53 protein-coding genes are annotated in these 55,889 nt (G+C 63.8%); 22 read left to right on the top strand and 31 right to left on the bottom strand.

All coding sequences use genetic code 11. The features are described from left to right. The 4 genes from rsmD to DMX12_RS23030 form a co-directional block, all read left to right on the top strand. On the top strand, positions 1-560 hold a 560-nt coding region (gene rsmD / locus DMX12_RS23045), incomplete at its 5' end, for a 16S rRNA (guanine(966)-N(2))-methyltransferase RsmD (RefSeq protein WP_110679537.1). A 124-nt stretch (positions 561-684) separates the two neighbouring features. After that, a complete protein-coding gene (locus DMX12_RS23040) occupies positions 685-1,965 on the top strand; it encodes a pitrilysin family protein (protein WP_110679536.1) in 1,281 nt (426 codons plus the stop codon). Next, positions 1,962-3,359, top strand: coding sequence for a pitrilysin family protein (locus DMX12_RS23035; protein WP_110679535.1), 1,398 nt, complete (start codon positions 1,962-1,964; stop codon positions 3,357-3,359). Before DMX12_RS23040 ends, DMX12_RS23035 begins: the two co-directional genes overlap by 4 nt. A 60-nt stretch (positions 3,360-3,419) precedes the next feature. Beyond that, positions 3,420-4,412, top strand: coding sequence for a hydrolase (locus DMX12_RS23030; RefSeq protein WP_110679534.1), 993 nt, complete (start codon positions 3,420-3,422; stop codon positions 4,410-4,412). 33 nt (positions 4,413-4,445) lie between these two features. Here DMX12_RS23030 and DMX12_RS23025 read toward each other — a convergent pair whose 3' ends face one another. Beyond that, positions 4,446-5,300, bottom strand: coding sequence for a sulfurtransferase (locus DMX12_RS23025; RefSeq protein WP_110679533.1), 855 nt, complete (start codon positions 5,298-5,300; stop codon positions 4,446-4,448). A gap of 48 nt (positions 5,301-5,348) precedes the next feature. Next, positions 5,349-6,014 (bottom strand): TetR/AcrR family transcriptional regulator, encoded by a 666-nt coding sequence (locus DMX12_RS23020; protein ID WP_110679532.1) that lies wholly within the window; start codon positions 6,012-6,014, stop codon positions 5,349-5,351. A gap of 151 nt (positions 6,015-6,165) precedes the next feature. On the opposite strand from DMX12_RS23020, the gene DMX12_RS23015 reads away from it, so the two are divergent. The 5 genes from DMX12_RS23015 to DMX12_RS22995 all read left to right on the top strand — a co-directional run bounded on the left by DMX12_RS23015 (position 6,166) and on the right by DMX12_RS22995 (position 10,663). Then, positions 6,166-7,596 (top strand): coniferyl aldehyde dehydrogenase, encoded by a 1,431-nt coding sequence (locus tag DMX12_RS23015; RefSeq protein ID WP_110679531.1) that lies wholly within the window; start codon positions 6,166-6,168, stop codon positions 7,594-7,596. A gap of 10 nt (positions 7,597-7,606) precedes the next feature. Then, entirely contained in the window at positions 7,607-8,092 is a 486-nt protein-coding gene (locus DMX12_RS23010) for a twin-arginine translocation pathway signal protein (protein WP_110679530.1), read from the top strand. Positions 8,093-8,112: 20 nt separating this feature from the next. After that, positions 8,113-9,711 carry a GMC family oxidoreductase gene (locus DMX12_RS23005; protein WP_110679529.1) on the top strand — a complete coding sequence of 533 codons (1,599 nt, stop codon included), beginning with the start codon at positions 8,113-8,115 and terminating at the stop codon, positions 9,709-9,711. A 112-nt stretch (positions 9,712-9,823) separates the two neighbouring features. After that, positions 9,824-10,309, top strand: coding sequence for a pantetheine-phosphate adenylyltransferase (gene coaD, locus DMX12_RS23000; protein WP_009683358.1), 486 nt, complete (start codon positions 9,824-9,826; stop codon positions 10,307-10,309). A gap of 102 nt (positions 10,310-10,411) precedes the next feature. Next, positions 10,412-10,663, top strand: coding sequence for a YfhL family 4Fe-4S dicluster ferredoxin (locus DMX12_RS22995; protein ID WP_009683359.1), 252 nt, complete (start codon positions 10,412-10,414; stop codon positions 10,661-10,663). Positions 10,664-10,841: 178 nt separating this feature from the next. On the opposite strand, the gene mutM is transcribed toward DMX12_RS22995, so the two are convergent. Next, positions 10,842-11,654 carry a bifunctional DNA-formamidopyrimidine glycosylase/DNA-(apurinic or apyrimidinic site) lyase gene (gene mutM, locus DMX12_RS22990; RefSeq protein WP_009683360.1) on the bottom strand — a complete coding sequence of 271 codons (813 nt, stop codon included), beginning with the start codon at positions 11,652-11,654 and terminating at the stop codon, positions 10,842-10,844. A 3-nt stretch (positions 11,655-11,657) separates the two neighbouring features. Next, the gene (locus DMX12_RS22985; protein WP_174824199.1) at positions 11,658-12,476 is read right to left on the bottom strand and encodes an HDOD domain-containing protein; all 819 of its coding nucleotides are present in this window, start codon (positions 12,474-12,476) and stop codon (positions 11,658-11,660) included. 178 nt (positions 12,477-12,654) lie between these two features. Between DMX12_RS22985 and DMX12_RS22980 the strand changes: the two genes are divergently transcribed. Together DMX12_RS22980 and ilvD are read left to right on the top strand one after the other, a co-directional pair. Further along, positions 12,655-13,851, top strand: a complete 1,197-nt coding sequence (locus tag DMX12_RS22980; protein WP_009683362.1) for a class I SAM-dependent rRNA methyltransferase — start codon at positions 12,655-12,657, stop codon at positions 13,849-13,851. Positions 13,852-14,156: 305 nt separating this feature from the next. Next, positions 14,157-15,998, top strand: coding sequence for a dihydroxy-acid dehydratase (gene ilvD, locus DMX12_RS22975; protein WP_009683363.1), 1,842 nt, complete (start codon positions 14,157-14,159; stop codon positions 15,996-15,998). A gap of 192 nt (positions 15,999-16,190) precedes the next feature. Here ilvD and DMX12_RS22965 read toward each other — a convergent pair whose 3' ends face one another. Further along, positions 16,191-17,246 (bottom strand): haloacid dehalogenase-like hydrolase, encoded by a 1,056-nt coding sequence (locus DMX12_RS22965; RefSeq protein WP_110679528.1) that lies wholly within the window; start codon positions 17,244-17,246, stop codon positions 16,191-16,193. Between the two features lie 244 nt (positions 17,247-17,490). Here DMX12_RS22965 and DMX12_RS22960 point away from each other — a divergent pair, with 244 nt between their 5' ends. Further along, positions 17,491-18,882 carry an L-cystine transporter gene (locus DMX12_RS22960; protein WP_009683365.1) on the top strand — a complete coding sequence of 464 codons (1,392 nt, stop codon included), beginning with the start codon at positions 17,491-17,493 and terminating at the stop codon, positions 18,880-18,882. 399 nt (positions 18,883-19,281) lie between these two features. Here DMX12_RS22960 and DMX12_RS22955 read toward each other — a convergent pair whose 3' ends face one another. After that, positions 19,282-19,797: a dihydrofolate reductase gene (locus DMX12_RS22955; protein WP_029887255.1), complete on the bottom strand. Its 516-nt coding sequence runs from the start codon at positions 19,795-19,797 to the stop codon at positions 19,282-19,284. A gap of 54 nt (positions 19,798-19,851) precedes the next feature. Here DMX12_RS22955 and DMX12_RS22950 point away from each other — a divergent pair, with 54 nt between their 5' ends. Together DMX12_RS22950 and DMX12_RS22945 are read left to right on the top strand one after the other, a co-directional pair. After that, positions 19,852-21,243 carry a DUF2868 domain-containing protein gene (locus tag DMX12_RS22950; RefSeq protein WP_110679527.1) on the top strand — a complete coding sequence of 464 codons (1,392 nt, stop codon included), beginning with the start codon at positions 19,852-19,854 and terminating at the stop codon, positions 21,241-21,243. Continuing rightward, positions 21,236-22,600, top strand: a complete 1,365-nt coding sequence (locus DMX12_RS22945) for a GTPase/DUF3482 domain-containing protein (protein ID WP_029887257.1) — start codon at positions 21,236-21,238, stop codon at positions 22,598-22,600. Before DMX12_RS22950 ends, DMX12_RS22945 begins: the two co-directional genes overlap by 8 nt. 44 nt (positions 22,601-22,644) lie before the next feature. Here the strand turns inward: DMX12_RS22945 and DMX12_RS22940 are convergent, their stop codons facing one another. Next, positions 22,645-24,903 (bottom strand): heavy metal translocating P-type ATPase, encoded by a 2,259-nt coding sequence (locus tag DMX12_RS22940; protein ID WP_110679526.1) that lies wholly within the window; start codon positions 24,901-24,903, stop codon positions 22,645-22,647. 82 nt (positions 24,904-24,985) lie between these two features. Between DMX12_RS22940 and cadR the strand changes: the two genes are divergently transcribed. Next, the gene (cadR, locus tag DMX12_RS22935) at positions 24,986-25,429 is read left to right on the top strand and encodes a cadmium resistance transcriptional regulator CadR (protein ID WP_029887259.1); all 444 of its coding nucleotides are present in this window, start codon (positions 24,986-24,988) and stop codon (positions 25,427-25,429) included. Positions 25,430-25,620: 191 nt separating this feature from the next. Here cadR and DMX12_RS22930 read toward each other — a convergent pair whose 3' ends face one another. Genes DMX12_RS22930 through DMX12_RS22920 form a run of 3 tightly spaced genes read right to left on the bottom strand, consistent with a single transcriptional unit; the run spans position 25,621 to position 28,249 of the window. Further along, positions 25,621-26,592 carry a thymidylate synthase gene (locus tag DMX12_RS22930; RefSeq protein ID WP_110679525.1) on the bottom strand — a complete coding sequence of 324 codons (972 nt, stop codon included), beginning with the start codon at positions 26,590-26,592 and terminating at the stop codon, positions 25,621-25,623. 51 nt (positions 26,593-26,643) lie between these two features. Then, positions 26,644-27,450 carry a prolipoprotein diacylglyceryl transferase gene (gene lgt / locus DMX12_RS22925; RefSeq protein ID WP_009685084.1) on the bottom strand — a complete coding sequence of 269 codons (807 nt, stop codon included), beginning with the start codon at positions 27,448-27,450 and terminating at the stop codon, positions 26,644-26,646. Positions 27,451-27,466: 16 nt separating this feature from the next. Then, positions 27,467-28,249, bottom strand: a complete 783-nt coding sequence (locus DMX12_RS22920; RefSeq protein ID WP_110679524.1) for a sulfite exporter TauE/SafE family protein — start codon at positions 28,247-28,249, stop codon at positions 27,467-27,469. A gap of 129 nt (positions 28,250-28,378) precedes the next feature. On the opposite strand from DMX12_RS22920, the gene DMX12_RS22915 reads away from it, so the two are divergent. Beyond that, complete coding sequence (locus DMX12_RS22915) at positions 28,379-29,125, top strand: NRDE family protein (RefSeq protein ID WP_054913636.1); 747 nt, start codon at positions 28,379-28,381, stop codon at positions 29,123-29,125. A gap of 60 nt (positions 29,126-29,185) precedes the next feature. On the opposite strand, the gene ptsP is transcribed toward DMX12_RS22915, so the two are convergent. The 4 genes from ptsP to ilvA all read right to left on the bottom strand — a co-directional run bounded on the left by ptsP (position 29,186) and on the right by ilvA (position 34,099). Further along, positions 29,186-31,465 (bottom strand): phosphoenolpyruvate--protein phosphotransferase, encoded by a 2,280-nt coding sequence (gene ptsP, locus DMX12_RS22910; protein ID WP_009685081.1) that lies wholly within the window; start codon positions 31,463-31,465, stop codon positions 29,186-29,188. 22 nt (positions 31,466-31,487) lie between these two features. Further along, complete coding sequence (locus DMX12_RS22905) at positions 31,488-31,967, bottom strand: RNA pyrophosphohydrolase (RefSeq protein WP_003249017.1); 480 nt, start codon at positions 31,965-31,967, stop codon at positions 31,488-31,490. 148 nt (positions 31,968-32,115) lie between these two features. After that, positions 32,116-32,541, bottom strand: a complete 426-nt coding sequence (locus tag DMX12_RS22900) for a DUF2269 domain-containing protein (RefSeq protein ID WP_009685080.1) — start codon at positions 32,539-32,541, stop codon at positions 32,116-32,118. Positions 32,542-32,584: 43 nt separating this feature from the next. Continuing rightward, positions 32,585-34,099 (bottom strand): threonine ammonia-lyase, biosynthetic, encoded by a 1,515-nt coding sequence (gene ilvA, locus DMX12_RS22895; RefSeq protein ID WP_009685079.1) that lies wholly within the window; start codon positions 34,097-34,099, stop codon positions 32,585-32,587. Between the two features lie 133 nt (positions 34,100-34,232). On the opposite strand from ilvA, the gene rpiA reads away from it, so the two are divergent. After that, on the top strand, positions 34,233-34,907 hold the full coding sequence (rpiA, locus tag DMX12_RS22890) for a ribose-5-phosphate isomerase RpiA (RefSeq protein WP_047150262.1): 675 nt from the start codon (positions 34,233-34,235) through the stop codon (positions 34,905-34,907). Between the two features lie 104 nt (positions 34,908-35,011). On the opposite strand, the gene DMX12_RS22885 is transcribed toward rpiA, so the two are convergent. From DMX12_RS22885 to DMX12_RS22870, 4 genes are all read right to left on the bottom strand, one after another. Beyond that, entirely contained in the window at positions 35,012-35,914 is a 903-nt protein-coding gene (locus DMX12_RS22885) for an SdiA-regulated domain-containing protein (RefSeq protein ID WP_110679523.1), read from the bottom strand. 90 nt (positions 35,915-36,004) lie between these two features. Then, complete coding sequence (locus DMX12_RS22880) at positions 36,005-36,925, bottom strand: SdiA-regulated domain-containing protein (RefSeq protein WP_110679522.1); 921 nt, start codon at positions 36,923-36,925, stop codon at positions 36,005-36,007. Positions 36,926-37,135: 210 nt separating this feature from the next. Next, complete coding sequence (locus DMX12_RS22875) at positions 37,136-37,801, bottom strand: fumarylacetoacetate hydrolase family protein (RefSeq protein WP_009683685.1); 666 nt, start codon at positions 37,799-37,801, stop codon at positions 37,136-37,138. A gap of 25 nt (positions 37,802-37,826) precedes the next feature. Beyond that, complete coding sequence (locus tag DMX12_RS22870; RefSeq protein WP_110679521.1) at positions 37,827-39,224, bottom strand: FAD-binding oxidoreductase; 1,398 nt, start codon at positions 39,222-39,224, stop codon at positions 37,827-37,829. Positions 39,225-39,395: 171 nt separating this feature from the next. Between DMX12_RS22870 and serA the strand changes: the two genes are divergently transcribed. Then, a complete protein-coding gene (gene serA / locus DMX12_RS22865) occupies positions 39,396-40,625 on the top strand; it encodes a phosphoglycerate dehydrogenase (protein ID WP_009683687.1) in 1,230 nt (409 codons plus the stop codon). Positions 40,626-40,789: 164 nt separating this feature from the next. On the opposite strand, the gene DMX12_RS22860 is transcribed toward serA, so the two are convergent. Next, on the bottom strand, positions 40,790-41,266 hold the full coding sequence (locus DMX12_RS22860) for a DUF4399 domain-containing protein (RefSeq protein ID WP_110679520.1): 477 nt from the start codon (positions 41,264-41,266) through the stop codon (positions 40,790-40,792). Between the two features lie 224 nt (positions 41,267-41,490). Here DMX12_RS22860 and DMX12_RS22855 point away from each other — a divergent pair, with 224 nt between their 5' ends. Next, complete coding sequence (locus DMX12_RS22855) at positions 41,491-41,979, top strand: transporter substrate-binding domain-containing protein (RefSeq protein WP_054913340.1); 489 nt, start codon at positions 41,491-41,493, stop codon at positions 41,977-41,979. Between the two features lie 72 nt (positions 41,980-42,051). Here the strand turns inward: DMX12_RS22855 and DMX12_RS22850 are convergent, their stop codons facing one another. Together DMX12_RS22850 and DMX12_RS22845 are read right to left on the bottom strand one after the other, a co-directional pair. Continuing rightward, entirely contained in the window at positions 42,052-42,543 is a 492-nt protein-coding gene (locus tag DMX12_RS22850) for a DUF523 domain-containing protein (protein ID WP_009683690.1), read from the bottom strand. Next, the gene (locus tag DMX12_RS22845) at positions 42,530-43,162 is read right to left on the bottom strand and encodes a 2OG-Fe(II) oxygenase (protein WP_054913349.1); all 633 of its coding nucleotides are present in this window, start codon (positions 43,160-43,162) and stop codon (positions 42,530-42,532) included. Before DMX12_RS22845 ends, DMX12_RS22850 begins: the two co-directional genes overlap by 14 nt. Positions 43,163-43,275: 113 nt before the next feature. On the opposite strand from DMX12_RS22845, the gene DMX12_RS22840 reads away from it, so the two are divergent. Beyond that, positions 43,276-44,028, top strand: a complete 753-nt coding sequence (locus tag DMX12_RS22840) for a DUF2059 domain-containing protein (RefSeq protein WP_054913341.1) — start codon at positions 43,276-43,278, stop codon at positions 44,026-44,028. Here DMX12_RS22840 and DMX12_RS22835 read toward each other — a convergent pair whose 3' ends face one another. After that, on the bottom strand, positions 44,029-44,955 hold the full coding sequence (locus DMX12_RS22835) for an alpha/beta hydrolase (protein ID WP_110679519.1): 927 nt from the start codon (positions 44,953-44,955) through the stop codon (positions 44,029-44,031). It abuts the gene before it with no gap. A 148-nt stretch (positions 44,956-45,103) separates the two neighbouring features. On the opposite strand from DMX12_RS22835, the gene DMX12_RS22830 reads away from it, so the two are divergent. Beyond that, positions 45,104-45,649, top strand: coding sequence for a DUF6436 domain-containing protein (locus DMX12_RS22830; RefSeq protein WP_371928284.1), 546 nt, complete (start codon positions 45,104-45,106; stop codon positions 45,647-45,649). Here DMX12_RS22830 and DMX12_RS22825 read toward each other — a convergent pair. Further along, the gene (locus tag DMX12_RS22825; RefSeq protein ID WP_110679517.1) at positions 45,628-46,194 is read right to left on the bottom strand and encodes a sugar O-acetyltransferase; all 567 of its coding nucleotides are present in this window, start codon (positions 46,192-46,194) and stop codon (positions 45,628-45,630) included. The genes DMX12_RS22830 and DMX12_RS22825 overlap by 22 nt on opposite strands. 85 nt (positions 46,195-46,279) lie before the next feature. Here DMX12_RS22825 and DMX12_RS22820 point away from each other — a divergent pair, with 85 nt between their 5' ends. After that, complete coding sequence (locus DMX12_RS22820; RefSeq protein WP_110679516.1) at positions 46,280-48,643, top strand: penicillin acylase family protein; 2,364 nt, start codon at positions 46,280-46,282, stop codon at positions 48,641-48,643. A gap of 162 nt (positions 48,644-48,805) precedes the next feature. On the opposite strand, the gene DMX12_RS22815 is transcribed toward DMX12_RS22820, so the two are convergent. From DMX12_RS22815 to oscA, 8 genes are all read right to left on the bottom strand, one after another. Then, positions 48,806-49,591 (bottom strand): MetQ/NlpA family ABC transporter substrate-binding protein, encoded by a 786-nt coding sequence (locus DMX12_RS22815; RefSeq protein ID WP_054905155.1) that lies wholly within the window; start codon positions 49,589-49,591, stop codon positions 48,806-48,808. 161 nt (positions 49,592-49,752) lie between these two features. Next, the gene (locus tag DMX12_RS22810) at positions 49,753-50,595 is read right to left on the bottom strand and encodes a sigma 54-interacting transcriptional regulator (RefSeq protein ID WP_110679515.1); all 843 of its coding nucleotides are present in this window, start codon (positions 50,593-50,595) and stop codon (positions 49,753-49,755) included. A 49-nt stretch (positions 50,596-50,644) separates the two neighbouring features. Continuing rightward, positions 50,645-51,226: an alpha/beta hydrolase gene (locus tag DMX12_RS22805; RefSeq protein WP_110679514.1), complete on the bottom strand. Its 582-nt coding sequence runs from the start codon at positions 51,224-51,226 to the stop codon at positions 50,645-50,647. 201 nt (positions 51,227-51,427) lie between these two features. After that, positions 51,428-52,417, bottom strand: coding sequence for a sulfate/molybdate ABC transporter ATP-binding protein (locus tag DMX12_RS22800; protein WP_009683702.1), 990 nt, complete (start codon positions 52,415-52,417; stop codon positions 51,428-51,430). 3 nt (positions 52,418-52,420) lie between these two features. Next, positions 52,421-53,293 (bottom strand): sulfate ABC transporter permease subunit CysW, encoded by an 873-nt coding sequence (gene cysW / locus DMX12_RS22795; protein WP_110679513.1) that lies wholly within the window; start codon positions 53,291-53,293, stop codon positions 52,421-52,423. Between the two features lie 11 nt (positions 53,294-53,304). After that, positions 53,305-54,123 (bottom strand): sulfate ABC transporter permease subunit CysT, encoded by an 819-nt coding sequence (gene cysT, locus DMX12_RS22790; RefSeq protein WP_009683704.1) that lies wholly within the window; start codon positions 54,121-54,123, stop codon positions 53,305-53,307. Between the two features lie 198 nt (positions 54,124-54,321). Continuing rightward, positions 54,322-55,329: a sulfate ABC transporter substrate-binding protein gene (locus DMX12_RS22785; RefSeq protein ID WP_110679512.1), complete on the bottom strand. Its 1,008-nt coding sequence runs from the start codon at positions 55,327-55,329 to the stop codon at positions 54,322-54,324. Between the two features lie 47 nt (positions 55,330-55,376). Continuing rightward, complete coding sequence (oscA, locus tag DMX12_RS22780) at positions 55,377-55,559, bottom strand: sulfur starvation response protein OscA (RefSeq protein WP_110679511.1); 183 nt, start codon at positions 55,557-55,559, stop codon at positions 55,377-55,379. Positions 55,560-55,889: the final 330 nt, after the last annotated feature.

Genomic DNA, 55,889 nt, shown 5'->3' with positions numbered 1-55,889 from the left:
GCAAGGGCCAGGGCCACCTGCGCATCATCGCCGGCGAGTGGCGCAGCCGTCGCCTGGCGGTGCCGGAAGGTGAAGGCCTGCGGCCAACGCCCGACCGTGTGCGCGAAACCGTCTTCAACTGGCTGGCGCCCTACATCGAGGGCGCTCGGGTACTGGACGCCTTCACCGGCAGTGGCGCCCTCGTGCTCGAAGCCCTGTCCCGCGGCGCCGAAGACGCCGTGGCACTGGACAGCAACCCGGCGGCCATCGCCAACCTGAAAAACAACCTGGAAATCCTCCGCTGCCCGCGCGGGCAAATCCTGCAAACCGATGCCCTGCGCTACTTGCAGAACCCGGCCAAGCAGCAGTTCGACGTGGTGTTCCTCGACCCGCCATTCCACCAGGACCTGCTGGCCAACACCTGCAACCTGCTGGAGCAGCATCAATGGCTCAGCGAGCAAGCCTGGGTCTACACCGAGAGCGAAGCCGCGCCGTCGGCCCTGCAACTGCCCGGCAACTGGCGTTTGCATCGCGAGAAAAAAACCGGCCAGGTGTATTACGCGCTGTGGCAGCGGGGCTAACTATGTAGCGCTGCCCGCGGCGCCATTTCGCTGAAGCTGTTGCGGTTCACCCAACCGGAGCACTTCAGCGATGACTTCACCTGCGCCCGTCACCCTCGACCAGGTCTCAGCAGGACTGGCATCTGTGGCTTCAGCCGCCCCCTTGCCACTGCAGCACTTCACCCTGAGCAACGGTTTGTCCGTCTACCTGCGGCCAGACCACACCAGCCAGCTGGCCGCCGTGCAACTCTGGTATCACGTGGGTTCCAGCGATGAGCCCGCGGGCCACAGCAACCTGTCCCACCTCCTGGAACACCTGATTTTCGAAGGCAGCAGCAAACTTGCCGCCGGCCAATACTCGCGAGTGATCGCCCGCCTGGGCGGCAACGCCAATGCCAGCACCCACGAAGAGGCGACGGCGTACGAGATAACGCTGCCGGTCGCTCGCCTGCCAATCGCATTGGAGATCATGGCCGATGCCATGAACAGCGCGACCTTCGGCCAGGCAGAACTGGACCGGGAAAAGAAAGCCGTCGAGGACGAAAGGCGCCTCAAGTTGGACAACCACCCAGACCAACAGGCGTACGACCTTCACCTGGCGCTGGCCCATGGCGGCAATGCCTATGGGCAACCGAGCTTCGGTTCCCTGGCCGACCTTGCCGATATAGGACTGGAAACGCTGCGAACCTGGTATGCAACCTGGTACCGGCCCAACAACGCCACGCTGGTGGTGGTTGGCGGCATCGACCTGGCAACCCTGCGCACCCAGGTAGAGCAGTACTTCGCCAGCCTGCCGAGCGCGCCAGTGCCGAAGCGCCCCGCACCACGGCAAGCCCAGCCGTTGCAGGCGCGCACGCAAACCGTGAGCCTGCCCGGGTTACGCGAAGGGCTGTTCATGTCGTTCAACGTTCCGAGCAGGGCCACCGCAGCGGATGCAGCCACCGCCCCTGCCCTCGAGTTGATCCGCGAGGTGCTGGCCGAGGGGTTCAGCGCCAGGCTCTACAGTGACCTGGTGCGCGACAAACGCCTGCTCACCGGCATCAGCATCACCTATCAGCCCTGGTTGCAGGGTGACACGCTGCTGACCCTGTCAGCGTACGTGAACAGCATGAACAGCACGCCAGAACAGGCTGCACACGCTGTTTGCCAGCACCTGGAAGCACTGCGCAACACTGCGGTGCCCACTGCTGAGCTTGAACGCGCGAAATTGCGCATGCTTGCCCGCCGCCTGTTCACTGACAGCCAGGTGGCCCAAGCCGAGCGAATCGGCGAGGCCGCCGCTGCCGGCATCGCCGTCGCGGCCGTGGACCAAGACATCCAGATCATCCGCGACCTCGACAGCCAACAGGTGCAGCAAGTGGCACTTGCCTACCTGGGGCGCGAACGGTTGACCACCAGCTACCTTCAGCCAGGAGCAACAGCATGATCCAGGTACCCTCCCCGGCCCCCTTGCCGCTGACGTGCAACGGCCCGGCTGACGACACCGCCTTGGCGGCCATGGCCAACCTGCACTCGGCACAGGGTATCGACCTTGGCCACATTCCAGACCTGCAGGCCCACCCTGAGCACTGGCGAACGGCAGAAGGCACCCGCGTCAGCTTCCTCGCACGCCATGACCGGCCCATGTTCGACCTGGCATTACGCTTTCGCGCAGGCAGCGTACTCGACGGCGCCCACCCTGGGCTTGCGGCACTTGTGCTGTACAGCCTCGACCAAGGCACCGGGCAACTCGACGCCACGCGGTTCGCCGAGGATATGGCCGGTTTCGGCGCCATCCTGGGCAGGAGGATCAGCGACGACAGCGCCCTTGTCACCCTGCGCGCCCTGAGCCTGCCGGCACTGCGCGACAGCGCGATGCAACTGCTGACCGAGATGCTGGCCCGCCCGGCATTGCGCGCGGGCGATGTGGCCAAAATCGGCGAACGGCTCGTATTCAGCCAGGCCAGGTATGGCAACCATCCGCTGCTGCGGATTACCAAGGCGGCCACCGCGCATATCTTCAGCGGCCACCCCTACGCGGCCACCCTGACGGCGCAGACTATCGCCAGCATTGGCGATGACCAGATCCGGGCGTTCCACCAACAGGCGTATTCGGCCAACAACCTCGACATCGGCCTGGTGGGCAACCTGACCCGCGAGGAAGCACGGCAGCTTGTCGACGACCTGGTCCGGGCCCTGCCGCAAGGCTGGGCGGCGCAACGCACGCCATCGGTTCCCCACTACCAGGCATTGGACCTGAATCTCGCTGCGGCCAGCAGTACCACCCAGGCAACGCTCACCCTTGCAACGAACGTATCGGCCCAAGATCCGGTGTTCCCGGCCCTGTATCTGCTCAACGCAATCCTGGGCAGTAGCTACGAGTCGCGCCTTACCCAGGAATTGCGCACCCTGCGCAACCTCACCTACGCCGTCTCCTGCGACCTGAGGCCGCTGGATGCCGCCAGCCAGTTGCAGATCCACTGGGACATCGCCCCCCAGTACCGGGATGCCTCTGGCGCGCTGGTGTCGGCGATTCTGGCATGCCTGCGTGAACACGGCCCCAGCCAGGCCGAATGCGACATGGCGGTGAACCAGATCGCCGGTAAACTGCACGACAGCCTGGCAGACCGCGCGAGAATGGCCCAGGCCTTGGCCACCTACAGCCACCAAGGCTTGGCGCCAGACCACCTGGGCACCTTCCTCGGTAAACTGTCGGCGCTTACGCCTGCCAATCTGCGTGAAGCGGCGCAAGTCTGGTTGCAGGCCCCACAGGTATTCGTCACCAGCGGCCCGGTTACCGAGCAATTGCCATTACCCAAACCGACCGCGCTCGACCAATAGCGCAGGTACAAAGGCGCTGTTTCGTGGCACTCTAGGCCGGCACATCACGAGTCGCCCAGCATGCCTAGCTTCAGCGCCCCTTTCCGTCCGGCCATCGGCCTGTCCAACCCGCATCTGCAAACATTGTGGGGCCCCCTGTGGCGCAAGCTGCCAGCGCTTGCGCGCAACCGGGAGCGCCTGTGGCTGGCTGATGGCGACTTCATCGACCTGGACTGGCATGGCCCGCACCAGCCGCAGGCGCCGCTGGTACTGGTGTTGCACGGGCTCACCGGTTCCTCTCACTCACCCTATGTGAAGGGCTTGCAGCAAACCCTGCAAGCGCGGGGCTGGGCCAGCGTGGCGGTGAACTGGCGCGGCTGCTCGGGCGAACCCAACCTGTTGCCCCGAAGCTATCACTCCGGCGCCAGCGAAGACCTGGCGGAGATCATCGGCCACCTGCGCGCCCAGCGCCCACTGGCACCGCTGTATGCGGTGGGTTATTCGCTGGGCGGCAATGTGTTGTTGAAATACCTGGGTGAAAGCGGCGTCGCCAGCCAGCTGGAGGCTGCGGTAGCGGTCTCGGTACCGTTTCGTCTGGACCACTGCGCAGACCGCATCGGCCAGGGATTTTCCAAGGTGTACCAGGCGCACTTCATGCGCGAAATGCTGGCGTATGTACAACTCAAGCAGCGGCACTTCCATGCCCAGGGCCAGCATGACCGGTTGGCCGAACTCGAACGCCTGGGCCAGCTGAGCAACCTGCGCACGTTCTGGGAGTTCGACGGCAAGGTCACGGCACCCTTGAACGGTTTTCGCGATGTGCACGACTACTATCGCCGCTCGTCGAGCCACTTCTTTCTTGGCCAGAACCGCACGCCAACGCTGATCATTCAGTCCAGTGACGACCCGTTCGTGTCCAGCCACAGCTTGCCGACCGCGCGGGAACTGGCCCCCCAGACCCGTTTCGAGCTGCACCGCCGCGGCGGCCATGTGGGCTTTGTCGATGGCAGCCTGCGCAGGCCCGGGTACTACCTGGAACGGCGGATTCCGCAGTGGCTGGTGGAGGGCCAGTAACGTCCCTCCATGCCCTGCTCGCGGCTGAGGTACCTATTCGCCGGTGGCCACCCCATGCTTCGGATCAGTGATCCACTCACTCCACGACCCGGCATACAGCTTGCCCAGCGGGTAACCTGCCAGCGCCAGTGCAAACAGGTTGTGGCATGCCGTCACCCCCGACCCGCAGTAAGACACCACGTGCTCCGGTGCCCGCCCGGCCAGCTTTTCGGCAAAGCGCTGCCTGAGCTGATCGGCCGGCAAAAAGCGCCCGTCAGGCCCCAGGTTGTCAGTAAACGCCGCGCACTGCGCACCGGGGATATGCCCTGCCACCGGGTCGATGGGCTCCACCTCGCCGCGAAAACGCGGCAATGCCCGCGCATCGATCAGGGTCAGGTCTGCATTGCCCAGGCGCTTGGCCAGGTGGTCGGCATCGATCAGCAGCGCGGGGTCTGGCTCGCCGCTGAACGTGCCTTGGCGCTTGGGTGCAGGGTCCAGGCTCAGGGGCAGGTGCGCTGCATGCCAGGCCTTCAGGCCACCGTCGAGGATCGCCACGCCGCTGCGCTTGCCCAACCAGACCAGCAGCCACCAGGCACGGGCAGCAAAGGCGCCGGGGCCGTCGTCGTACAGCACCACTTCGCTGTCGTTGTCCACACCCCACTCACGCAAGCGCTCGACCAGCCGCTGCGCATCGGGCAACGGGTGGCGCCCGGTACGCCCCTTGCTCACCGGCCCGCTGAGATCGCGGTCGAGGTCGGCAAAATGCGCACCGGCTATGTGCCCTTGCGCATAGCTGCGTTGGCCATAGTCGACATCTTCAAGGGCAAAGCGGCAGTCGAGGATCACCGATTTGGGCGAGCCCAGACGCTCGGCCAATTGTTGCGGGGTGATCAATTGCGCAAGGGGCATGACAATCTCCTGATCAATGGCACAAAGCAATGACACTGGCGCCCCGGGTTACAGCTCCAGGGCCTGGTTGAACGGTACCTGAAATTCCTGGCACAGCGTGTCCACCGCGTGGCGGGCACTGTCGGTGACGAAACCCAGCTCCAGCACCAGTACCTGGTAGACGCCGCGCATGAAGGCTTCTTCACCCAGGTGCGCGGAGTGCTCGCGGGTGGTGCTGAGAAAACGTACCCACGAGGTCAGCACGATCCAGGCGTTGATGGTCAGCGATTCGATCTGCGCCGGCGCCATGGCCAGGATGCCTGCCTCGACGAAGCCGCGATAGATCGCCTGGCCCTGGCGCAGGCAGCGCTCGGAGAAGCGCCGGTAGCGGGCGGCCAGTTCGGCATCGCTGTCCAGCAGATGCTCCAGGTCGCGGTGCAGGAAGCGGTAGTTCCACATCGCCGCCAGTAGCGCCTTGAGGTAGAACCGCTTGTCTTCCACGGTCGCCGCACGCCCCTGCGGCGGGCGCAGGAAACTGTCCACCAGTTCTTCGTACTGGCTGAACAACACCGCGATGATCGCCTGCTTGTTAGGGAAGTGGTAATACAGGTTGCCGGGCGAAATTTCCATGTGTGCGGCAATGTGGTTGGTACTGACGCATCTCTCGCCCTGCTGGTTGAACAGCTCCAGGCTGTTCTGCACGATGCGCTCTCGGGTCTTCATGCGCGGGGCCATGCTCAAGCTCCCAGTCTGCAGGCGTTGATAAAGGTTCATCTTACGGCGATTCACCCGGCTGATACACCGGTCTCTGCAAGGGTAATACTCGCGCCAACGCAGAAATTAGAGTATAGACTCTAGAAACTTCAAGCTCAGCCAGGAGACCGCCGTGACCTCGCCCATCGCCTTGCCTGCCGTGCATGCCGACCACGCCCTGGAGGCGACATTCAGCGCCCAGCGCCAGGCGTTCGCCGGCAACCCTCTGCCGCCGGCAACACAACGGCGGCAGTGGCTGAAAAGCTTGCGCGAGGCCCTGCTGGCCAACCAGCAGCAGCTGATCGCAGCAATCGATGCCGACTTCGGCGGGCGCAGCGCCGATGAAACGTTGCTGGCCGAGCTTCTGCCCTCGGTGCAGGGCATACGCCATGCCGAACGCCACCTGCAACGCTGGATGCGCCCTTCCAGGCGGGCCGTGGGGCTGGCATTCCAGCCGGCCAGCGCGCGGGTGCTTTACCAGCCGCTAGGCGTTGTCGGCATCATCGTGCCGTGGAATTACCCGCTGTTTCTCGCCATCGGCCCACTCACCTGTGCCCTGGCCGCTGGCAACCGGGTCATGCTCAAGCTCAGCGAGGCCACCCCGGCTACTGGCCAAGCCTTGCAGGCCCTGCTGCAACGGGTGTTTCCCGAGGACCTGGTCAGTGTGGTGCTTGGCGAGGTCGAGGTCGGCCAGGCGTTCGCTCGCCTGCCTTTCGATCACCTGCTGTTCACCGGGGCCACCAGCATAGGCCGCCAGGTCATGCTGGCGGCCGCGCAAAACCTGACGCCGGTGACCCTGGAGTTGGGCGGCAAATCCCCGGCCATCGTGTCGGCCACCGTACCGCTGGAAACAGCCGCCGAGCGCATCGCCTTCGGCAAGACGCTCAACGCCGGCCAGACCTGCGTCGCCCCCGACTACGTGCTGGTGCCGCGCGAGCGCCTGAATGCTTTCGCCGATGCCTACGGCACCGCCGTACGGCGCATGTACCCTCGCATTGCCGACAACCCTGACTACAGCGCCATCATCAACCCCCGGCAACTGGCACGCCTTGAGCACCTGCTGCAGGACGCGCGCGGCAAAGGTGCGCAGGTGACCGACCTGTACGCCCACGAGACACGCCAGGGGCGGCGCCTGCCGCCACACGTGCTGACCAAGGTGAACGACACCATGCAGGTCATGCAGGACGAAATATTCGGCCCGCTGCTGCCGCTGGTGCCCTACGACACGCTCGATGACGCGCTGGCCTACATCAACCAGCGCCCGCGGCCCTTGGCGCTGTACTACTTCGGCTACGACCGCGGCGAACAGCAACAGGTGTTGCAGCACAGCCATTCCGGCGGGGTATGCCTGAACGACACCTTGCTGCATGTGGCTCAGGACGACCTGCCGTTCGGTGGCATAGGCCCCTCGGGCATGGGGCACTACCACGGCCACGAAGGCTTCCTGACCTTCAGCAAGGCCAAGGCGGTACTGGCCAAGCAACGCTTCAACGCCGCACGGCTGATTTACCCGCCTTACGGCAAAGCCCTGCAGCGCCTGGTCTACAAGTTGTTCATCCGCTGAGGCCCGGGCCATGCACCGTCGTGACCTGCTGCGTTTCAGCGTTGCCGCGAGCACCTTCCTGGCCGGTGCCAGCCTGGTGGGCTGCAGCGCACAAACGGCCGCGCCGGGGTTTCAGGCGCTGCGCCACGATGACCTGCCACTGCTGCGCGCGCTGATACCGGTGGTGCTCAGCGGCACGCTGGCCACCGATACGCTGGTACTGCGCAGCCTCGATTACAAGCTGGCAGCGCTGTCGCCGGAGATGCTCAAACTTACCCGGCAATTGTTCGACGTGCTCAGCCTGCCGCTGACCCGCGGCCCACTGACCGGCATCTGGGTGGCCTGGGCCCAGGCCGCGCCCGCCCAGGTCGAGGCTTTCCTGCTGCGCTGGCAGGGCAGCTCGCTGAACCTGCTGCGCATGGGCCATGCCTCGCTGCTGCAACTGCTGCAAATGGCCTGTTACGAGCGCCCCGAGTCCTGGGCCGCCTGCGGCTACCCCGGCCCACCGAAAATCTGAACACGACAAGAGCATCGCCAATGCCTGTGCCTGACCCGTTTCGCCAAGGCCTCGACCGCGGCTGGATCACCCACGACGCCTCACGCCTGGAACATGACCTGCAACTGCACGCCGATATCGCCGTGATCGGCAGCGGTGCCGGCGGCGCCACCAGCGCACAGCGGCTCAGCGCCGCGGGCTTCAAGGTCTTGCTGATCGAAGAAGGCCCGCTGAAGACCAGCAGCGACTTCAAGCTGCTGGAGCACGAAGCCTATGCCAGCCTCAATCAGGAGGGCCTGGGGCGCATGAGCAAGGATGGCGCCATTACCATCCTGCAAGGCCGCGCCGTAGGCGGCACCACGCTGGTGAACTGGACGTCGAGTTTTCGCACCCCGCCGCAGACCCTGGCGCACTGGGCCTCGGCCCATGGCGTACAAGGGCTCGGCGAAGATGAGCTGCGCCCTTGGTTCGAGCGCATGGAACTGGAGCTGGGTATCACACCCTGGGCCATGCCACCGAATGCCAACAACGACGTGCTGCGCCGTGGCTGCGAACAACTGGGTTATCGCTGGGCAGTCATCCCGCGCAACGTGCGCGGCTGCTGGAACCTGGGTTACTGCGGCATGGGTTGCCCGGTGAATGCCAAGCAATCGATGCTGGTGACGCGCATTCCCGCCACCCTCGAACAGGGCGGCGAGTTGCTTTACCTGGCCCGGGCCGAGCGCTTCAGCCACAACGGCGAGCGCATCCAACACCTGACCTGCCAGGCCCTGGATACGCAAGGCATCCACCCGACAGGTCGGCAAGTGACGGTACACGCCCGCCATTACATCCTGGCAGGCGGCGGCATCAACAGCCCGGCCCTGCTGCTGCGCTCCAATGCCCCCGACCCTCATGCCCGCCTGGGCAAACGCACCTTCCTGCACCTGGTCAACTTCAGCGCCGCACGCTTCAACGAACGCATCGACCTCTACTACGGCGCGCCGCAGTCGATCTACAGCGACCATTTCCAGTGGCAGCACGGCACGGAGGGGCCGGTGGGCTACAAGCTCGAAGTACCGCCGCTGCACCCGGCCCTGGCCAGCACCCTGCTGGGTGGCCATGGCCAGGACAATGCCCGGCGCATGGCCGAACTGCCCAATACCCATGTCATGCTGGCCTTGCTGCGCGACGGGTTTCACCCGCAAAGCCAGGGCGGCAGCGTTGAACTGCGCGGCGACGGCTCCCCCGTGCTCGATTACCCGGTCACCGACTACCTGCGTGACGGCTTGCGGCGCGCCTACCGCAGCATGGCGCAGGTCCAGTTCGCCGCCGGCGCGGCCGAGGTAACCCCAGTGCACAGCGATGCCAGCGCCGCTGCCAGCCTGGAACAGGCCTTGGCCATGATCGACCGCCTACCGTTGGAGCCTTTCCGTACGCGCCTGGGCAGCGCCCATGTGATGGGTGGTTGCGCCATGGGCGAAGACCCGCGCCAGGCGGTGTGCGACAGCCTGGGCCGCCATCACCAGCTGGAAAACCTGTCGGTTCACGACGGCTCGCTGTTCCCCACCAGCATCGGCGCCAACCCGCAGCTGTCGGTGTATGCCATCAGCGCCAGGCTCAGCGAAGCGTTGGCTACCCGCCTGGCACACAACGCATGACAACGAATACACGCCCTGTCTATAGTGCCATCAGCCGGCCGCATGACTTGGCCGGGGCGCCGTCGCTGCGCTACCATCCGACTCCCCAACGCACTCCAGCCAGGATGACGCGATGAACCGAGTGTTGTACCCGGGTACTTTCGACCCCATTACCAAAGGCCACGGCGACCTGGTCGAGCGCGCTTCGCGCCTGTTCGACCACGTGATCATCGCAGTGGCGGCCAGCCCGAAGAAAAACCCGCTGTTCCCGCTGGAGCAACGTGTCGCGCTCGCCCGTGAGGTCACCAAGCACCTGCCCAATGTCGAAGTCATCGGCTTCTCTTCGCTGCTGGCGCATTTCGCCAAGGAACAGGGCGCCAATGTGTTGCTGCGCGGCCTGCGTGCGGTTTCCGACTTCGAATACGAGTTCCAGTTGGCGAACATGAACCGGCAACTGGCACCCGATGTCGAGAGCCTGTTCCTGACGCCGTCAGAGCGCTATTCGTTCATTTCCTCGACCCTGGTCCGGGAAATCGCCGCATTGGGCGGTGATATCAGCAAATTCGTCCACCCTGCGGTGGCCGAGGCACTGACCGAGCGTTTCAAGAAGCAAGCCTGACCGCCTGATTGTCGCGCCCGCGTGCACTGCGGGCGCGAATGCGGCACAATTGTGCCCATTGCGTTGAACATGCCCGGGCGCTGAGCCCCGGCCGGAGTCCCCATGTCCCTGATCATTACCGACGATTGCATCAATTGCGACGTCTGCGAACCCGAGTGCCCGAACGAGGCCATCTCCCAAGGCGAAGAGATCTACGTGATCGACCCCAACCTGTGCACCCAGTGCGTGGGTCATTACGACGAGCCGCAGTGCCAGCAGGTCTGCCCGGTCGATTGCATCCCGCTGGATGAGGCGCACCCGGAAACCGAAGAGCAATTGATGGCCAAGTACCGGCGTATTACCGGCAAGGCCTGAACCCTCAGCCCTGCGCGGTTTCTGTAGGAGCGGCCTTGCGTCGCGATGGGCCGCACAGCGGCCCCGGCGGTTTCCGCGCTAAAGCCGAAGTTTCTGCGCAGACGCTGAAATTTTGGGGGCGCTTCGCACCCCATCGCGACACAAGGCCGCTCCTACAGGACGGCAATCACCTGTAGCCTCAGCGCTGGCAGCGTGGGCAGAACACGCTCGCCCGCTGCCCCAGCTTCACTTCGCGCAGCTCCGTACCGCATACCTTGCACGGCTGCCCAGCCCGCCCGTACACGAACAGGGTCTGCTGGAAGTACCCCGGCTGCCCGTCACCGCCGATGAAATCGCGCAAGGTGGTACCGCCCTGCTCGATCGCCGCCGCCAGTACCCGCTTGATCTCGATCGCCAGCTTCAGGTAACGCGCCCGGGAAATACCCCCGGCCGCACGGCGTGGATCGATGCCGGCAGCGAATAGCGCCTCGCTGGCGTAGATGTTGCCCACCCCCACCACCACTGCGTTATCCATGATGAACGGCTTGACCGCCATCGAGCGCCCACGGGACAGCTGGAACAGCCGCTCGCCGTCGAACAGGTCGGTCAGCGGCTCCGGCCCCAGGCGCAATAGCAGCTCGTGGCGCAACGGGTCCTGGCTCCAGAGCATGGCACCAAAACGGCGAGGGTCGGTGTAGCGCAGCATCAGCCCCGACTCCAGCTCGATATCGACATGCTCATGCTTGGCCGCCGGCAAGCCCTGCTCGACCAGGCGCAAGTTGCCCGACATGCCCAGATGGCTGATCAGGGTGCCGACTTCGGCATTGATCAGCAGGTACTTGGCGCGCCGTTCGACAGTGACGATGCGCTGCCCCGACAGGCGCACATCGAGGTCTTCGGGAATGGGCCAGCGCAAGCGCCGGTCACGCACCACTACGCGGCTGACGCGCTGGCCTTCCAGGTGCGGCGCAATACCGCGCCGGGTGGTTTCTACTTCGGGTAATTCCGGCATGTGTCAGTGCCCGCCCAACTCACGAATGTTCTGCTTGAGGTTTTCGAAATCGTAATCCGACAGGCCAATGTAATCGAGCACCAGCGGGCCGACCACACGCCATTCGTGGTCGACTGCCTGGTTGCCCAGCACCCGGTAGGAGGCACAGATATGCTCGGCCATCTTCAGCACCGCCAGCAGGTTTTTGAGCTGGCTCTGGGTGTTGCGCGCAGTGTCGTCGCGGAACACTGCCAGGGCATTGTGGTGGTTGGCGATGGCGGCAGTGAGGTGCTCCGGCAGGCGCCAGGACTTGGCGGTGAAGTAGCCGACCACCGAATGGTTGGTATTGAAGGCGCGGTTTTCGGTATCCACCACCCGCGTTTCGCCGCCGGCCTTGGCATAGGCTTCTTCCAGCACCTCCATGTAGTTGGGGAAGCGCTTGAGCATCAACGGCACGCCACAGTCGTGGAACAGGCCCAGGGTGTAGGCCTCGTCCGCGGGCTGGATACCGGTGCGCTTGGCCAGGGTCAGGCAGGTCATCGCCACGTCCTGGGCGGTATCCCAGAAGCGGTTGAGGGTAACGATGGTCTCGTCGCTCATCTCGCCTTTGATCGACTGGGCGTTGATCAGGTTGATGATCGAACGGCTGCCCAGCAGGTTCACCGCACGCTGGATCGAACCGATCTTGTTGGACAGGCCAAAATGCGGCGAATTGACCAGCTTGAGCAAGGCGCCGGACAGGCCTGGGTCCTGGGAAATCAACTTGGCGATGGTTTCCAGGTCCGGGTCAGGCATGTACTGCTCGAACTGCAGGTCAACCATGATCTGCGGTTGCGGCGGGATGGTGATGCCTTGCAAGGCTTGCTGGATCTGTTCGGCGCTGAGTTCTTGGGACATACGTGCACACTCGTTTAGGACGGTGGATTCTAACCCAGTTGGCCGTGCCGGCGCTTTGTCGTACCTCGAACCGAAGTGCCGGCCAACAAGGTATAATCCCGCTCTTTTTTCCCGGAGCGACGTCATGTCCCTGCCCAGCCTTCGCCTCAAAGCCAATGCCGACCGCCGCCTGCGCGCCGGCCACCTGTGGGTCTACAGCAACGAAGTCGATGTCAGCGCGACCCCACTGCAAGGCTTCCAGGCCGGCCAGCAGGCCATTCTCGAGGCGGCCAACGGCAAACCGTTGGGCATCGTCGCACTTAGCCCGAACAACCTGATCTGCGCACGCCTGCTGTCGCGCGACATCAAGCTGCCGCTGGACAAGTCGCTGCTGGTGCACCGCCTCAATGTCGCCCTGTCGCTGCGCGAGCGCCTGTTCGACCAGCCGTGCTACCGCCTGGTCTATGGCGATTCCGACCTGCTGCCAGGGCTGGTGGTCGACCGCTTCTTCGACATCCTCGTGGTTCAGCTGGCCTCGGCCACCATGGAAGCGCACAAGGACGACGTGATCGCTGCCCTGGTGCAAGTGCTCAAACCAAGCGGCATCCTGTTCAAGAACGATTCCGCCGCCCGTGACGCCGAAGGCTTGCAGCGCTATGTGGAGACCGTCTACGGCGAGGTGCCGGACTGGGTGCCGCTGGAAGAGAACGGCGTCAAGTTCGAAGCCCCGGTGCGTGAAGGCCAGAAGACCGGCTGGTTCTACGACCACCGCATGAACCGTGCGCGCCTGGCGCCGTACGTCAAGGGCAAGCGTGTGCTCGACCTGTTCAGCTACATCGGTGGCTGGGGCGTGCAGGCAGGTGCTTTCGGCGCCAGCGAAGTGTTCTGCGTCGATGCCTCGGGCTTTGCCCTGGATGGCGTGGAACGTAACGCGGCGCTGAACGGCATCGGCGAAAAGCTGACCTGCATCGAAGGCGATGTGTTCGAAGCCCTGCGCGAACTGAAGGCTGCCGAAGAACGCTTCGACGTGATCATTGCCGACCCACCCGCGTTCATCAAGCGCAAGAAAGACCTGAAGAACGGCGAGGCGGCCTACCGCCGGCTGAACGAACAGGCCATGCGCATGCTGAGCAAGGACGGCATCCTGGTCAGCGCCTCGTGCTCCATGCACCTGCCCGAGGACGACCTGCACAACATTCTGCTGACCAGCGCCCGCCACCTGGACCGCAACCTGCAGCTGCTCGAGCGCGGCGGCCAGGGCCCCGACCACCCGGTGCACCCGGCCATTGCCGAAACCCGCTACATCAAGAGCATCACCTGCCGGTTGCTGCCCAACAGCTAGCGGCAAGCTGCTAGCTGCAAGCGGCAAGCGCGCCAAGTCGGCTCTGTCTTGTAGCTTGTAGCTTGTAGCTTGTAGCTTGTAGCTAGCCACTTGTATCTGAAGCATTCCTTCGCCGCGCCAGGGGTGTAGAATCGGCCTATTCATCGCCAGTCATCCCCGGCGGGTTTATGAGCTCTGGTCAAGCCCGCGGCGATCCCGCGCAGTCTTCGGCCTCATCCGTGCCAGTGGCAACCGGCCTGCGGTACAAAGGACAAGAGAAGCTCACTCCCCTTTTTGTGACCTGATTAAGCCGCCAGGAGTGTTTCATGCCTGATTATCGTTCCAAGACTTCCACCCAGGGCCGCAACATGGCCGGCGCCCGTGCCCTGTGGCGCGCCACCGGCATGAAGGACGAAGACTTCAAGAAACCGATCATCGCCATCGCCAACTCGTTCACCCAGTTCGTCCCGGGGCACGTGCACCTGAAGGACTTGGGCCAGCTGGTCGCCCGCGAAATCGAACGCGCCGGTGGCGTGGCCAAGGAATTCAACACCATCGCGGTCGACGACGGCATCGCCATGGGCCACGACGGCATGCTGTACTCGCTGCCCAGCCGCGAGATCATTGCCGACGCCGTGGAATACATGGTCAACGCCCACTGCGCCGATGCCATCGTGTGCATCTCCAACTGCGACAAGATCACCCCCGGCATGCTGATGGCCGCCCTGCGCCTGAACATCCCGGTGATCTTCGTCTCGGGCGGCCCGATGGAAGCCGGCAAGACCAAGCTGGCCAGCCACGGCCTGGACCTGGTCGACGCCATGGTCATCGCCGCCGACTCCAGCGCATCCGACGAGAAAGTCGCCGAGTACGAGCGCAGCGCCTGCCCGACCTGCGGTTCGTGCTCCGGCATGTTCACCGCCAACTCGATGAACTGCCTGACCGAAGCCCTGGGCCTGGCCCTGCCGGGCAACGGCTCGACCCTGGCCACCCACTCGGACCGCGAGCAGCTGTTCCTGACGGCCGGGCGCACCATCGTCGAACTGTGCAAACGCTACTACGGCGAAAACGACGAGTCGGTACTGCCACGCAGCATCGCAAACTTCAAGGCGTTCGAGAACGCCATGATGCTCGACATCGCCATGGGCGGCTCGACCAATACCATCCTGCACCTGCTGGCCGCGGCCCAGGAAGGCGAGGTGGCCTTCGACCTGCGCGACATCGACCGCCTGTCGCGCAAAGTGCCGCAGCTGTGCAAAGTGGCGCCCAACATTCAGAAGTACCACATGGAAGACGTGCACCGCGCTGGCGGCATCTTCAGCATCCTCGGCTCGCTGGCGCGTGGCGGCCTGCTGCACACCGACCTGCCGACCGTGCACAGCCGCAGCATGGAAGAAGCCATCGCCAAATGGGACATCACCCAGACTGACGACGAAGCCGTGCACACCTTCTTCAAGGCCGGCCCAGCCGGGATCCCGACCCAGACCGCGTTCAGCCAGTCGACCCGCTGGGAAACCCTGGATGACGACCGCGAGAACGGCTGCATCCGCAGCTTCGAGCACGCCTATTCGCAAGAAGGCGGCCTGGCCGTGCTGTACGGCAACATCGCGCTCGATGGTTGCGTGGTGAAGACCGCCGGTGTCGACGAGTCGATCCACGTGTTCGAGGGTACCGCGAAGATCTTCGAAAGCCAGGACAGTGCCGTGCGGGGCATCCTCGCCGACGAAGTGAAGGCCGGCGATATCGTGATCATCCGCTACGAAGGCCCGAAAGGCGGCCCGGGCATGCAGGAAATGCTCTACCCGACCTCGTACCTGAAGTCCAAAGGCCTGGGCAAGGCCTGCGCCCTGCTGACCGACGGCCGCTTCTCGGGTGGCACCTCGGGGCTTTCCATCGGCCACGCCTCGCCGGAGGCTGCTGCAGGCGGTGCCATCGGCCTGGTGCGCGACGGTGACAAGGTACTGATCGACATTCCCAACCGTTCGATCAACCTGCTGGTCAGTGATGAAGAGCTGGCTGCGCGCCGTGTAGAGCAGGACAAGAAAGGCTGGAAACCGGCTGAAGTCCGCCCGCGCAAGGTGACCACCGCACTGAAGGCTTATGCCCTGCTGGCGACCAGTGCCGACAAGGGTGCTGTGCGTAACAAGGCGATGCTCGAAGGACTGTAAGGCGCTTTGGGTGTGAAAGAAGAACCGGCGCCCTGAGCGCCGGTTTTTTATGTCCTGTTGTTTATATGCTGCCTGATCCGGCCCTATCGCCGGCAAGCCAGCTCCCACAGGAAATACACAGGCCTTCAAAACTGCGGGGTTCCTGTGGGAGCTGGCTTGCCGGCGATAGGGCCAGCGCAGGCGACACAACAACTACTGAATCTGCTCCGGCGTCACGATCACCCAGTTCTTGTCCGCCGTCACCGGCAACCCTTCCTTGGCCTGCGCCGCCGCCTGCTTGGCAATCATGCCGTTCAACTGGTCCATGTACTTGGCCTTGCGGTTGATCCACAGGTGGATACCGCCCTTGCCGACGTCTACCCCATGAAACTGCATGTAGCCATCACTGGTTGGCGTGTCGCCGCCCACCAGCACCGGCTTCTTCCACTCATCAATGTAAGTCAGGATCGCCGCCTGCTTGCCCGCCATCCAGGTGGCCGGGGTCCACAGGTACGGGGTCAGTTCCAGCCCTTCGTTGGCTTTGGCGTCGTAGTGCCCGTCACTAATCTGCTTGCGCGCGGTGGTCAACTGGCCATTGGCGCGGTCCTTGAGCAGCAGGCTCACGCCAATCACATTCTGCGGCTTCACGTTGTAGCCGTATTTGGGGTCCGAAGCGACCATGCGCACCAACTCTTCAGAGGCGGCAGAAATCACATAGACCTCGATGCCGTTTTCCATCAGCTTGTTGTACAGCTCGGCCTGGCCCTTGAACACCTTGGGCGGCTGCACGTCGATCGCCTTCACCTGGTCGCCATCGTAATAGGTGCTGGGAATCGGCTGGGTCGAAGCCATCAGTTCGTCCACCTGCACCTTCAACTCCTTGAGGGTGAAGCCGGAAAACACCTGGGCGACCCACGGGTAGCACACCATGTCGTCGATTTCGCACAACCGGTAGTAGTAGCTGAACAGGCTTTCCTTGTGCTCGGCGGTGTCCTTGAACGGTATCAGCTTCAGCGACGGGTCGAGCTTGTCACGGCTCAGCAAGCCTTTGTTTTCCATGAACGGCAGCAAGGCTTCTTCCAGGTCATAGCGGTAACTGGTGTTGTCCATGTCGAACACCGCATAGTTACCTTTGTTGGCATTGGCAGCGATCATGCTGTCGAGCTGCCTGGCTGCATCGGCAGGCCAGTGCTTGAGCTCGGTGGCGAAGGTTTCGATACTGAACAGCAGGGACAAGCCGATAGAGGCAGCTTTCACGGCGACTTTCATGTACGAATCTCCTGAAATGATCTGCCAACGCTAGTGCAACCCGGCCGATGGGCGGCAGTCCACACCGACCTTCAGGCAGCAGTAAACGCCGTGTTCATTGTAATTTGCGACATGGCGTTATTCCATAAACGACTATGCACATTCCATTTGGGTATAAATTCGTTTGTTTTCAGGCTGTTAGCATTTCCGTTCGCAATCGCTCACAGAGCCGATGCCACCCTTTGCTTTCTCTGCTGGAGCTTCAATGAACCTGCCGCTGTCACTCAACCTGCTGGCATTCCTGGCCCTGTTGCTGGGCCTGGCACAAACCCGCCGCACCGACTGGAGCCTGGCCAAGAAGGTCTTGCTGGGCCTGGCGCTGGGGGTACTCTTCGGCTTGGCCCTGCACACCGTGTATGGCGCCGGTCACCCGGTGCTCAAGGCCACCATCGCCTGGCTCGACCTGGTCGGCAATGGCTATGTGGGCCTGTTGCAGATGATCGTCATGCCGCTGATCTTCGCCTCGATCCTCAGTGCCGTCGCGCGCCTGCACAACGCCTCGTCGCTGGGCCGTATCAGCGTGTTGAGCATCGGCACCCTGCTGCTGACCACGGCCATTGCCGCGTTGATCGGCATCGTGCTGACCAACCTGTTCGGCCTCAGCGCCGAGGGCCTGGTGGCCGGCGCCCAGGAAAGCGCCCGCATGCAGGTCATCCACAGCGACTACGCAGGCAAGGTCGCCGACCTCAATATCCCCCAGTTGCTGTTGTCGTTCATTCCCAGCAACCCGGTAGGCGACCTGGCGCGGGCCAAGCCGACGTCGATCATCAGCGTGGTGATTTTTGCCGTGTTCGTGGGCCTGGCGGCCCTGCAACTGATCAAGGACGACGCCGAGCAAGGCGCACGTGCGCTGTCGGCCATCGACACCCTGCAAGCCTGGGTCATGCGCCTGGTACGGGTGGTGATGAAACTGACCCCATATGGCGTGCTGGCCCTGATGACCAAGGTGGTAGCCAGTTCGAACATGGAAGACATCCTCAAGCTGGGCAGCTTCGTGGTGGTGTCCTACCTGGGCCTGGCACTGATGTTCGTGGTTCACGGCATCATCCTCGCGGCTACGGGTGTCAGCCCGCTGCGTTTCTTCCGCAAGGTGTGGCCGGTGCTCACCTTCGCCTTCACCAGCCGCTCCAGCGCAGCCAGCATTCCGCTGAACATCGAAGCGCAAACCCGCCGTCTGGGCGTGCCGCAGTCGATTGCCAGCTTCAGCGCCTCGTTCGGCACCACCATTGGCCAGAACGGCTGTGCGGGGCTCTACCCCGCCATGCTGGCGGTCATGGTCGCGCCTGCGGTAGGCATCGATACCTTCGACCCGCTGTGGATCGCCACCCTGGTGGCCATCGTCACGCTGAGTTCGGCGGGGGTTGCCGGCGTGGGCGGCGGCGCCACCTTCGCCGCGCTGATCGTGTTGCCGGCCATGGGCTTGCCGGTGGAACTGGTGGCGTTGCTGATTTCGGTCGAGCCGCTGATCGACATGGGCCGTACAGCGTTGAACGTGAATGGCTCGATGACTGCCGGGGTGGTCACCAGCCAGTTGCTGAAAGAGACCGACAAGGACGTGCTGGCCGACGATGAACATGCCGAGCTGAGCCATACCTGACAGATTGCCAGCTCCCACAGGGATTGCATCAGGGCTGACAGGTGTTTGCCACAAGATATGCGGCGCCTGTGAGATCGAGCGCCGCCCGCGCGGCGCAATCGCGAGCTGCGCTCGCTCCTACGTTTGTTTCGGGCCAATTATGCCTGTGGGATTTGTGCGCGAACGCCTTGGTGCATGCCTCAATATCGCGCGGTACAAACAAGGCGGTCGCGCGCACCTGGCACAGGGGTTACTGGCCCGAAACAAACGTAGGAGCGAGCGTAGCTCGCGATGCGCCGCACGGGCGGCGCTCGATCTCACAGGCACTGCATATCTTGTGGCGACCACCTGTCAGCCCTGATGCAATCCCTGTGGGAGCTGGCTTGCCGGCGATGGGCCGCCAAGCGGCCCCCAGAAATCTCAAACCCTGTCCCAAACCTCGAAGTGATACCCAGGCTTGCCTTCTTCACCCTGTGCCTCGCTCGACACCAGCTTCCACTGCCCCTGGTCGAACTCGGGAAACCAGGCATCCCCCTCCGGCGCCAATTCCACCCGCGTCAGGTACATCCGGCTGACCAGCCCTTTCTCCAGCGCCTGCCCATAGAGCTGCGCTCCGCCAATCAGCATCAGCTCATCGACGCCTTTCTCGCGTGCCCACTGTTCGGCCCGCACCAGCGCCTGTTCCAGCGAACCGAAGACTTCGGCGCCCTGCAGCTGCAGCCCAGGCTGCCGGCTGACCACGATATTCAACCGCCCGGGCAGCGGCCGGCCCAGTGAGTCCCAGGTCTTGCGCCCCATGATGATCGGCTTGCCCAGGGTGGTGGCCTTGAAGTACTTGAAGTCCCCCGGCAGATGCCAGGGCATGGAGTTGTCGATGCCGATCACACGGTTCTCGGCGTGAGCCGCGATCAGGCTGAGGGGGAGTGATGTATTCATGCCAGCGAGGATAGCACCGGGCGTGTGGGTTATGCTTCTGCCCTGACCTGTGCAATGGAAGACCTTGTGACCGCACCGACTCCACTGGACAAACGCTGGCTGACCGAAGCGGTCCGCCTGCGCGAAGAACACGCCGGCCTGCTGGAAGACCAGGCCGCCAACCGTCATGCGCGCCAGCGCGGCGGCGACTTGGCGGCGCGCATCGAAAGCCGGGCGCTGTTCCTGGCCGAACGCGACGGCATGGCCACGGCCCTGCGCCACTGGAAGCAGGGCGCACGCCTGGCGGTGCTGGCCCTGCTGCTGCTAGCCGTGCTCAGCGGCGCCGGCCTGGCCCTGGCGGCGCTTGGCGACGGCCAGCGCCCGGTCAACGTCTTCTGGGCGTTGGGCAGCCTGCTGGGGCTGAACCTGCTGACACTGCTGGGCTGGGCCATTGGTTTTGCCCTCAGCGGCGAACACGGTGCGGGGTTGGGCCGTTTGTGGCTATGGCTGAGTGAGCGCTTCGCCCGCGATGCCAAGGCCGCGCACCTGGGCCCGGCACTGCTGGTACTGCTGCAGCGCCAGCGCCTCAACCGCTGGCTGCTGGGCCTGCTGGTACACAGCCTGTGGCTGCTGGCGATGCTCTGCGCGCTGGGCATGCTGCTGGCTCTGCTGGCCACCCGTCGCTATGGCTTCGTGTGGGAAACCACCCTGCTCGCTGCCGACCCGTTCATCCAACTCACCCAGGCGCTGGGCGCGCTGCCTTCGCTGCTGGGCTTCGCCATGCCCGACGAGGCCATGATCCGCGCCAGTGGCGACAGCCAGCCGGCCCTCGACGTGGCGCGCCAGGCCTGGGCCAGCTGGCTGCTCGGCGTGGTGCTGGTATATGGCCTGTTGCCCCGCGTGCTGCTGGCCGGGTTGTGCCTGTGGCGCTGGCGCCAAGGCCGCCAGCGCCTGACCCTGGACCTGAGCCTGCCGGGTTACGCCCAACTGCGCGAAGCGCTGATGCCGCGCAGCGAGCGCATCGGCGTGCAGGACGCGGCCCCCGAGGCGTTGCCAGGGTTCGCCGCCGAGCAGTTGCAAAGCGCCAGCAGCGGCGCCCTGCTGGTGGGCCTGGAACTGGACGACCAGCAGCCCTGGCCACCCCGCCTGCCCCCAAGCGTGACCGATGCCGGCGTGCTCGACAGCCGCGAGTCGCGCAACCGCCTGCTCGAGCAACTCAGCCGCTTTCCGCCGGCACGCTTGGCCATCGCCTGTGACCCGCGCCGCTCGCCCGACCGCGGCAGCCTGGCGCTGCTCGCCGACCTGGCACGCAATGCTGGCGCCACAAGGGTCTGGCTGCTGCAGGCGGCACCCGGCCAGGCGCTGGACGCTCGGCGCCTGGGCGACTGGCATGAAGCCCTTGAGCGGCTGGGCCTGCCCTATGCCGACACCTCACCGCTGACCTGGCTGGAGCATGGCCATGACTGAGCCGCTGAAATTGGCCGTGGTCGGCCACACCAACGTTGGCAAGACCTCGCTGCTGCGCACCCTGACCCGCGACGTGGGCTTCGGCGAGGTGTCCCACCGCCCCAGCACCACTCGCCATGTCGAAGGCGCGCGGCTGTCGGTGGACGGCGAACCGTTACTGGAGCTTTACGACACGCCAGGGCTGGAGGACGCCATCGCTTTGCTCGACTACCTGGAGCGGCTGGAGCGCCCGGGCGAGCGCCTGGACGGCCCTGCCCGCCTCGAGCGGTTCCTGCAAGGCAGCGAAGCGCGCCAGCGTTTCGAGCAGGAGGCCAAGGTGCTGCGCCAGTTGCTGGCCAGCGACGCCGGCTTGTATGTGATCGATGCCCGCGAGCCAGTGCTGGCCAAGTACCGCGACGAACTGGAGGTGCTGGCCAGTTGCGGCAAGCCGCTGTTGCCGGTGCTCAACTTTGTCGCCAGCCACCAGCACCGCGAGGCGCAATGGCGCGAAGCCCTTGCCCGGCTTGGCCTTCACGCGTTGGTACGGTTCGACAGCGTAGCCCCACCCGAGGACGGCGAACGCCGCCTGTACGAAAGCCTGGCCCTGCTGCTGGAAAGCGCCCGCCCGGCCTTGCAACGGCTGATCGACGACCAGCAGGCCCAACGCCTGGCCCGCCAGCACAGCGGCAAGCGCCTGATTGCCGAACTGCTGCTGGACTGCGCTGCCTGCCGGCGCAGCGTCGATGCCGAACCGGCGGCCGAAGCCCGGGCCATCGAAGCGCTGCGCCAGGATATTCGTCAGCGTGAGCAACGGTGTGTCGAAGCCCTGCTCAAGCTGTATGCCTTCCGCCGCGACGATGCCCACGCCAGCGACCTGCCGCTGCTGGATGGGCGCTGGGGCGATGACCTGTTCAACCCCGAAACCTTGAAGCTGCTGGGCGTACGCCTGGGCAGCGGCGTAGCCGCCGGCGCAGCGGCAGGTGCCGGGGTCGACTTGCTGGTTGGCGGGCTTACCCTGGGGGCAGCGGCACTGGCCGGGGCGCTGGCCGGCGGTGCGTTGCAGACGGCGCGCAACTATGGCGCGCGCTTGCTGGGCAAACTCAAGGGCAAGCGCGAGTTGACCGTGGACGATACGGTGTTGCGCTTGCTGGCCTTGCGTCAGCAGCAGTTGATGGTGGCCCTGGACAGCCGCGGGCATGCAGCGCAGGACAGCATCAGGCTGGGTGAGCTGGATGAAAAGGCCTGGCGTGAGGGCAAGCTGCCAGAGGCACTGGTCAGGGCGCGGGCGCATCCACAGTGGTCCACCCTGAACCCGGGGGCGAAGCTGAACCAGGCCGAGCGCCAGGAACAGCTGGAGGCGCTGGTGTCTCAGTTTTGAACGGGCGGCGAGCCTGAACCGCCCCATACGCACCAGGCAAGCCTTTATTTGCGCAGCAGGCGCAAACCGTTGAACACCACCAGCAGGCTCACGCCCATGTCGGCAAATACCGCCATCCACATGGTGGCCATGCCGGCAAAGGTGATCGCCAGGAATATGGCCTTGATGCCCAGCGCCAGAACGATGTTCTGCAGCAGGATCGCCCCGCTTTGCCGCGACAACCGAACGAAGGCCGGGATTTTCCGCAAGTCATCGTCCATCAGCGCCACATCGGCGGTTTCGATGGCGGTATCGGTGCCGGCCGCGGCCATGGCGAAACCGATCTCGGCACGGGCCAGTGCCGGCGCATCGTTGATGCCGTCACCGACCATACCCACCCGGTGGCCCTGGGCGTACAAGGCTTCAATGCTTTGCAGTTTGTCGGCCGGCAGCAGGTTGCCCTCGGCGCGGTCGATGCCTACCACGGCGGCAATGGCCTGGGCGGTGTGCGGGTTGTCACCGGTCAGCATCACCGTCTTGATGCCCAGCTCATGCAGTTCGGCAATCGCCTGACGGCTGCTTTCCTTGACCGTGTCGGCCACTGCAAACAGCGCCAGCGGGCCGCTGGGGTCGAGTAGCAGGACCACGGTCTTGCCCTGGCGCTCCAGCCCATCCAGGCGGGCCTCCAACTCGGGCGAACACAGCCCCAGTTCCTCGACCAGGCGGTGATTGCCCAAGTGGTAGACCTGGCCGTCGATGGTGCCACGCACGCCCCGCCCGGCCAGGGCGGCAAAGTCGTCTACCTCGCTCAAGGCCAGGCCTTGCTGCCTGCCGAACTGGGCGATGGCTCGCGACACCGGGTGGTCCGAACGCTCGCCCAAGCTGGCGGCCAAGGCCTGGGCGCGGCCTTCGAACAGCGGCGCCAGCACTTCGGCGTCGGTCTGGGCAGGTTTGCCATGGGTGATGGTGCCGGTCTTGTCCAGGGCCAGGAAGTCCAGGTGGCGGCCGCCTTCCAGGTAGATGCCCCCCTTGACCAGAATACCCTTGCGCGCAGCGGCGGCCAGGCCGCTGACGATGGTCACCGGGGTGGAGATCACCAGGGCGCACGGGCACGCCACCACCAGCAGCACCAAGGCGCGGTACACCCAGTCGAACCAGGCACCGGCCATGAACAGCGGCGGCACCACCGCCACGGCCAAGGCGATGGCGAACACCATCGGCGTGTAGATGCGCGAGAAGCGGTCGACGAAGCGCTGGGTCGGCGCCCGTGCCCCTTGCGCCTGCTCCACAGCCTTGATGATCCGGGCCAGGGTCGACTGCCCGGCAGCAGCGGTCACGCGAAACTCCAGCGCCCCTGCCTGGTTGATGGTGCCGGCAAACAACTTGTCGCCGACCGCCTTTTCCACGGGCAGGCTTTCGCCGGTGATCGGCGCTTGATCGACGCTGGATTGCCCACTGGTCACTTCACCGTCCAGGCCAATGCGCTCGCCAGGGCGCACCCGCACCTGTGCACCGATGGCTACCTCACGCACTGGCACTTCACGCCACTGGCCATCGGCTTGCTGCACCGTCGCCATGTCCGGCGTCAGTTGCATCAGGCCGCTGATGGCATTGCGCGCACGGTCCAGCGAGCGGGCTTCGATCAGCTCGGCGATGGTGAACAGCACCATCACCATGGCTGCTTCTGGCCACTGCCCGATCAACACCGCACCCGTGACGGCGATGCTCATCAGGGCGTTGATGTTGAGGTTGCGGTTTTTCAGGGCGATCCAGCCCTTTTTGTAGGTGCCCAGACCGCAGCCGAGTATGGCTGCGAGTGCCAGCGCGGCCACCACCCACTCCGGCGCAAGCGCAGAGAAGTGCACGATTTCCGCGGCGATTGCCGCAGTACCCGCCAACGCCAGCGGCCACCAACGGTTTTTCGCCGGTACCGATGCGCTGGCGCTGCCGTCGTCTTCGGCGCCCAGCGGCTCGGCTTTCATGCCCAGGCTGTCGATAGCCCGCTCGATTTCGGCGGTACCACCCAGGGTGTGGCGCACGCCAAGCACGCGGTTGATCAGGTTGAATTCCAATTGCTCGACGCCAGCCAGCTTGCCGAGCTTGTCCTGGATCAAGGTCTGCTCGGTGGGGCAGTCCATGGCATCGATGCGGAAGCGGCTGAGGCGCGCGTGGCCACTGGCCTGCTCGCTCAACTGCACCAGCGCCGGCGCAGCTTCGGTACTGCAGCAGCTGTGCCCATGGGCAGCATGGCCATGGTCGTCTTCGCCATGGGCATGATCGTGGTGGTGACCGTGCTTGTGTTCGTGGCTGACAGGCTGGTTCATGGGGGGTCCTTAAAGTGAGCCTGTTGCCAAGTGAACACCCTGTAGCCACTATAGGGTCAAGCCATTAGCGGGGAATTTGGTAATGAAGATCGGTGAACTGGCCAAAGCCACTGACTGCGCGGTGGAAACCATCCGCTACTACGAGCGGGAAAACCTGCTGCCCGCACCTGCGCGCAGCGACGGCAACTACCGCCTCTACACCCAGGCGCATGTCGAGCGGCTGACGTTCATTCGCAATTGCCGCACGCTGGACATGACCCTCGATGAAATCCGCAGCCTGCTAAGCCTGCGCGACAGCCCGGCTGACGCGTGCGGCAGCGTCAACGCGCTGATCGACGAGCATATCGAGCATGTGCAGGCGCGCATCGACGGGCTGGTAGCGTTGCAGGCGCAGTTGATAGAACTGCGCCGGCGCTGCAGCGCACAGGGGGCAGAATGCGCGATCTTGCAGCAACTGGAGACGAATGGTGCGGTAACGGTGCCGGAAACCGAGCATTCGCACGTGGGCCGCAGCCACGGGCATTGAGGAACACGATCTCCCGTGGGAGCGGCTTGAGCCGCGAACACCGGCAAAGCCGGTGCCAGCCACCGCGTCGCCTGCTTCGCGGGCGCGCCCGCTCCCACAGGTTAGGGTGCTGGCTTCAAGCTCACGCTGCAGATGTAGGAGCAGCCTTGTGTCGCGAAAGGGGCGCAAAGCGCCCCCGGCCATCCCAGGACCTACACCGCCATCGGCGCTGTCATCGGCGCATGATGCTCATAGCCTTCCAGCCAGAAATCACTCGGCTCGATCTTCTCCAGCCACTCGGGTTCGTACTTGCCCGTTTCGGCAAACGCCGGCACCCGGTCACTGATCACCAGCTTCGGCGCTTCCAGCGGCTCGCGCTTGAGCTGCTCGTTGAGCATGTCCAGGTGGTTTTCATACACGTGGGCATCGCCGATGAAGTAGGTGAACCAGCGCGGGGTGTACCCGGTCAGGCGGCCGAACAGGGCCAGCAGCGCCGCACCTTCGGTAAGGTTGAACGGTGTCCCCAGGCCCAGGTCGTTGGAACGGATGTAAAGCGTCAGGGAAATTTCCCTGGTCTCGACATTCGGATGGAACTGGTACAGCAGGTGGCACGGCGGCAGCGCCATCTCGTCGAGCTGCGCGCAGTTCCAGCCGTGGAACAGGATGCGCCGGCTGCCCGGGTCGTTGGCGATGGTGTCCAGGCACTGGCGCACCTGATCGATAGCCTTGTACAGGATGACGAAGGCGACACCGTCTTCCTCGTCCTGGGCAATACGGCGGAAGCCCGCCTGCTCGGCCATGGCGATAGCGGCGGGGTTGCACAGCGGGATGCGCTTGTAGCCAGGCCACTGGCGCCATTGCACGCCATAGATTTCACCCAGGTCATCATGGCCCTGGCGGAACGGGTTGGCCAACCACTGGGCGTTTTCGTTGGCATTCTGGTCCCACACCTTGCAGCCCAGCTCGCGGAACTCACCGGCGTTCTTCACGCCACGCAGAAAGCCGACCATCTCGCCGATCGCCGACTTGAACGCCAGCTTGCGCGTGGTAATGGCCGGGAAGCCCTTCTGCAGGTCGAAACGCAGCATCGCACCCGGCAGGCTGATGGTGCGGATGCCGGTGCGGTTGCCCTGCAGCGTGCCGTTTTCGATAACGTCGCGGACCAGGTCCAGATACTGTTTCATGGCTTACCTGTAGCAGATACGGCAGGGGGATCGCCCCTGCCGTGGGATTAATCAGGCGGGATTCGCCGTGGGCTTGCGATTATAAGCCCACCAGATCAGGCCGAGGCCAGCGAGGATCATCGGCACGCAGAGAATCTGACCCATGGTCAGCCAGCCCCACGCCAGATAGCCCAGCTGGGCGTCCGGTACGCGAACGAACTCGACGATGAAACGGAAAATGCCATAGAACAGCGCGAACATGCCGGACACGGCCATGGTCGGCCGCGGCTTGCGCGAAAACAGCCAGAGGATCACGAACAGAGCCACGCCTTCCAGCGCAAATTGATAGAGCTGCGACGGGTGGCGCGGCAGTTGCGCGGGGTCGCTGAAGGGCGGGAAGATCATCGCCCACGGCACGTCGGTCGGCTTGCCCCACAATTCGGCGTTGATGAAGTTGCCGATACGCCCGGCGCCCAGGCCGATCGGCACCAGCGGCGCGACAAAGTCCATCAGCTCGAAGAACGACTTGTTGTTGCGCTTGCCGAACCACAGGGCTGCCAGCATCACCCCAATGAAGCCGCCGTGGAACGACATGCCACCCTTCCACACCTCGAAGATCAAGGTCGGGTTGGCCAGGTAGGCGTGCAGGTCATAGAACAGCACGTAGCCCAGGCGGCCACCGACGATTACCCCCATCGACAGCCAGAACACCAGGTCGGAGAGCTTTTCACGGGTCCATGTCGGGTCGAAACGGTTCAGCCGACGCGAGGCCAGCAACCAGGCGCCACCGATGCCGATCAGGTACATCAGGCCGTACCAGTGAATTTTCAGCGGGCCAATGGCCACGGCCACGGGGTCTATCTGCGGGTAAGGCAGCATGGAACTTCCTCTCGATTCAAATCAAAAAGCTGAGGCCAACACAGAACAGCAGGGCTGCGAACAGGCGTTTCAACAGGCGCGGCGACAGCTTGTGCGCCAGGCGCGCGCCAAAGCGGGCGAAAAACATGCTGGTCACGGCAATGCCGACCAGCGCCGGCAGGTACACGTAACCCAGGCTGTGGGGCGGCAAGTGCTGCTCATGCCAACCTAGCAGCATGAAGCTCAAGGCACTGGCCATGGCGATCGGCAGGCCGCAGGCAGAAGATGTGGCCACTGCCTGTTGCATGGGCAGGCTGCGCGAGGTCAGGAAAGGCACGGTCAGCGAGCCACCCCCAATGCCGAAAATGGCCGAGGCCCAACCGATCACCCCACCCGCGCCGACCAGCACAGGCTTGCCAGGCACACCATGGCTGGCCTTGGGCTTGAGGTCCAGGGCCATTTGCGCGGCGATGACCAGGGCGAAGACACCAATGATCTTCTGCAGGAGCGGGCCCTGGATCAGCGAGGCGGTCTTGGCGCCGATACCGGCCCCCAGGAGGATGCCCAGGGTCATCCAGGCGAATATCGGCCATTGCACCGCGCCCTTGCGGTGGTGTTCGAGCACGGCGTTGATCGAGGTGAACACGATGGTCGCCAACGACGTACCCACCGCCAGGTGGGTCAGTACCGAGGCGTCGAAACCCTGCAGGGTGAAGCTGAACACCAGCACCGGCACGATGATGATGCCGCCGCCCACGCCGAACAGCCCCGCCAGCACGCCGGCACAGGCGCCCAACAGCAGATAGAGCACGAATTCCATTCGGCATCCCCGAGAAATCAATCCGGCATGTTAACGGAAGCCGGGTTCGAGGCTCTAGTGAAGTCTGTGTCAGGATGGATCCTGCCCGCAGCTGTGGGTACAGTGGCAGAAAACACAGAGGCCTGACCGATGTGCCTGATCGTATTCGCCTGGCGGCCGGGGCACGCCCTGCCGCTGATCGTCGCGGCCAACCGCGACGAATTCTACGCCCGCCCTGCCCAGGCCCTGGCGGCCTGGGAGGATGCGCCCGGGGTGCATGCCGGGCGGGACCTGGAGGCCGGTGGCACCTGGCTGGGCGTGGGCCCACAGGGGCGCTTTGCAGCGCTGACCAATATCCGTGACCCGCGGCAGGCGCAGGGGCCCCGCTCGCGCGGCGAGCTGGTGGCGGGGTATCTACGGGGTGAGCTGGGGGTTGAGGCTTACCTGGACGAGGTAGCCAGCCGTAGCGGGCAGTATTCGGGGTTCAACCTGCTGGTGGGTGATGGGCGCCAGCTGGGTTACCTGCATGGCCCAGACGTGGCGCCGCGCCTGCTGGAAGCCGGGGTGTACGGGCTGTCCAATGCCGGGCTGGATACCCCATGGCCGAAACTGGTAAAGGCCCGAAGCGGGCTGCAGAGCTTGCTGGAAAGGCCGGAGCCGCCACAGTTGCTGGCGCTGCTGGCCGATGGCGAGCCTGCAACTGACGGTGAGCTACCGGACACAGGCGTGGGCATGGCGACCGAGAAGCTGCTGTCGAGTGTGTTTATTGCCAGCCAGAGTTATGGGACACGCGCGAGTACTGTGCTGATTGTGGATGATCAGGGCAGAAGGCGCCTGATCGAGCGCAGTTTCGGGCCGTTTGGTGGACACCTGGGGGAAGTTGAGCTGTCGGTCTGAACAGCGCCTTCGTGGGGGGAGCGGGCGTGCCCGCGAAGAGGCCCGAACAGGCCCCCCCCCTTACAGGGTTTTATTGGCCCCAGGCCCGATCATCCGCGCCAGCCCCAGGTTTTTCAGCGCCAGCTGCAACGAGCTGTGGATAACCTGCGGGTTGTCGTGGCTCAAGGCTTCGACCAGCAGCTCCTTGGCCTTGCCCATGTTCACCTGGCGCAGCATCCACTTCACCTTGGGCAGGTTGGTGGCGTTCATCGACAGGCTGTCGAAGCCCATCGCCATCAACAGGATCGCTGCCGCGGGGTCACCCGCCATCTCGCCGCAGATGCTGACCGGCTTGCCCTCGCCATGGGCATCACGCACCACGGTGTTCAGCGCCTGCAGCACCGCCGGGTGCAAGTAGTCGTACAGGTCGGCGACCCGTGGGTTGTTGCGGTCCACGGCCAGCAGGTACTGGGTAAGGTCGTTGGAACCGACCGACAGGAAATCCACCTGCCGCGCCAACTCCTTGGTCTGGTACACCGCCGCAGGGATCTCCACCATGACGCCAACCGGCGGCATCGGCACGTCGGTGCCTTCGTCGCGCACCTCGCCCCAGGCCCGGTGAATCAGGTGCAGCGCCTCTTCCAGCTCGTGAATACCGGAAATCATCGGCAGCAGGATGCGCAGGTTGTTCAGGCCCTCGCTGGCTTTGAGCATGGCGCGGGTCTGCACCAGGAAGATTTCCGGGTGGTCGAGGGTCACACGGATGCCGCGCCAGCCAAGGAACGGGTTATCTTCCTTGATCGGGAAATACGACAGCGCCTTGTCGCCACCAATGTCGAGGGTGCGCATGGTCACCGGCAGTGGGTGGAAGGCCGCCAACTGCTCACGGTAGATGGCCAGCTGCTCTTTTTCGCTGGGGAAGCGCTGGTTGATCATGAACGGCACTTCGGTGCGGTACAGGCCCACCCCTTCGGCACCGCGTTGCTGGGCCCGGGCCACATCGGCCAGCAGGCCGGTATTGACCCACAACGGCATGCGGTGGCCGTCGGGGGTGATGCAGGGCAGCTCGCGCAGGGCATCCAGGCCCTGGGCCAACTGGCGCTCTTCCTCGACCACGTCGCTGTACTGCTTGCGCAGCACTTCGCTCGGGTTGGTGAACACCTCGCCCTTGTAACCGTCGACGATCAGCTCGATGCCGTCGACCTTGGAGTACGGCAGGTCGACCAGGCCCATCACCGTGGGGATACCCATGGCACGGGCCAGGATGGCAACGTGGGAGTTGCCCGACCCCAGTACCGACACCAGGCCGACCAGCTTGCCTTCCGGCACTTCGCCGAGCATTGCCGGGGTCAGCTCTTCACTGACCAGGATGGTGTTGTCGGCGTAGACCAGCGACTGCGAGCGGGCCTCTTGCAGGTAGGCCAGCAAACGCCGGCCCAGGTCCTTCACGTCGGAGGCACGCTCGCGCAGGTAGTCGTCGTCCATCAGTTCGAAACGGTTGACGTGCTCGCCGACCACCTGGCGCAGGGCGCCCTGGGCCCACTGGCCGGTCTTGATGACCGCGGTCACCTCGCCGCCCAGCGCTGCGTCTTCGAGCATCATCAGGTACACATCGAACAGGGCGCGCTCTTCCGGGCGCAGTTGCGTCGCCAGTTTGGCCGACAGCTTGCGCATGTCTTCGCGCACGCCTTCAAGGGCGTTTTCGAACAGCTTGAGCTCGGCGTCGATGTCATCGACGGCCTTGTCGGGCACCACTTCGAGGTCGGCAGGCGGCAACATGACCACGGCACGCCCTACGGCAGCGCCTGGCGAGCCAGGCACGCCAACGAAACGCGCTTCCTGGATGCCCTTGCCCTGCCGGCCCAGGCCACGGATCGAGCCGGTGGCCTCGGCGTGGGCGATAACCCCGGCAAGCTGGGCGCTCATGGTGACCAGGAACGCTTCTTCGCCCTCGTCGAACTGGCGGCGCTCCTTCTGCTGGATGACCAGTACCCCGACCACGCGGCGGTGGTGAATGATCGGTGCACCCAGGAACGAGGCGAATCGCTCTTCACCGGTTTCGGCAAAGTAGCGGTAACGCGGGTGGTCGGCGGCGTTTTCCAGGTTCAGCGGCTCTTCTCGGGTACCGACCAGGCCGACCAGGCCTTCGTTGGGCGCCATGCTGACCTTGCCGATGGAGCGTTTGTTCAGGCCTTCGGTGGCCATCAGCACGAAGCGATTGGTTTCCGGGTCAAGCAGGTACACCGAGCAGACCTGGCTGCCCATGGCCTCCTTGACGCGCAAGACAATGATCCCCAACGCCGACTTGAGATCTTTGGCGGAGTTTACTTCCTGGACGATCTTGCGCAGCGTATTGAGCATGGCTCGGGGTCGAACTCCGTCGTCAGTCGCGCGTCAGAAGACGCGGTGCTAGCTCTTTCAGGGCGCGCCGGTATACCTCGCGCTTGAATGTCACAACCTGGCCCAGCGGGTACCAATAGCTCACCCAACGCCAGCCGTCGAACTCCGGCTTGCCGGTGAGGTCCATTCTTACCCGTTGTTCGTTGCTGACCAGGCGCAGCAGGAACCACTTCTGCTTCTGGCCGATGCACAGCGGCTGGCTGTGGGTCCGCACCAGGCGCTGCGGTAAACGATAACGCAACCAGCCACGGGTGCAGGCAAGAATTTCCACATCATCGCGTTCAAGGCCAACTTCTTCGTTCAGCTCGCGGTACAGGGCATCTTCCGGCGTTTCGTCAGGGTTGATACCACCCTGGGGAAATTGCCAGGCATCCTGGTTGATCCGTCGAGCCCATAGCACCTGCCCGGCATCATTCGTGAGAATGATCCCGACATTGGGGCGAAAACCATCCGGGTCGATCACGGCAGCAACCTCGCAAACGCATGTCACCGCATTGTTCCACAAAGCTTGCGAGCGCAGCAACGCGCCCGCCACGCTTATGTGCCGCGGCGTGAAAACTCCTTGTTCGGTGAAAGCAAGGTGATGCAGGCAAGGGTTGGCCGCTGCTTTGTCAGACTGGCTTGGCGCCCATCAGCCCGGCGATGGAGAGCAGGCAGACGCCACTGAACACCGCCAGCGCCAAGGTGAAGCGCAACCCTACCGGCTCGGCCTTGCGCAGCCGGTTCAGCCGCACCAGCAGCCACCACACGGCAAACGCACCAAGCGTATAGATGACGCTGGACGCCAGCACCCAGGTCTGCCCCAGCGGCCAACCGACCAGGTGCACCAGCCACCAGCCGGTGAACGGCATGCTTACCAGGCACAGCACCATTACCAGCCACACGAACACCAGTGGCCGGCGCAGCAGCTTGGCATAGGCCTGCGCATCGCCCTGGCGGCGGGCGCGCACGGTCCACACCGCCAGGCCCAGGGCACCCAGCAGCAGGAGTGCAGTGGCGATGATGTGCAGTGTTTTCAGGGTGGTCAGATGTTCCATGTGTGCGTTGTCCTTGAGCAGGCCTTAGGCCCAGCTTAGCTGCTCAGCCCAGGAACAGCTTGTAAGCCGGGTTCTCGGTTTCGTCCCAGTAGGGGTAACCAATCTTGGCCAGAGCCGCTGGCACCAGGTGGCGCTCGTCTTCCGGCACCTGCAGGCCCGCCACCACACGCCCGTCTGCCGCGCCGTGGTTACGGTAGTGGAACATCGAGATATTCCACCGCCCACCCAGCTTGTCGAGGAAATTGAACAGCGCCCCCGGCCGTTCCGGGAACTCGAAGCGCAGCACCATTTCATCGCTGGCGCCAGCCGAGTGGCCGCCGACCATATGACGAATGTGCAACTTGGCCAGCTCGTTGTCGGTCAGGTCCGTTACCGGGAAACCCTGCTCGCTCAAATGCTGCACCAAGGCTGCGCGCGGGTCGTTTTCCGGGTGGGTCTGCACGCCCACGAAGATATGCGCCTCGTCCGAGGTGTGCTTGCGGTAGTTGAACTCGGTGATCTGGCGTTTGCCAATCGCCTGGCAGAACGCCTTGAAGCTGCCCGGGCGTTCAGGAATGGTAACGGCGATGATCGCCTCGCGCTTTTCACCCAGTTCGGCACGCTCGGCCACATGGCGCAAGCGGTCGAAATTGACATTGGCGCCAGAGTCGATTGCCACCAGGGTCTGGCCAGTCACGCCGTACAGTTCGACATAACGCTTGATGCCCGCCACACCCAACGCGCCGGCAGGCTCGGTGATCGAGCGGGTATCGTCGTAGATATCCTTGATTGCGGCACAGATTTCATCGGTGCTGACCGTGACCACTTCATCCACATGGTGGCGGCAGATATCGAAGGTGTGCTGGCCGATCTGCGCCACCGCCACGCCGTCGGCGAACAGCCCGACCTGCGGCAGCACCACGCGCTCACCCGCGGCCATGGCCGCCTGCAGGCAGTTGGAGTCATCCGGTTCTACACCAATGACCTTGATTTCCGGACGCAGGTACTTCACGTAGGCGGCAATACCGGCGATCAGGCCACCGCCGCCCACCGGCACGAAGATCGCGTCCAGCTGGCCAGGGTGCTGGCGCAGGATTTCCATGGCCACGGTGCCCTGCCCGGCGATGGTGTGCGGGTCATCGTAAGGGTGGACATAGACCAGGCCCTTTTCATCGACCAGCTTCAGCGAATAGGCCAGCGCCTCGGGGAACGAGTCGCCATGCAGTACCACCTTGCCGCCACGCGAGCGCACGCCTTCGACCTTGATCTCCGGGGTGGTCTTGGGCATCACGATGGTGGCCTTGATGCCCATTTCGCGCGCGGCCAGGGCCAGGCCCTGGGCGTGGTTGCCGGCCGAGGCAGTGACCACGCCGCGGGCCAGTTCTTCCGGGGTCAGCTGGGCCAGCTTGTTGTACGCCCCGCGGATCTTGAACGAGAACACCGGCTGCAGGTCTTCGCGCTTGAGCAGAATCTGGTTGCCCAGGCGCTTGCTCAGTTGCCCGGCGCTCTGCAACGGGGTTTCGACGGCAACGTCATAGACGCGCGAGGTGAGGATCTTCTTGACGTACTGTTCGAGCATCGGGAAAGCATCACTGGGCCGCGGGACAAGGGCTGGAAGTCTACCCCAGCGCTACGTCGGGCGACCACAGCAAAGCCGTGCGAGCCGTTATACTAGGCAACTTTGAAACCGCCCTGCCCCTTCCGGAGCCCGCATGACCCAGGACCAACTCAAACAGGCCGTCGCCCAGGCCGCTGTCGACTTCATTCTGCCCAAGCTGGATGAAAAGAGCGTCGTCGGCGTCGGTACCGGTTCGACCGCCAACTTCTTCATCGATGCCCTGGCTCAGCACAAGACCGCCTTCGACGGTGCCGTCGCCAGCTCCGAGGCCACGGCCCAGCGCCTGAAGGGGCATGGTATTGCGGTGTACGAACTGAACAGCGTCAGCGAGCTGGAGTTCTACGTGGACGGCGCCGATGAAAGCGACGCGCACCTGAACCTGATCAAGGGCGGCGGCGCAGCCCTGACCCGTGAGAAGATCGTTGCAGCAGTAGCCAAGACCTTCATCTGCATCGCCGATGCCAGCAAGCTGGTGCCGGTGCTGGGCGCCTTCCCACTGCCGGTGGAGGTGATCCCGATGGCCCGTAGCCACGTGGCCCGCCAACTGGTCAAGCTGGGCGGCGACCCGGTGTACCGCGAGGGTGTGGTGACCGACAACGGCAACGTGATCCTCGATGTGTACAACCTGCAGATCACCAACCCGGTGGAGCTGGAAGCACAGATCAACGCCATTGTTGGCGTGGTGACCAACGGCCTGTTCGCGGCGCGGCCGGCGGACCTGCTGTTGCTGGGTACTGCTGAAGGTGTGAAGACCCTGACGGCCAATTAAACCGCTTCGCGGGTAAACCCGCTCCTACAGCGATCACCACTGGCCTGGAGCCTGGCGAGCTATCTGTAAGAGCGGGTTTACCCGCGAAGGGCCCTGACAGACGATCAGTCAGCCGGCTGCTTGAACACATAGAACAGGTTCGGCTCACTGACCAGATAAAGGGTTCCCGCCTCGTCCATCGCAATCCCCTCCGCCTGCGGTACGGTCGCCTGCAAGCCCTGGTAGCCCTTGCGCAGCGACAGGGTACTCAGCGGCCTGCCCTCGATATCCAGCTCCAGCAACAGCCGCGACTCGTCGGACAATGCCAGCAGGTGCCCACTGCGCTCATCGAACTGCAAGCTCGACAAGTCCCGCACGAACAACCGTGAATCGCGCTTGCGGTCCTGTACTACATGCACGGCATAGGGCTTTTCCGGGTTGTCGTGCGGGAAGCCATGGACCTCGTAGATCAGCATCGGGTCGCGTTCCTTGGCCACGAACAGGCGCTTGCCCGCTGAGTCGTAGGCCAGGCCTTCGAAGCCTTTGTTGCCGTTCAGGCCAATGCCCAGGCTGAGCTGCTCGGCATCGCCGGCATCGAGGAACAACGTGTCGTCGTCCAGGCGCACCCGGATCAGCCGTTGCTGACGCTCGTCGGAAATCACATAGCTGTTTGGCCCGACATACTCCACGGCCTCCGGGTCGCCGAACCCCGTCAGCGGCACGCGGCGCAGGATGCGCCCGTCCAGCGACAGCTCGATCAACTCCGAACGGGCGTTGGTGACGGTAAACAGGGTCTTGCGGTCAGGGTCGTAGGTCAGCGCCGATATATCGTCGTTCAACCCTTCGATAGGCTGCGCTTCCAGCACCACCCGGTAGCGCTCCAGCCCCATGCTCTGCTCGGCGGGCTGCCACCAGGTCTTGAGGTTGAACCAGGCGCGCTCGTAAAGGCGGAACTCATGCCCGGCCCAGCCGAGCAGGCACAGGCAGACGACGGCTATTACCAGGGATAGACGAACAAAACCACGCATACAGGCAGACTCGGCACAAGGATGGCGAATCTAACCATGAATGACTGAAATAAAGCTTAATGCCAGCATCCGAAAAAGCGGATTGTTGGCTCAGGGTTTTCTGAAGCGATAGAACAATGCCGGCTCACTGACCATGTACAGGTTGCCCTGGTCGTCCATCGCCACCCCCTCGGCCCGCGGGATGGTACCTTGCAGGCCGTTGAACCCGCCGAGCAAAGTCATGAAGCTGACCTGCTGCCCCTGCTGGTCCAGCTCCAGCAGCATGTTGGAGTCAGCCGACAATACCAACAGGTGGCCTGTACGCGGGTCGACACCCAGCGCCGAGAGGTTGCGCAAGTCGAGCTGATCGCTTGGCAGCGGCTGCTTGTCGCCCTTGAGCTGGCTGCGGCCATCGGTGTTCCAGGTGTACAGCTTGGGCGGGCGCTCCTCGCCGATGACCAGGCGCTGGTGCAGCGGGTCCCAGGCGACGGCCTCGAAGCCTTTGTTGCTTTTCACCGACTGCCCCAGGTCATAGCTTTTGAAGTCGGCGTGGTTGAGCACCGCCGTGTGCCCGTCCACCTTGACCAGGGTCAGGTCATGCAGGCGCTCGTCGGTGATGGCCAGGTAACCGTCTTCCAGCACGGCAACGCCTTCCGGGTTGTTCCAGCCGTTGAGCGGGATCTTGCGCAGCACATCGCCGTCCAGGCTCAGTTCGACCAGGAACGGGTTCTTGCCCATGACCGCGAACAGCGTCCGGGTCTGCGGGTTGAACGCCACGTCCGACGCTTCGTCATCGTCCATGCCCGGCAGGGGCTTGGCATCGATGTCTACCTGGTAATCCGGCAGCCATACGCTTTCGCTGCGCTCGGCGCGGCTTTCGAAGCCTTCCTTCAGCCACAGCGCACCACGGTCATCCCAGTGCATCGCCATGGCCACGCCGTAGCCAATCACCGCCGTCACCGCCAGGCCAAAGGGCCAGCGCAGGTAGAAACGACGCTTGGGGGTTGCCGGGGCGTTGGTGGGTGATGGCATGCAGCGGTCCTGAAGCAGTGGGCGTAGATGCGGGCATTATCCGCATTGGGTGTGAAAAAAACGCCAAATCCTGCCTGGACGCGAATTCTTTGTGGGAGCGGCCTTGTGTCGCGAAAGGGGTGCGAAGCGCCCCCGGGACTCATGCGTCAAGCACCTATTGCCGGAGCCGCTCTGCGGCCCTTTCGCGACGCAAGGCCGCTCCCACAGGGCTCAGAGCACCCGGCTTTCGAAGCGGCTGACACCCGGCAGCTCCAGCACCAGCTCGTCACCGACATTGAACGGCCCCACGCCCGCCGGGGTGCCGGTGAGGATCACATCCCCCGCCAGCAGCGAAAAATGCGCGGCCATGTGCTGAATCATCGGCACGATCGGGTTGAGCATCATTGCGCTGTTGCCGTCCTGGCGTACTTCGCCGTTCACCGTCAGCCGTACCGGGATGTCAGTGACGTCCGGGAAGCTGGCAGCCGAGACGAACGGCGGCAGTACGCAGGCACCGTCGAAGCTCTTGGCCAGCTCCCATGGCAGGCCTTTTTCCTTCAGTTTGGCCTGCACGTCGCGCAGGGTCAGGTCCAGGGCCGGGGCGTAGCCGGATATGGCGTCCAGCACCTCTTCCTCGCTGGGGTGCGTGGACAGTGACTTGCCCAGCAACACGGCGATTTCTGCCTCGTAATGCACCGAACCGCGCTCGGTCGGGATCTTGAAGCCGCCTTGCGCGGCGACCACGCAACTGCCGGGCTTGATGAACAGCAGCGGTTCGCTGGGGATCGGGTTGTCCAGTTCCTTGGCGTGTTCGGCATAGTTACGGCCAATGCACACCACCTTGCCCAACGGGAAGTGGATGCGCGTGCCGTCTACGTACTGGTGCTGGTAACTCATGGCCGACTCCTTTGCATGCTGCTTTTTATTCAGGAGCGAAGATCTTACCCGGATTCATGATGCCGTTAGGGTCGAACACGGCCTTTATCGCCTTCATGCAGGCAATTTCTTCGGCCGAACGGCTGTAGCCCAGGTAGTCGCGCTTGGTCATGCCTACGCCGTGCTCGGCAGAGATCGAGCCGTTGTAGCGTTCGACGATCTCGAACACCCACTTGTTGACCTTGGCGCACGAGGCAAAGAACGCGTCTTTGTCCATGTGCTCGGGCTTGAGGATGTTCAGGTGCAGGTTGCCATCGCCGATATGGCCGTACCACACCACTTCGTAATCCGGGTAATGCTCGGCCACGATGGCATCGATATCGCGCAGAAACGCCGGCACTTTCGAGACCGTGACTGAAATATCGTTCTTGTACGGGGTCCAGTGCGAGATGGTTTCCGACAGGTACTCACGCAGCTTCCACAGGTTTTTCAGCTGGGTTTCGCTCTGGCTCATCACCCCGTCCAGTACCCAGCCCTGCTCGACGCAATGCTCGAAGGTGGCCAGTGCCTGGTTGGCGACTGCCTCGGTGCTGGCCTCGAACTCCAGCAGCGCATAAAAGGGGCAGTCGGTGGCGAATGGCGCCGGCACATCACCACGCGCAAGGATCCTGGCCAGGCCCTTGTCCGAGAAAAATTCGAAGGCCGTGAGGTCGAGCCCGCCCTGGAAGGCGTGCAGCACCGGCATGATCGAGTCGAAGTCCGGCGTGCCCAGCACCATGGCGGTGAGGTTGCGCGGGGCGCGGTCCAGGCGCATGGTGGCTTCCACCACGAAACCCAGCGTGCCTTCGGCGCCAATGAACAGCTGGCGCAGGTCATAGCCGGTGGCGTTCTTGATCAGGTCCTTGTTCAGCTGCAGCAACTCGCCCTTGCCCGTCACCACCTTCAGCCCGGCCACCCAATTGCGGGTCATGCCGTAGCGGATTACCTTGATGCCGCCGGCATTGGTACCGATGTTGCCGCCTATCTGGCTGGAACCGCTGGAAGCGAAGTCTACCGGGTAATACAGGCCCTGCGCTTCGGCGTAGCTTTGCAACTGGCGAGTGACCACCCCGGGCTGGCACACCACCGTGCGGTCGAAGGCATTGAAGTCGAGAATCCGGTTCATGTTGTCGAAGGCCACCACGACTTCGCCATTGGCCGCCACGGCCCCCGCGGAGAGCCCGGTGCGCCCACCCGACGGCACCAGCGCCACCCTGTGCGCATTGGCCCAACGGACAATGGCCTGCACCTGCTCGATGGTCTTGGGCAGCACGATGGCGCTGGGCGCCGGTGCATAGTGCTTGGTCCAGTCCTTGCCATAGGCGTCGAGGGATACCGGGTCGGTCAGGACCTTGCCAGGGTCGACAAGGGTCATCAGTTCTTCAATTGCAGCGGGGTGGGTCATCGCTGGAACTCTCGACTTATTCATAGTCACCCTGAGCACTCTTCACCTGTCGGGATAAGCTCAGATTGTGTCGCGTATGCTAGCATAGCGCTCCCGCTGTTCATGCTAAGGCCGCCCTCGCGCCTGGCATCACCCCTCGCCATTTTTTCTCCGGGATACAGGTTTACGCAGATGAGCAAGACTTCTCTCGACAAGAGCAAGATCCGGTTCCTTCTTCTTGAAGGTGTGCACCAGAACGCGGTCGATACCCTCAAGGCCGCCGGCTACACCAACATCGAATACCTCACTGGTTCGTTGCCGGAAGCCGAGCTGAAGGAAAAGATCGCCGATGCCCACTTCATTGGCATCCGTTCGCGCACCCAGCTCACCGAAGAGATCTTCGACTGCGCCAAGAAACTGGTCGCCGTTGGCTGCTTCTGCATCGGCACCAACCAGGTAGACCTGGAAGCTGCCCGCGAGCGCGGTATCGCCGTGTTCAACGCGCCCTACTCCAACACCCGCTCGGTCGCCGAGCTGGTATTGGCCGAAGCGATCCTGCTGCTGCGTGGCATCCCAGAGAAAAACGCCTCCTGCCACCGTGGCGGCTGGATCAAGAGCGCAGCCAACTCGTTCGAGATTCGCGGCAAGAAACTCGGCATCGTCGGCTACGGCTCGATCGGTACCCAGCTGTCGGTCCTGGCCGAAAACCTGGGCATGCAGGTCTACTTCTACGACCCGCTGACCAAGCTGCCACTGGGCAACGCCGTACAGGTCACCAGCCTGCACGAACTGCTGGGCCTGGCCGACATCGTCTCGCTGCACGTGCCTGAGCTGCCCTCCACCCAGTGGATGATCGGTGAGAAGGAAATCCGCTCGATGAAGAAGGGCGCGATCCTGATCAACGCCGCCCGTGGCACCGTGGTCGAGCTGGACCACCTGGCCGCCGCCATCAAGGACAAGCACCTGATCGGCGCTGCCATCGACGTGTTCCCGGTCGAGCCACGCTCCAACGACGAAGAGTTCGAGAGCCCGCTGCGCGGCCTGGACAACGTGATCCTCACCCCGCACATCGGTGGTTCCACTGCCGAAGCCCAGGCCAACATCGGCCTGGAAGTGGCCGAGAAGCTGGTCAAGTACAGCGATAACGGTACTTCGGTGTCTTCGGTCAACTTCCCTGAGGTGGCACTGCCAGCGCACCCAGGCAAGCACCGCCTGCTGCACATTCACGAAAACATCCCGGGCGTACTCAGCGAGATCAACAAGGTATTCGCCGAGAACGGTATCAACATCTCCGGTCAGTTCCTGCAGACCAACGAGAAAGTCGGTTACGTGGTAATCGACGTAGACGCCGAGTACTCCGACCTGGCGCAAGAAAAACTGCAACAGGTCAAAGGCACCATCCGTTCCCGCGTACTGTTCTGAGTTTGCTTGCTGCATGAAAAAGGGAGGCCCTGGTGGCCTCCCTTTTTTTGCCGGTGGAAGCGGCGTCGCCTGCTTCGCGGGCTTGCCCGCTCCCACAGGACACCGCAAACCCGAAGCTTGCGCCCCCCCTGTGGGAGCGGGCGAGCCCGCGAAAAGCCCAACACCTATTTCACGTCGACAGTAATCTTCTGCGACTCGACGCTCGGCTTGAACGGCACGTGATACTGGTCACCCAGCACCAGTTGCAGGGTGTGTTTGCCCGGGGTCAGGGTAATGCTGGTTTCGGTCTGTGCCTTGCCGAAATGCAGCACCTGCGGCCCGGCTGGCAGTGCGGTACCGGCCTCTGGCATCAGGCTGGTCGGCAGCGGCATGTCGGCGACGGGCTCTTTCTCCACATCCACCAGCAAGTGGTGGTGGCCGGTGTGCGGGGTCTGGTCACCAGCAGGCTTCAGGCCCATGCCTTCAATGCCGAACTTGACGGTAAAGGTCTTGTCGACGGTGGCACCATCGGCGGGGGAAACGATGAAGACCTTGGCATCCTTGGGCGGCTCCTGGCTCTTCAGGGCGTCTGCGGCACTGGCCAACACCGACGCTCCCATCAGCAAACCGGCAACGGCAGCACGCGAAAATAGGCTGTTCATTCACTTCTCCTGTGATTCACTCAGTGACCGCAGCTTGTCATCCAACAGCGGCGGTAGTTCACCTTAGTTGAAATATGCGCCAAGGTGTTCACGTTGCCTGACAGAAAAATTTAAGTCAGGGTTAAACAATGCCGAGGCGCCAAGGTCTTAGGCTGCGTTCGATCATGGCGAGGAATAAAGCCGTGACGAAAGTTATTCACCTGTAAAAGCAAAAGGGGCCTTCAATGCGTTCGACCATAGGGGTACTGCTAGCAGTACTGATCAGTCCATTGGCTCAGGCGGAGCTGATCGACGAAATCGCCGACCGGGGCGAACTGCGCATTGCCGTACAAGCCGACAACCCGCCTTATGCGTTCAAGCAAGACGAGCGGCTGAGCGGTTTCGATGTGGAGTTTGGCCAGGACCTGGCCCGCGAACTCGACCTGCGTGCCGAATTTGTCGAGGCGCCTGCGGACGAGGTACTGCCAGGTGTGGAAAGCGGCAAGTATGATGTCGCGCTGACCCCAGCGAGCGAAGCACTCAAGAGTGACGGCCCGCTTGACGCGAGCCTGCCGTTTGGCGAGAAGAAACTGGTGATCCCGTTCCAGAAGGACAACCCGGCGTTTGAAAGTGCTTTGAACAATGCGCTGCAGCGGTTGAAGGACAGTGGCCGCACGGCCGAGCTGGAACAGAAGTGGTTCAAGGGTGTGCAGGAGACTGCGGCCGGGCAATGAGGTTTGTGCGGTCTGTGCCGCCCTCATCGCCGGCAAGCCGGCTCCCACACTCACTCCACAGCCGGCGCAGGGCTACCCCAAGGCCCGCTGCGCCTGGTCCAGCTCCAGCTCACTGAACACCTGCACCCCCGCCCGCCGCAGCAGCGCCGCTGTGACCCCTTCCCCGGCCACCTTCACGCCACTGAACGTGCCGTCATAGGTCAAGCGGTTGCCACATGAAGGGCTGCCCGACTTCAATACCGCCACACCAATGCCATGCCGCCGCACCAGTACGAGCGCCAACTGCGCGCCGGCCAGGAACTGCGCACTGACATCTTCGCCCATGACAGTGATCACCTGTGTGCTGCCGTCGAGCACCTGCCCACCTTGCCCGCCTGGTATCTCCGCGGGTGGCCGAGGGGTCGGCAACCCGCCGGCGACTTCCGGGCACAACGGCACCACGCGGCCTTCGGCCTGCCACTGCTGCAACAAGTGCGGGTGGCCGCTGGTGCGACCGTCATAGCGCACCGGTTGCCCCAGCAGGCAAGCGCTGACCAGCACCCTGGGCAAATCAGAACGGGTCATTGCCACGCCGCCGGAACCAGCCCGTCAACGACAAGCGCTCACGCCCGGCGGGCAGCACTTCGTGAGGCACCTCACCCGACAGGAACACCACCAGGCAACCTGCCAGCGGCTCGACCAGGGGCTCGGCACCGTCAGCCAGGAACATGCGCAGCTGCCCACCATCCTGCGGCTGCCAGTCTTCGTTCAGGTAAAACACCGCCGAGACCATGCGCCGATCGTCGTCACGAAAGCGGTCCAGATGCCGGCGATAAAATGCCCCGGGTGGGTACAGGGCAAAATGGCACTCGAAATCCTGCAGGCCGAGAAACAGGCCCTGGTTGATGGCCAACCGTAACTGGTCCATGGCCGCCAGGTACTGGTCACAAGCCTCGGCCTGGCCAGGGTCGATCCACTGGATCTGGTCGCCGCGAATGGTTTCGCGTACTTCCTGGGCATCACCGCGCCCCACCCCGGCCGGGTTGAGTTCGCCTTCGGCATAACGGCGCCGGCACTCGACCGCCAACGCGCGCGCCAGGTCGACAGGCAGAAACAGCGCCTGTTGGGACCAGCCATGGGTGGCCAGATCGTCAACGACGGCCGCGAGCATCGGGTTTTCGGGGGAAGTATGCATGGCGCGCATCATATCCATTCGCCCTGGCGGCGCACAGCGCCACTTGGCCGAGAAACACGCACATATCTCGACAAACCGGCGCCGGGCCAAGGACAATGGTCGCCTGCCGACAGGAGTCCTGAATGCGCCGTCTGTTTTCCCTGATTCTGCTGATGATCTGCACCACGCCTGTCTGGGCAGATAACCTGGATCAACTGTACAAGGCTGCCGGCTGGCCCGACCAGCGCGCCCACTTCAACGATGCCCTCACCGCCGCCCAGGCGCGCTACCGCAACAGTTTACCGCCCGCCGTGTACCAGGCACTGGTCGACAACAGCAACCAGCGCTTCCAGGCCCAGGCGGTAGACCGTCGTGCCCAGGCAAAGCTGCGCGCCAGCCTGGCCAACCCGGCACCGGCCCTGGCGTTCTTCCAGTCGCCGCTGGGGCGCAAGGTGGTAGCCGCCGAGCTCAAGGCCACGCGCAAGGATGAACTGGCCAGAAACGCCAAGGGCTTGCCGAAAATGCAGGCCAGCGATGACCGCCTGCTGATCATTGGCCACCTGGCTCAGGCCTTGCCAGCACGCGAAGCCGGCGCCGAAGTCAGCCTGGCCATCGCCGGCGTGGCGGCCGACAGCCTCAGCTCGATGATCCCCGGCCTGTTCGGCGGCGGCCAGGCGCAAGGCCTGCTCGACGGTCAGCGCCAGCGGCTCATGGGGCAAATTGGCGAAGACCTCAACAATACGTTGCTGTACGTGTACCGCGACCTGTCCGACGCCGAGCTGGAAGAGTTCGCCACCTTTGCCGAGTCGCCCGACGGCAAGGCCTACTACCAGGCGGCACTGGCCGCGGTGCGTGCCGGCCTGGCGGTGGGCCAGAGCAGCAATGACCTGAAGTGATCAGCCCAGGCGCTGGTCGATGAAGTCGAAGTAGCGCTGGCGAATGCCTGGCAGCTCGTTGGCCAGGTGGTGACGCGCGTCGGGCAGCATCAGGATCTGCGGCTCAGCGAACTTGGTCTTCAGCACCTCCAGGTTGTATGGCCAATCCACGGTGCCGTCGGCCTCTCCCTGTACGATCAATGGCCGCCGCGTACTTTTGGGCGCAGCCTCGATGCGTTTGACCCAGGCGATCAGGGCACCCACCCAGGCGGTGGGCAGCCGGCGCGGTTGCAGGGGGTCGGCCTGGAGAAACGGCAGGAAGGCAGGGTCGTTGGTGTTCTCACTGAAGCGCCGCTCGATACCATTGACGAAATGGCGCAGCACCCGATAGCTGAACTTGGACCAACGCCAGGCACATGGCCGCACCAGCGGCGCCAGCAGAATGACCTGGCCATCCACAGGGCTATGGGCACCTTGGTGCAGCAAATGGTCCACCGCGATCGCCCCACCCGTGCTCTGCCCGCACAAATGCCATGGCCGCGGCAGCTGCAACGCACGCGCCTGTTCGAACAGCGCCTGCAGCACCTGCTGGTACACCGCGAAGTCGCTGATGCTCGCCCGCTCGCCGCTGGACAGCCCATGGCCGGGCAGGTCGCAGCTGATGACCGCGAAACCTTGCCCGAGCGCCCACTCGATCACATGCCGATAGAGGCCCATGTGGTCGTAATAGCCATGCAGCAGGAACAGCGTCGCGCTTGGCTGCTCGGGTAGCCAAGCCTGCCCGACCAACTCGAACCCCGCGGCCTGGAAACCGCCCAGCCAGCTGTGGGCCGACAGGTTCAGGCCATAGAAACGCTGGTAATCCTGCGCTTGCATCGACAGCGGATGGCGCGCGGTGAACGGCGCCAGGCTGGCACGCAGGCGGTCGGGCTGAAAGTCAGGGGGCATCGGGTACATCCACAGTGAAGCAAGTATTGATCTGGGATATTCAGCTCTGGCCCTCGTCATGGCAAGCTCGTCCACTTCGAACAACCTGCATCGATCCGATTGTAGGAGCGGCCCACGACTTCTCATGAATATCAAGATCATCAAGCCGATGGCTGCCGCTTGCGGGCTGCTGCTCGGCGCCGCCCTGATGTGGCAAGCCTTCACCACCTTCCAGGCCCGCTACCTGCGCCCGTTCGACAACCAGGCCACGCTGTTCGACGGCAGCCAGTTGCAGCTCCCCGCCGAGCTGGCCGGCCCGGGCCCGATCCGCGTGGTGCACTTCTGGGACCCGGCCTGCCCCTGCAATGTCGGCAATCAACAACACCTTGCCGAGCTGGTCAGCCAGTTCGCCGAACAGGGCGTAGCCTTCCACGTGCTGCAAAAGCCCGGCAGCCATGGCCAGCTGCCGGCCAACCTCACCGGGCTGCAACCGCTGGGCAGCCTGCCCGGTAGCGAACACCTGCCCGCCACGCCGGCCGTGGCCATCTGGGATCGGCGAGGTCGCCTGGCCTATTTCGGCCCCTACAGCGAAGGCGCTGTCTGCAATGCCAGCAACAGCTTCATCGAGCCTATTCTCAAGGCACTGCTCGACGGCCGCCAGGTCAGTGCCTCCAATACCCTGGCGGTGGGCTGCTATTGCCCTTGGGCAGGCTGACGCACCCGTGCAGGGTTACCCACCACCGTGGCACCGGCTGGCACATCCCGGGTCACCACGCTGCCGGCACCAACCACCGCGTTATCGCCAATGGTCACACCCGGCAGAATGATCGCCGCACCGCCGATCCACACATTGTTGCCAATGGTCACGGGGCGCCCGCTTTCCAGCCCGCTGCGCCGCACGTCGGGGTCCAGCGGGTGGTCGGCAGCGTAGATCTGCACATTGGGGCCGACCTGGCAGTCATCGCCGATAGACACCGGCACCACGTCGAGCATCACGCAGTTGAAATTGATGAAGGTGTTGCGGCCGACGCGGATGTTGTAGCCATAGTCGCAGTAGAAGGGTGGGCGGATCACGGTGCCCTCGCCCACATGGCAAAAATGCTCGCGCAGCAAGCCATGACGGGCGTCGTTAAGCAGTTCCACGCTGTTATTGTAGCGGTGCATCCAGTGCTTGCTGGCGATCTGCTCGGCCTGCAATTCAGGGCAGCCAGCGTGGTAGAGCTGGCCGGTAAGCATCTTCTGTTTTTCGCTGAGTGCCATGGAAACTCCTTCCTGGGGCAGTGCTCGTTCGCGCATCCACCCAAGGTCGGACCCTTTTTTTTCGTAGATTGCTCAAGGAGTCTGCATGAAGCGCAGCCTGACCCTACTGGCCGTGGTTGTTGCCGTGGCCGCTGGCGCTGGTTACTGGTATGCACAGGGCAAGCTGCCACAGCGTGAAGGCGAAGTGGCGATGGCCGGCCTGCAGGCGCCGGTCAGCGTGCGCTACGACAGCCGCGGCGTGCCGCACCTGCAAGCGCAGAACGAGGCGGACCTGTACCGTGCGCTGGGCTATGTGCATGCCCAGGACCGGCTGTTTCAAATGGAGATCATGCGCCGCCTGGCACGTGGCGAACTGGCCGAGGTGCTGGGCGACAAGCTGCTGCCCACCGACACGCTGTTCCGCAGCCTGCGCATACGCGAGCAAGCCGCCCTGATGGCCAGGCGCCAGGACCCGCAATCGCCTGCCGCCCTGGCTTTGCAAGCCTACCTCGACGGGGTCAACCGCTGGCAGGCCAGCCACCCCAAGCCGGTGGAGTTCGACCTGCTCGGTATCACCCCACGCCCGTTCACCGCCGAAGACACCCTGAGTATCGCCGGCTACCTGGCGTACAGTTTTGCCGCAGCGTTTCGCACCGAACCGGCGCTGACCTACATCCGCGACCAGTTGGGCCCTGACTACCTGAACATTTTCGACCTGGGCTGGCAGCCCGAGGGGGCCCTGGGCAAACCGCTGGCGGCGGCCGACTGGCGCAGCCTCGAAGGCCTGGCCCGGCTCAGCCACGAAGCACTGGGCGATGCCGGCATTCCGCAGTTCGAGGGCAGCAATGCCTGGGCCGTCGCCGGTAGCCGCACACGCAGTGGCAGGCCGTTGCTGGCAGGCGACCCGCACATCAGTTTTGCAGTGCCGGCGGTGTGGTACGAGGCCGAACTGTCGGCACCCGGCTTCAACCTGTACGGCTACTTCCAGGCGCTCAACCCGTTCGCCCTGCTCGGCCACAACCGCGACTTCGGCTGGAGCCTGACCATGTTCCAGAACGATGATGTCGACCTGATCGCCGAACGCACCAACCCGGCCGACAGCAACCAGGTCATGGTCGATGGCCGGTGGCACACACTGGAAACCACCCAGCAGCAGATTGCGGTAAAGGGTGAAGCGCCAGTCACCCTCAACCTGCGCCGCTCGCCCCATGGCCCCATCGTCAACGATGTACTGGGCAATATCGCCGGCACCACGCCAGTAGCCCTGTGGTGGGCGTTTCTCGAAACCGAAAACCCGATCCTCGAGGGTTTCTACCAGCTCAACCGCGCCGACTCCCTGGGCAAGATGCGCGAAGCCACAGCCAAGGTCCATGCGCCGGGGCTGAACTTCGTCTGGGCCAACGCCCGCGGTGATATCGGCTGGTGGGCGGCCGCGAAGTTGCCGATACGCCCAGCCGGCGTCGACCCGGCGTTCATCCTCGACGGCGCCAGCAGCCAGGCCGACAAGCTCGGTTTCTACCCCTTCAGCGCCAACCCGCAGCAGGAGAACCCGGCCCGCGGCTATATCGTCTCGGCCAATTACCAGCCACCGGCGGCGGTACCGATACCGGGGTACTACAACCTGCCCGATCGTGGCCGCCAGCTCGATCGCCAGCTGGCCAACCCTGAGGTGAAGTGGGACACCCAGAACAGCCAGGCGCTACAGCTGGACACCACCAGCGACTATGGCCCGCGCATGCTGGCCCCGCTGCTGGCGACCCTGCGCGCCATAGCCGAAGGTGATGAAGAAAAGGAACTGGTGGAACAACTGGCCGCCTGGGCGGGCGATTACCCGCTGGACTCGACCAGCGCCACCCTGTTCAACCAGTTCCTTTACGAGCTGGCCTACTCGGCCCTGCATGATGAACTGGGCGATACCTGGTTCCCGGTACTGATCAGTACCCGCGCCATCGACGCCGCCTTGCCACGGCTGGCGGCGGATGCCGATTCGCCTTGGTGGAATACCCGGGGTGGCGACCAGCACACCGACCGCACCCAAGTGGTGCGTACGGCATGGCACAACAGCCTGAAGCACCTGCGCGACACCCTGGGCGACGACCCGTCGCGCTGGCAGTGGGGCAAGGCCCATACCTTGACCCACAACCACCCCCTGGGGGTGAAAAAGCCGCTGAACCTGCTGTTCAACGTTGGGCCATTCGCCGCCCCCGGTACACATGAGGTACCGAACAACCTGTCGGCGAAAATCGGCCCGGCGCCATGGCCGGTCACCTACGGGCCCTCGACGCGGCGGCTGATCGACTTTGCCGATGCCGGGCAGGCGCTGACCAGCAACCCGGTCGGGCAGAGTGGCGTGCCCTTCGACCGGCATTACGCAGACCAGGCCGAAGGGTATGTGCAAGGGCGGTATCAGAAGGCGCAGATGGGGGTGATTCCGGCGCAGAGCACGCTCCGGCTGGTGCCGGCGCAGTGATTGCTCTGGTTGCAATGTCGCTTTGAGATTGCCGGGGCTGCTTTGCAGCCCATCGCGACACAAGGCCGCTCCTACAAGATGGCGCTTTGGTAGGGGCGCTGCGGCCGGAAGCAAAAACGCCGACACATGGGGGTCGGCGTTTTTTCGATGACTGCTGGCGGATCAGAACGCCGGCAGTACGGCGCCCTGGTACTTCTTGGCGATGAATTCCTTCACTTGCGGGCTGGTCAGGGCCTTGGCCAGTTTCTGCATCGCATCACTGTCCTTGTTGTCCGGGCGCGCGACCAGGAAGTTCACGTACGGCGAGTCGGCACCTTCGATCACCAGCGCATCCTTGGCCGGGTTCAAGCCGGCTTCGAGGGCGTAGTTGGTGTTGATCATGTCCAAGTCCACCTGGTCCAGCACGCGTGGCAGCATGGCCGACTCAAGCTCGCGGAACTTCAGGTTCTTCGGGTTCTCGGCAATGTCCTTGGGGGTGGCCAGGGCGTTCTTCGGGTCCTTCAGGGTGATCAGGCCGGCCTTCTGCAGCAGGATCAGAGCACGCCCGCTGTTGCTCCCTTCGTTCGGAATGGCAACGGTGGCGCCCTCTTTCAGCTCGCTCAGGCTCTTGACCTTCTTCGAATAGCCACCAAACGGCTCGACGTGCACGCCAACCACGGTTACCAGGTGGGTGCCCTTGCCTTCGTTGAAGCTCTTCAGGTAGGGCAGCGTCTGGAAGTAGTTGGCGTCCAGGCGCTTCTGGTCCACCTGCACGTTCGGCTGCACGTAGTCGGTGAAGACCTTGATCTGCAGGTCCACCCCTTCTTTGGCCAGGGTAGGCTTGATCAGCTCGAGGATTTCGGCGTGCGGTACCGGGGTAGCGGCAACCACCAGTTTCTCGGCGGCGGCGGCCAGGCCGGAAAACGCCAGGGCGGCGGCCAGGGCGGTGGTCAGCAGGGTCTTCTTCATGGTGGTCCTTATTCTGAATCTGAGCCATCGGCGATGGCGAATCGGCTGCCCAACCGCTTCACCAGTGGGCGTGAGGCGGACAATACCTAGAATTTTTATTCCGTAACAATATCTTTTATTTCGCTAGTTATTCCAAAAAATACAGTCACTACGGGTTTTGCTTATGAGCCATGGCTAGCCAGCGGTCTTGGCAGGTCGAGGTCATGGGGCAACAGCTCTTCGCTATCATTTACCAGCAAGGCAAAGTGAATGACATTCTCCAGCTCGCGGGTATTGCCCGGCCACGGGTGGGCTTCCAGCACCTGCTGCGCGGCCTCGCTCACCAGGGGCACCGGGCGCTGCAGCCGGGCACTGTAGATACCCACGAAATACTCGGCCAACGGCAGGATATCGCCTGGCCGCTCGCGCAATGGCGGCAGCTCCAGCGCGCCTTCATGCAGGTAGTGGTAGAGCCGCTCGTTGAAGCGACCGGCACGCACCACCCGAGCCAGGTCGATACTGCTGGCGGCTACCAGCCTTACATCCACCGGCTGTGGTTGTTGCGCCCCAACACGCATCACCTCGCGGTTCTCCAGCGCTGCCAGCAGCTTGCCCTGGATGGCCAGCGGCAAGTCGGCGATTTCGTCCAGGTAAAGCGTGCCGCCGTTGGCCGAGCCAAACCAGCCGGCGCGGCTGCTGGCCGTACCGCCATGGCTGCCAGCGCTATAGCCGAACAACTCGGCGTCGGCATAGGTCGGGCTGATGGCCGCGCAGTTGACCGACACGAACAGCCCGCTACGGTCGCTGGTACGGTGGATTTGCCGCGCCAGCAGCTCCTTGCCGGTACCGGTCTCGCCACGAATCAGCACCGGCAAGGGTTGCGGCGCCAGGAGCTCAAGCTCATCGCGCAGCCGCTGCGAGCGTGGGTCGATGAACACCAATGCCTTGGCACGGATGCTCAAGGGGCTTTTGTCCAGTTCAGGAAAGGTCAGCAGCGGCTGGCCAAACGGGTTTTGAAAAGTCATGAAAAAACTCCCGCCCCAGGCCTGAGGTGGCCGGGCGTACAAGGGCCAATCAGGCGCGGCGCCGTCCGCGCTGCTCGACCCGGCTTTGCAAGCGATACAAGTAGGCGAAGCCTTGTTCCCAGCGTTCATGCCCGGACTTGACGTTGATGTGCCCGGCGTTGCTCAGCAACCCCGCTTCGGCACCCCAGGCCTGGGCCAGGTATAACGCCCGCGGCACGCTCACGGCAGGGTCGTTGTCCGAGCTGACAACCTGGCTGGGAAATGGCAACACCCCGAGCGGAATCGGCGCAAAGTTGCGCAGGGCCGACGCACAGGCGGGCCGCTCGACGTCCGCAGGCGCCACCAGCAACGCCCCCCTCACCCGCCGCAGCAACGCCGGGCTGGCCTGCGCGGCCCAATGGGCGACGGTGATGCAGCCTAGGCTATGGGCGATCAGGATGACTGGCGAGGGCTCGGCGGCAATCGCCTGTTCCAGCGCCTGCACCCAGTCCTGGCGTTGCGGGGTCAACCAGTCATGCTGCTCGACCCGCGCGCTGTTGGGCAGGGTGCGCTGCCAGTGGCTTTGCCAGTGGTTGTCTGGCGATCCTTGCCATCCCGGCACAATCAGGTATCGAATCGACTCATTGCGCATGGGACGCCTCCAGTAAGTTTGCGTGCTTGGAGGCCAGTATAAATAGGGGGTTATATTCGTAAAGGAATAAGAAGCTATTTATTAATAACCAAAATACCAGTAGTGGCGTTGCGTTGCGGTGGGCTGCAAAGCAGCCGCGGCAATCTCACAGGTACAAAAAAGCCCGGGACTAACCCCGGGCTTTGCATCAGCCACCGCGACTCAGATATCCGCCACCTTCTGCCAAACCTTCGGCCGGAAGAACAGCGTCTCCCCACGCGCCAGGCCGGTCAGGCTATCGTGGTCCTTGACCACTTCGGCTTCGATCAACTCGCTCTGCCCTTCCACCTTCAGGGTCACCCGGGTGGTCGCGCCCAGCGGCCGAATGTCGCGCACTTCGGCCGCATGGTGGCCTTCGGTTTCATGGCGCGACAAAGACACCTCGTGCGGCCGGAACAGCACATGGTGCCCTTCGCTCAACGCCAGGCGGTTGGAGTCACCGAGGAAGTGGTAGACGAAATCGTTGGCCGGTTGCTCATACACCTCGCCCGGCGAACCGATCTGCTCGATCACGCCTTTGTTCATCACCACGATGCGGTCTGCCACCTCCATGGCTTCTTCCTGGTCGTGGGTGACGAATACCGAGGTCAGGTTGATGTCCTCGTGCAGCCGCGCCAGCCAGCGGCGCAGTTCTTTGCGCACCTTGGCATCCAGCGCACCGAACGGCTCATCCAGCAGCAGCACCTTGGGCTCCACTGCCAGTGCCCGGGCCAGGGCGATGCGCTGGCGCTGGCCACCCGACAACTGCTCAGGGTAGCGGTCGGACAACCAGTCCAGTTGCACCATGTTCAGCAGCTCATGCACTTTCTCGGCGATCCTGCTTTCGCTTGGGCGCTCGCCCTTGGGCTTCATGCGCAGGCCGAACGCTACGTTGTCGAACACGCTCATGTGGCGGAACAGTGCGTAGTGCTGGAACACGAACCCCACGTTGCGGTCGCGCACGTCGCGGCCCGACACGTCCTCGCCATGGAACACGATGTTGCCCTGGTCCGGGGTTTCCAGGCCGGCGATGATGCGCAGCAAGGTGGTCTTGCCGCAGCCGGAAGGGCCGAGCAAGGCCACCAGCTCGCCGCTGTTGATGTCCAGGGTGATGTTGTCCAGGGCCTGGAAGCTGTTGAAGCGCTTGCTGACGTTACGAACTTCGATCGACATGAGTCATTCCTCCGCGGCGCCGTGGCGCAGGCGGTTAATACGGTTCTCGCTCCACTGCTTGAGCAGCAGGATGAAGAGCGCCAGGATCAGCAACAGGCTGGCCACGCTGAAGGCTGCGACGTGGTTGTACTCGTTGTAGAGAATTTCCACGTGCAGCGGCAGGGTATTGGTCACGCCACGAATGTGGCCGGACACCACCGACACCGCGCCAAACTCGCCCATGGCCCGCGCAGTACACAGCACCACGCCGTAGATCAGCCCCCACTTGATGTTCGGCAGGGTCACGTGCCAGAACATCTGCCAGCCGTTGGCGCCGAGCAGCCGCGCGGCCTCCTCCTCTTGCGTGCCCTGCTCCTGCATCAGCGGGATCAGCTCACGGGCCACGAACGGCACGGTGACGAAAATGGTCGCCAAAACGATGCCCGGCAGGGCGAAGACGATCTGGATATCGTGGTCTTGCAGCCACGGCCCGAACAGGCCCTGCGCGCCGAACATCAGCACGTAGACCAGGCCGGCGATCACCGGCGACACCGAGAACGGCAGGTCGATCAGGGTGACCAGGATGCTCTTGCCGCGGAAGGTGTACTTGCTCACGCACCAGGCGGCGCTTACCCCGAACACCAGGTTCAGCGGCACCGAGATGGCCACGGCGAGCAGGGTCAGTTTCAGCGCCGACAAGGCGTCGGGTTCGAGGATCGCCTCGAAGAAGGTGCCAAAACCGTTCTTCAGCGCCTGCGATACCACAATGACCAGGGGCAGCAGCAAAAACAGCACGAACACCAGCCAACCAAGGCCGATCAGGATACGCCGCGAAGTGGCGCTGCTACGGCGGGCGGCGTTGGCGGCCGCGCTTGCACTCAGGGATGAACTGGACATGCCGGCCTCCTTCAAGGGGTTTCGATACGGCGCTGCAGCAGGTTGATCAGCAGCAGCAGGATGAAGGAAACCACCAGCATCAGCACGCCAATGGCGGTGGCCCCGGTGTAGTCGTACTGGTCGAGCTTGACCATGATCAGCAGCGGCAGGATCTCGGTCTTCATTGGCATGTTGCCAGCAATGAAAATCACCGAACCGTACTCGCCCACGCCACGGGCGAAGGCCAGGGCAAAGCCGGTCAGCCAGGCGGGCAGCAGGGCCGGCGCCAGGATGTGGCGGAACACCTGCAGCGGCTTGGCACCCAGGCAGGCCGCAGCCTCTTCCACTTCACGCGGGATGTCGGCCAGAACCGGCTGCACGGTGCGCACCACGAACGGCAGGGTGACGAACGTCAGCGCCAGGGTGATGCCCAGTGGGGTGTAGGCGATCTTGAAGCCCAGGTCGGTGGCGAACTGACCGACCCAGCCCTGGGGGGCGTAAAGCGCGGTCAGGGCGATACCGGCAACGGCCGTGGGCAGGGCGAACGGCAGGTCGATCATCGCATCGATGACCTTGCGCCCCGGGAAGGTGTAGCGCACCAGCACCCAAGCCAGCAGGGTGCCAATCACACCATTGATGATGGCCGCGAACAGGGCAGTGCCGAAACTCAGTTTGAGCGCGGCGATTACCCGCGGCGCACTGATGATGTTCCAGAACTGCTCGAAGGTCAGCTGCGAGGCATGGATGAACATGGCCGCCAGCGGTATCAGCACGATCAGGCTGAGGTACACCAAGGTGTAGCCCAGCGTCAGCCCGAAGCCGGGTATGACGGGGGAAATGCGACGTGACATAGGTATCCCTTTGAATGCACATGGCCAAGTATCGATCCGGGGCCGGCGCAGGCTTCTGAATCTTTGGGGCTGGCTTGCAGCCCATCGCCGGCAAGCCAGCTCCCACAGGATTACCACAGGCCTGAAGGCTGCGCGATCCCTGTGGGAGCTGGCTTGCCGGCGATGGGCCGCGGCGCGGCCCCGGTTTTCCCTGGCCGGTTACTGTGCCTGATAGATCTGGTCGAACACACCGCCATCATTGAAGAATTTTGGTTGTGCAGTCTTCCAGCCACCAAAGTCCTTGTCGATGGTCACCAGGTCCAGTTTCGGGAACTGCTTGGCAAACTCGGCCGCGACCTTTTCATCACGCGGGCGGTAGAAGTTCTGGGCGGCAATTTTCTGCCCGGCCGGGCTGTACAGGTGTTTGAGGTATTCGGTGGCAATCGCGGTATTGCCCTTCCTTTCGGCGTTCTTGTCCACCACCGCCACCGGCGGCTCGGCGAGAATCGACAGCGACGGCACGACGATCTCGAACTTGTCGGCACCGCCGTCTTCCTTCAGTGCCAGGAAAGCCTCGTTTTCCCAGGCCAGCAACACATCGCCCTGGCCATTGTTGACGAAGGTGATGGTAGAACCGCGCGCGCCGGTATCCAGCACCGGTACGTGCTTGAACAGCTCCTGCACATAGGCCTTGGCCTTGTCTTCACTGCCGCCGGCCTTCAGGCCGTAAGCCCAGGCGGCAAGGAAGTTCCAGCGTGCGCCGCCAGATGTTTTCGGGTTGGGGGTAATCACCGACACGTCGTTCTTGATCAGGTCGCCCCAGTCCTTGATGCCTTTCGGGTTGCCCTTGCGCACCAGGAACACGATGGTCGAGGTATAGGGGGTGCTGGCGTCCGGCAGGCGGGTTTGCCAGTTCTCCGGCAAGGTCTTGCCCAGCTTGGCGATTTCGTCGATATCACCGGCCAGCGCCAGGGTCACCACGTCAGCGCGCAGACCGTCGATCACCGCCCGGCCCTGCTTGCCCGAGCCACCGTGGGATTGCTGGATCTTCACCGTGTCGCCCGGGTGCGCCTGCTGCCAATGCTGGATGAACTCGGCGTTGTATTGCTGGTACAGCTCACGGGTGGGGTCGTATGACACGTTCAGCAGTTCGTAATCCTTGGCGATGGCGGAACCGGCAAAAACGGCACTGGCCAGGGCGGCGAGCGCATAACGGCGGATGGACATGGTGAAGCTCCCGATGGCATTTGTTCTAGTTTTGAAAGGGTGTGGGCTCAGCCGGCCTTATTGCCCGGCTGTTGCAGGCGGAACTTCTCCTTGCGCTCGATCTGCACGACCTGGGCGTTATGCACCGTGATCTCCACCGCGCCAAAGCGCAGGTCGCGCAGGGCGTTCTGGATCTCCCGCAAAAGGCTGGCTTCGTCCTGACCATCGATATTACGCAGCGATGCACTCATGCTCGTTCTCCTTGGCGTGAGATGCCGGGCGGGGATTTGAAGGGGTATTGCCTGGCTTGAGGGCAATAGTAGCGAGGGGCTTTTATTCTTAAAAATACTATTTAAGAATTTTTATATAACCGTTTTATTTTTCTGGTTCGAGGGCCCTATCGCCGGCAAGCCGGCTCCCACAGGCGTGTCACTGCCTCTCAGTTTTGTGAGGCCCCTGTGGGAGATTCTATGGTTCCTGGCAAGGGTAGCCGGAGCATCTTCAGCGCCTGTGAGATCGAGCGCCGCCCGCGCGGCGCAATCGCGAGCTGCGCTCGCTCCTACGTTTGTTTCGGGCCAGTA

It is taken from the genome of Pseudomonas sp. MB-090624, from assembly GCF_003205245.1.
Taxonomy (GTDB): domain Bacteria; phylum Pseudomonadota; class Gammaproteobacteria; order Pseudomonadales; family Pseudomonadaceae; genus Aquipseudomonas; species Aquipseudomonas juntendi.
This window is presented reverse-complemented; position numbering and strand designations above follow the sequence as displayed.

Bases quoted from the DNA above. Each gene is read 5' to 3' on its own strand.
- DMX12_RS23035 (WP_110679535.1), top strand. From the start codon at position 1,962: ATGATCCAGGTACCCTCCCCGGCCCCCTTGCCGCTGACGTGCAACGGC.
- DMX12_RS23030 (WP_110679534.1), top strand. From the start codon at position 3,420: ATGCCTAGCTTCAGCGCCCCTTTCCGTCCGGCCATCGGCCTGTCCAAC.
- DMX12_RS23025 (WP_110679533.1), bottom strand. From the start codon at position 5,300: ATGCCCCTTGCGCAATTGATCACCCCGCAACAATTGGCCGAGCGTCTG.
- DMX12_RS23020 (WP_110679532.1), bottom strand. From the start codon at position 6,014: ATGGCCCCGCGCATGAAGACCCGAGAGCGCATCGTGCAGAACAGCCTG.
- DMX12_RS23010 (WP_110679530.1), top strand. From the start codon at position 7,607: ATGCACCGTCGTGACCTGCTGCGTTTCAGCGTTGCCGCGAGCACCTTC.
- DMX12_RS23005 (WP_110679529.1), top strand. From the start codon at position 8,113: ATGCCTGTGCCTGACCCGTTTCGCCAAGGCCTCGACCGCGGCTGGATC.
- coaD (WP_009683358.1), top strand. From the start codon at position 9,824: ATGAACCGAGTGTTGTACCCGGGTACTTTCGACCCCATTACCAAAGGC.
- DMX12_RS22995 (WP_009683359.1), top strand. From the start codon at position 10,412: ATGTCCCTGATCATTACCGACGATTGCATCAATTGCGACGTCTGCGAA.
- mutM (WP_009683360.1), bottom strand. From the start codon at position 11,654: ATGCCGGAATTACCCGAAGTAGAAACCACCCGGCGCGGTATTGCGCCG.
- DMX12_RS22980 (WP_009683362.1), top strand. From the start codon at position 12,655: ATGTCCCTGCCCAGCCTTCGCCTCAAAGCCAATGCCGACCGCCGCCTG.
- ilvD (WP_009683363.1), top strand. From the start codon at position 14,157: ATGCCTGATTATCGTTCCAAGACTTCCACCCAGGGCCGCAACATGGCC.
- DMX12_RS22965 (WP_110679528.1), bottom strand. From the start codon at position 17,246: ATGAAAGTCGCCGTGAAAGCTGCCTCTATCGGCTTGTCCCTGCTGTTC.
- DMX12_RS22960 (WP_009683365.1), top strand. From the start codon at position 17,491: ATGAACCTGCCGCTGTCACTCAACCTGCTGGCATTCCTGGCCCTGTTG.
- DMX12_RS22955 (WP_029887255.1), bottom strand. From the start codon at position 19,797: ATGAATACATCACTCCCCCTCAGCCTGATCGCGGCTCACGCCGAGAAC.
- DMX12_RS22950 (WP_110679527.1), top strand. From the start codon at position 19,852: ATGGAAGACCTTGTGACCGCACCGACTCCACTGGACAAACGCTGGCTG.
- DMX12_RS22945 (WP_029887257.1), top strand. From the start codon at position 21,236: ATGACTGAGCCGCTGAAATTGGCCGTGGTCGGCCACACCAACGTTGGC.
- DMX12_RS22940 (WP_110679526.1), bottom strand. From the start codon at position 24,903: ATGAACCAGCCTGTCAGCCACGAACACAAGCACGGTCACCACCACGAT.
- cadR (WP_029887259.1), top strand. From the start codon at position 24,986: ATGAAGATCGGTGAACTGGCCAAAGCCACTGACTGCGCGGTGGAAACC.
- DMX12_RS22930 (WP_110679525.1), bottom strand. From the start codon at position 26,592: ATGAAACAGTATCTGGACCTGGTCCGCGACGTTATCGAAAACGGCACG.
- lgt (WP_009685084.1), bottom strand. From the start codon at position 27,450: ATGCTGCCTTACCCGCAGATAGACCCCGTGGCCGTGGCCATTGGCCCG.
- DMX12_RS22920 (WP_110679524.1), bottom strand. From the start codon at position 28,249: ATGGAATTCGTGCTCTATCTGCTGTTGGGCGCCTGTGCCGGCGTGCTG.
- DMX12_RS22915 (WP_054913636.1), top strand. From the start codon at position 28,379: ATGTGCCTGATCGTATTCGCCTGGCGGCCGGGGCACGCCCTGCCGCTG.
- ptsP (WP_009685081.1), bottom strand. From the start codon at position 31,465: ATGCTCAATACGCTGCGCAAGATCGTCCAGGAAGTAAACTCCGCCAAA.
- DMX12_RS22900 (WP_009685080.1), bottom strand. From the start codon at position 32,541: ATGGAACATCTGACCACCCTGAAAACACTGCACATCATCGCCACTGCA.
- ilvA (WP_009685079.1), bottom strand. From the start codon at position 34,099: ATGCTCGAACAGTACGTCAAGAAGATCCTCACCTCGCGCGTCTATGAC.
- rpiA (WP_047150262.1), top strand. From the start codon at position 34,233: ATGACCCAGGACCAACTCAAACAGGCCGTCGCCCAGGCCGCTGTCGAC.
- DMX12_RS22885 (WP_110679523.1), bottom strand. From the start codon at position 35,914: ATGCGTGGTTTTGTTCGTCTATCCCTGGTAATAGCCGTCGTCTGCCTG.
- DMX12_RS22880 (WP_110679522.1), bottom strand. From the start codon at position 36,925: ATGCCATCACCCACCAACGCCCCGGCAACCCCCAAGCGTCGTTTCTAC.
- DMX12_RS22875 (WP_009683685.1), bottom strand. From the start codon at position 37,801: ATGAGTTACCAGCACCAGTACGTAGACGGCACGCGCATCCACTTCCCG.
- DMX12_RS22870 (WP_110679521.1), bottom strand. From the start codon at position 39,224: ATGACCCACCCCGCTGCAATTGAAGAACTGATGACCCTTGTCGACCCT.
- serA (WP_009683687.1), top strand. From the start codon at position 39,396: ATGAGCAAGACTTCTCTCGACAAGAGCAAGATCCGGTTCCTTCTTCTT.
- DMX12_RS22860 (WP_110679520.1), bottom strand. From the start codon at position 41,266: ATGAACAGCCTATTTTCGCGTGCTGCCGTTGCCGGTTTGCTGATGGGA.
- DMX12_RS22855 (WP_054913340.1), top strand. From the start codon at position 41,491: ATGCGTTCGACCATAGGGGTACTGCTAGCAGTACTGATCAGTCCATTG.
- DMX12_RS22850 (WP_009683690.1), bottom strand. From the start codon at position 42,543: ATGACCCGTTCTGATTTGCCCAGGGTGCTGGTCAGCGCTTGCCTGCTG.
- DMX12_RS22845 (WP_054913349.1), bottom strand. From the start codon at position 43,162: ATGCGCGCCATGCATACTTCCCCCGAAAACCCGATGCTCGCGGCCGTC.
- DMX12_RS22840 (WP_054913341.1), top strand. From the start codon at position 43,276: ATGCGCCGTCTGTTTTCCCTGATTCTGCTGATGATCTGCACCACGCCT.
- DMX12_RS22835 (WP_110679519.1), bottom strand. From the start codon at position 44,955: ATGCCCCCTGACTTTCAGCCCGACCGCCTGCGTGCCAGCCTGGCGCCG.
- DMX12_RS22830 (WP_371928284.1), top strand. From the start codon at position 45,104: ATGGCTGCCGCTTGCGGGCTGCTGCTCGGCGCCGCCCTGATGTGGCAA.
- DMX12_RS22825 (WP_110679517.1), bottom strand. From the start codon at position 46,194: ATGGCACTCAGCGAAAAACAGAAGATGCTTACCGGCCAGCTCTACCAC.
- DMX12_RS22820 (WP_110679516.1), top strand. From the start codon at position 46,280: ATGAAGCGCAGCCTGACCCTACTGGCCGTGGTTGTTGCCGTGGCCGCT.
- DMX12_RS22815 (WP_054905155.1), bottom strand. From the start codon at position 49,591: ATGAAGAAGACCCTGCTGACCACCGCCCTGGCCGCCGCCCTGGCGTTT.
- DMX12_RS22810 (WP_110679515.1), bottom strand. From the start codon at position 50,595: ATGACTTTTCAAAACCCGTTTGGCCAGCCGCTGCTGACCTTTCCTGAA.
- DMX12_RS22805 (WP_110679514.1), bottom strand. From the start codon at position 51,226: ATGCGCAATGAGTCGATTCGATACCTGATTGTGCCGGGATGGCAAGGA.
- DMX12_RS22800 (WP_009683702.1), bottom strand. From the start codon at position 52,417: ATGTCGATCGAAGTTCGTAACGTCAGCAAGCGCTTCAACAGCTTCCAG.
- cysW (WP_110679513.1), bottom strand. From the start codon at position 53,293: ATGTCCAGTTCATCCCTGAGTGCAAGCGCGGCCGCCAACGCCGCCCGC.
- cysT (WP_009683704.1), bottom strand. From the start codon at position 54,123: ATGTCACGTCGCATTTCCCCCGTCATACCCGGCTTCGGGCTGACGCTG.
- DMX12_RS22785 (WP_110679512.1), bottom strand. From the start codon at position 55,329: ATGTCCATCCGCCGTTATGCGCTCGCCGCCCTGGCCAGTGCCGTTTTT.
- oscA (WP_110679511.1), bottom strand. From the start codon at position 55,559: ATGAGTGCATCGCTGCGTAATATCGATGGTCAGGACGAAGCCAGCCTT.